This is a genomic window from Motilimonas pumila (assembly GCF_003596335.1).
Lineage (GTDB): Bacteria > Pseudomonadota > Gammaproteobacteria > Enterobacterales > CBDFNC01 > Motilimonas > Motilimonas pumila.
In genome coordinates this window covers 1-54690 of record NZ_QZCH01000029.1, presented here as the reverse complement: position 1 = coordinate 54690, position 54690 = coordinate 1, and the positions used below count along the sequence as shown (strand labels likewise).

The 54690-nt window shown below is 45.3% G+C and carries 47 protein-coding genes and 2 tRNA genes; 20 read left to right on the top strand and 29 right to left on the bottom strand.

Annotated elements, in window-relative coordinates:
* Position 1 precedes the first annotated feature (1 nt).
* From D1Z90_RS17380 to mutY, 4 genes are all read right to left on the bottom strand, one after another.
* Positions 2-77 (bottom strand) — tRNA-Phe (locus tag D1Z90_RS17380).
* Between the two features lie 140 nt (positions 78-217).
* Positions 218-1348: a membrane-bound lytic murein transglycosylase MltC gene (mltC, locus tag D1Z90_RS17375; protein ID WP_119912064.1), complete on the bottom strand. Its 1131-nt coding sequence runs from the start codon at positions 1346-1348 to the stop codon at positions 218-220.
* A 22-nt stretch (positions 1349-1370) separates the two neighbouring features.
* On the bottom strand, positions 1371-1643 hold the full coding sequence (locus D1Z90_RS17370; protein WP_119912063.1) for an oxidative damage protection protein: 273 nt from the start codon (positions 1641-1643) through the stop codon (positions 1371-1373).
* 13 nt (positions 1644-1656) lie between these two features.
* A complete protein-coding gene (gene mutY, locus D1Z90_RS17365) occupies positions 1657-2709 on the bottom strand; it encodes an A/G-specific adenine glycosylase (RefSeq protein WP_119912062.1) in 1053 nt (350 codons plus the stop codon).
* 248 nt (positions 2710-2957) lie between these two features.
* Here mutY and trmB point away from each other — a divergent pair, with 248 nt between their 5' ends.
* Positions 2958-3680 carry a tRNA (guanosine(46)-N7)-methyltransferase TrmB gene (trmB, locus tag D1Z90_RS17360; protein WP_119912061.1) on the top strand — a complete coding sequence of 241 codons (723 nt, stop codon included), beginning with the start codon at positions 2958-2960 and terminating at the stop codon, positions 3678-3680.
* A 15-nt stretch (positions 3681-3695) separates the two neighbouring features.
* Here trmB and D1Z90_RS17355 read toward each other — a convergent pair whose 3' ends face one another.
* From D1Z90_RS17355 to rppH, 5 genes are all read right to left on the bottom strand, one after another.
* Positions 3696-5882: a sensor domain-containing diguanylate cyclase gene (locus D1Z90_RS17355; RefSeq protein WP_119912060.1), complete on the bottom strand. Its 2187-nt coding sequence runs from the start codon at positions 5880-5882 to the stop codon at positions 3696-3698.
* A gap of 159 nt (positions 5883-6041) precedes the next feature.
* Positions 6042-6893, bottom strand: a complete 852-nt coding sequence (locus D1Z90_RS17350) for a thymidylate synthase (RefSeq protein WP_119912059.1) — start codon at positions 6891-6893, stop codon at positions 6042-6044.
* Positions 6890-7708 (bottom strand): prolipoprotein diacylglyceryl transferase, encoded by an 819-nt coding sequence (gene lgt, locus D1Z90_RS17345; protein WP_119912058.1) that lies wholly within the window; start codon positions 7706-7708, stop codon positions 6890-6892. Before lgt ends, D1Z90_RS17350 begins: the two co-directional genes overlap by 4 nt.
* 86 nt (positions 7709-7794) lie before the next feature.
* Positions 7795-10077 (bottom strand): phosphoenolpyruvate--protein phosphotransferase, encoded by a 2283-nt coding sequence (gene ptsP, locus D1Z90_RS17340; RefSeq protein WP_119912057.1) that lies wholly within the window; start codon positions 10075-10077, stop codon positions 7795-7797.
* Positions 10078-10115: 38 nt separating this feature from the next.
* Positions 10116-10673 (bottom strand): RNA pyrophosphohydrolase, encoded by a 558-nt coding sequence (gene rppH / locus D1Z90_RS17335; protein ID WP_119912056.1) that lies wholly within the window; start codon positions 10671-10673, stop codon positions 10116-10118.
* A 785-nt stretch (positions 10674-11458) separates the two neighbouring features.
* On the opposite strand from rppH, the gene mutH reads away from it, so the two are divergent.
* Both mutH and D1Z90_RS17325 read left to right on the top strand, forming a co-directional pair.
* The gene (gene mutH, locus D1Z90_RS17330) at positions 11459-12130 is read left to right on the top strand and encodes a DNA mismatch repair endonuclease MutH (RefSeq protein ID WP_198419257.1); all 672 of its coding nucleotides are present in this window, start codon (positions 11459-11461) and stop codon (positions 12128-12130) included.
* 85 nt (positions 12131-12215) lie between these two features.
* On the top strand, positions 12216-12539 hold the full coding sequence (locus tag D1Z90_RS17325; protein ID WP_119912055.1) for an isoamylase early set domain-containing protein: 324 nt from the start codon (positions 12216-12218) through the stop codon (positions 12537-12539).
* A gap of 203 nt (positions 12540-12742) precedes the next feature.
* Here the strand turns inward: D1Z90_RS17325 and glyA are convergent, their stop codons facing one another.
* The 10 genes from glyA to nudF form a co-directional block, all read right to left on the bottom strand.
* Entirely contained in the window at positions 12743-13996 is a 1254-nt protein-coding gene (gene glyA, locus D1Z90_RS17320; RefSeq protein ID WP_119912054.1) for a serine hydroxymethyltransferase, read from the bottom strand.
* A gap of 203 nt (positions 13997-14199) precedes the next feature.
* On the bottom strand, positions 14200-14562 hold the full coding sequence (gene rraB / locus D1Z90_RS17315; protein ID WP_119912053.1) for a ribonuclease E inhibitor RraB: 363 nt from the start codon (positions 14560-14562) through the stop codon (positions 14200-14202).
* Positions 14559-15308: a 1-acylglycerol-3-phosphate O-acyltransferase gene (locus D1Z90_RS17310; RefSeq protein WP_119912052.1), complete on the bottom strand. Its 750-nt coding sequence runs from the start codon at positions 15306-15308 to the stop codon at positions 14559-14561. Before D1Z90_RS17310 ends, rraB begins: the two co-directional genes overlap by 4 nt.
* Before the next feature lie 9 nt (positions 15309-15317).
* Entirely contained in the window at positions 15318-17624 is a 2307-nt protein-coding gene (gene parC, locus D1Z90_RS17305; protein ID WP_119912051.1) for a DNA topoisomerase IV subunit A, read from the bottom strand.
* 152 nt (positions 17625-17776) lie between these two features.
* Positions 17777-20170, bottom strand: coding sequence for a putative bifunctional diguanylate cyclase/phosphodiesterase (locus D1Z90_RS17300; protein ID WP_119912050.1), 2394 nt, complete (start codon positions 20168-20170; stop codon positions 17777-17779).
* 223 nt (positions 20171-20393) lie between these two features.
* Complete coding sequence (gene parE / locus D1Z90_RS17295; RefSeq protein ID WP_119912049.1) at positions 20394-22292, bottom strand: DNA topoisomerase IV subunit B; 1899 nt, start codon at positions 22290-22292, stop codon at positions 20394-20396.
* Between the two features lie 10 nt (positions 22293-22302).
* Positions 22303-22878: an esterase YqiA gene (gene yqiA, locus D1Z90_RS17290; RefSeq protein WP_119912048.1), complete on the bottom strand. Its 576-nt coding sequence runs from the start codon at positions 22876-22878 to the stop codon at positions 22303-22305.
* Positions 22878-23705, bottom strand: a complete 828-nt coding sequence (cpdA, locus tag D1Z90_RS17285; RefSeq protein ID WP_119912047.1) for a 3',5'-cyclic-AMP phosphodiesterase — start codon at positions 23703-23705, stop codon at positions 22878-22880. The genes yqiA and cpdA overlap by 1 nt, the downstream gene beginning before the upstream one ends.
* Positions 23698-24150, bottom strand: a complete 453-nt coding sequence (locus tag D1Z90_RS17280) for a DUF1249 domain-containing protein (RefSeq protein ID WP_198419256.1) — start codon at positions 24148-24150, stop codon at positions 23698-23700. The genes cpdA and D1Z90_RS17280 overlap by 8 nt, the downstream gene beginning before the upstream one ends.
* 9 nt (positions 24151-24159) lie before the next feature.
* Positions 24160-24804: an ADP-ribose diphosphatase gene (gene nudF / locus D1Z90_RS17275; protein ID WP_119912046.1), complete on the bottom strand. Its 645-nt coding sequence runs from the start codon at positions 24802-24804 to the stop codon at positions 24160-24162.
* Between the two features lie 236 nt (positions 24805-25040).
* Between nudF and tolC the strand changes: the two genes are divergently transcribed.
* On the top strand, positions 25041-26360 hold the full coding sequence (gene tolC, locus D1Z90_RS17270; RefSeq protein ID WP_119912045.1) for an outer membrane channel protein TolC: 1320 nt from the start codon (positions 25041-25043) through the stop codon (positions 26358-26360).
* 82 nt (positions 26361-26442) lie between these two features.
* Here the strand turns inward: tolC and hldE are convergent, their stop codons facing one another.
* Entirely contained in the window at positions 26443-27870 is a 1428-nt protein-coding gene (hldE, locus tag D1Z90_RS17265; protein ID WP_119912044.1) for a bifunctional D-glycero-beta-D-manno-heptose-7-phosphate kinase/D-glycero-beta-D-manno-heptose 1-phosphate adenylyltransferase HldE, read from the bottom strand.
* Between the two features lie 156 nt (positions 27871-28026).
* Between hldE and lpxL the strand changes: the two genes are divergently transcribed.
* Entirely contained in the window at positions 28027-28950 is a 924-nt protein-coding gene (lpxL, locus tag D1Z90_RS17260; protein WP_119912043.1) for an LpxL/LpxP family Kdo(2)-lipid IV(A) lauroyl/palmitoleoyl acyltransferase, read from the top strand.
* Positions 28951-29028: 78 nt separating this feature from the next.
* On the opposite strand, the gene glnE is transcribed toward lpxL, so the two are convergent.
* Positions 29029-31893, bottom strand: a complete 2865-nt coding sequence (gene glnE / locus D1Z90_RS17255) for a bifunctional [glutamate--ammonia ligase]-adenylyl-L-tyrosine phosphorylase/[glutamate--ammonia-ligase] adenylyltransferase (RefSeq protein WP_119912042.1) — start codon at positions 31891-31893, stop codon at positions 29029-29031.
* Positions 31894-32131: 238 nt separating this feature from the next.
* Between glnE and D1Z90_RS17250 the strand changes: the two genes are divergently transcribed.
* The 4 genes from D1Z90_RS17250 (at position 32132) to D1Z90_RS17235 (ending at position 34311) form a co-directional block, all read left to right on the top strand.
* Entirely contained in the window at positions 32132-32545 is a 414-nt protein-coding gene (locus tag D1Z90_RS17250; RefSeq protein WP_119912041.1) for a YjfI family protein, read from the top strand.
* A gap of 18 nt (positions 32546-32563) precedes the next feature.
* Positions 32564-33250, top strand: a complete 687-nt coding sequence (locus D1Z90_RS17245) for a PspA/IM30 family protein (protein ID WP_119912040.1) — start codon at positions 32564-32566, stop codon at positions 33248-33250.
* Positions 33251-33325: 75 nt separating this feature from the next.
* The gene (locus D1Z90_RS17240; protein WP_119912039.1) at positions 33326-33970 is read left to right on the top strand and encodes a hypothetical protein; all 645 of its coding nucleotides are present in this window, start codon (positions 33326-33328) and stop codon (positions 33968-33970) included.
* 11 nt (positions 33971-33981) lie between these two features.
* Positions 33982-34311, top strand: a complete 330-nt coding sequence (locus D1Z90_RS17235) for a hypothetical protein (protein ID WP_119912038.1) — start codon at positions 33982-33984, stop codon at positions 34309-34311.
* Positions 34312-34379: 68 nt separating this feature from the next.
* Here the strand turns inward: D1Z90_RS17235 and D1Z90_RS17230 are convergent, their stop codons facing one another.
* Positions 34380-36002: a methyl-accepting chemotaxis protein gene (locus tag D1Z90_RS17230; RefSeq protein WP_119912037.1), complete on the bottom strand. Its 1623-nt coding sequence runs from the start codon at positions 36000-36002 to the stop codon at positions 34380-34382.
* Positions 36003-36113: 111 nt separating this feature from the next.
* Between D1Z90_RS17230 and D1Z90_RS17225 the strand changes: the two genes are divergently transcribed.
* Positions 36114-36902 (top strand): ion channel, encoded by a 789-nt coding sequence (locus D1Z90_RS17225; RefSeq protein ID WP_119912036.1) that lies wholly within the window; start codon positions 36114-36116, stop codon positions 36900-36902.
* A 13-nt stretch (positions 36903-36915) separates the two neighbouring features.
* On the opposite strand, the gene D1Z90_RS17220 is transcribed toward D1Z90_RS17225, so the two are convergent.
* Positions 36916-38424 (bottom strand): CYTH and CHAD domain-containing protein, encoded by a 1509-nt coding sequence (locus tag D1Z90_RS17220; RefSeq protein WP_119912035.1) that lies wholly within the window; start codon positions 38422-38424, stop codon positions 36916-36918.
* A 165-nt stretch (positions 38425-38589) separates the two neighbouring features.
* Here D1Z90_RS17220 and D1Z90_RS17215 point away from each other — a divergent pair, with 165 nt between their 5' ends.
* The 3 genes from D1Z90_RS17215 to D1Z90_RS17205 all read left to right on the top strand — a co-directional run bounded on the left by D1Z90_RS17215 (position 38590) and on the right by D1Z90_RS17205 (position 41357).
* Positions 38590-39270 (top strand): TIGR00153 family protein, encoded by a 681-nt coding sequence (locus D1Z90_RS17215; RefSeq protein WP_198419254.1) that lies wholly within the window; start codon positions 38590-38592, stop codon positions 39268-39270.
* A gap of 22 nt (positions 39271-39292) precedes the next feature.
* Positions 39293-40561, top strand: a complete 1269-nt coding sequence (locus tag D1Z90_RS17210) for an inorganic phosphate transporter (RefSeq protein WP_119912033.1) — start codon at positions 39293-39295, stop codon at positions 40559-40561.
* Positions 40562-40742: 181 nt separating this feature from the next.
* Positions 40743-41357 carry a TIGR04211 family SH3 domain-containing protein gene (locus D1Z90_RS17205; RefSeq protein ID WP_119912032.1) on the top strand — a complete coding sequence of 205 codons (615 nt, stop codon included), beginning with the start codon at positions 40743-40745 and terminating at the stop codon, positions 41355-41357.
* A gap of 89 nt (positions 41358-41446) precedes the next feature.
* Here the strand turns inward: D1Z90_RS17205 and D1Z90_RS17200 are convergent, their stop codons facing one another.
* Together D1Z90_RS17200 and D1Z90_RS21995 are read right to left on the bottom strand one after the other, a co-directional pair.
* Complete coding sequence (locus D1Z90_RS17200) at positions 41447-42451, bottom strand: general secretion pathway protein GspB (RefSeq protein ID WP_119912031.1); 1005 nt, start codon at positions 42449-42451, stop codon at positions 41447-41449.
* A gap of 2 nt (positions 42452-42453) precedes the next feature.
* Positions 42454-44298, bottom strand: a complete 1845-nt coding sequence (locus tag D1Z90_RS21995; RefSeq protein ID WP_119912030.1) for an ExeA family protein — start codon at positions 44296-44298, stop codon at positions 42454-42456.
* 157 nt (positions 44299-44455) lie between these two features.
* Between D1Z90_RS21995 and D1Z90_RS17190 the strand changes: the two genes are divergently transcribed.
* Positions 44456-45694 (top strand): multifunctional CCA addition/repair protein, encoded by a 1239-nt coding sequence (locus D1Z90_RS17190; RefSeq protein WP_119912029.1) that lies wholly within the window; start codon positions 44456-44458, stop codon positions 45692-45694.
* Positions 45695-45724: 30 nt separating this feature from the next.
* On the opposite strand, the gene D1Z90_RS17185 is transcribed toward D1Z90_RS17190, so the two are convergent.
* Genes D1Z90_RS17185 through folB form a run of 3 tightly spaced genes read right to left on the bottom strand, consistent with a single transcriptional unit; the run spans position 45725 to position 47387 of the window.
* On the bottom strand, positions 45725-46525 hold the full coding sequence (locus tag D1Z90_RS17185) for an undecaprenyl-diphosphate phosphatase (protein WP_119912028.1): 801 nt from the start codon (positions 46523-46525) through the stop codon (positions 45725-45727).
* 15 nt (positions 46526-46540) lie between these two features.
* Positions 46541-47032 carry a 2-amino-4-hydroxy-6-hydroxymethyldihydropteridine diphosphokinase gene (gene folK, locus D1Z90_RS17180; RefSeq protein ID WP_119912027.1) on the bottom strand — a complete coding sequence of 164 codons (492 nt, stop codon included), beginning with the start codon at positions 47030-47032 and terminating at the stop codon, positions 46541-46543.
* 1 nt (position 47033) lies between these two features.
* Positions 47034-47387 (bottom strand): dihydroneopterin aldolase, encoded by a 354-nt coding sequence (gene folB / locus D1Z90_RS17175; protein WP_119912026.1) that lies wholly within the window; start codon positions 47385-47387, stop codon positions 47034-47036.
* Positions 47388-47511: 124 nt separating this feature from the next.
* On the opposite strand from folB, the gene plsY reads away from it, so the two are divergent.
* Positions 47512-48195, top strand: a complete 684-nt coding sequence (gene plsY, locus D1Z90_RS17170; protein ID WP_119912025.1) for a glycerol-3-phosphate 1-O-acyltransferase PlsY — start codon at positions 47512-47514, stop codon at positions 48193-48195.
* A 138-nt stretch (positions 48196-48333) separates the two neighbouring features.
* On the opposite strand, the gene tsaD is transcribed toward plsY, so the two are convergent.
* The gene (gene tsaD, locus D1Z90_RS17165) at positions 48334-49347 is read right to left on the bottom strand and encodes a tRNA (adenosine(37)-N6)-threonylcarbamoyltransferase complex transferase subunit TsaD (RefSeq protein WP_119912024.1); all 1014 of its coding nucleotides are present in this window, start codon (positions 49345-49347) and stop codon (positions 48334-48336) included.
* A 172-nt stretch (positions 49348-49519) separates the two neighbouring features.
* On the opposite strand from tsaD, the gene rpsU reads away from it, so the two are divergent.
* From rpsU to D1Z90_RS17140, 5 genes are all read left to right on the top strand, one after another.
* The gene (rpsU, locus tag D1Z90_RS17160; RefSeq protein WP_119912023.1) at positions 49520-49735 is read left to right on the top strand and encodes a 30S ribosomal protein S21; all 216 of its coding nucleotides are present in this window, start codon (positions 49520-49522) and stop codon (positions 49733-49735) included.
* Between the two features lie 21 nt (positions 49736-49756).
* Positions 49757-50200, top strand: coding sequence for a GatB/YqeY domain-containing protein (locus D1Z90_RS17155; RefSeq protein WP_119912022.1), 444 nt, complete (start codon positions 49757-49759; stop codon positions 50198-50200).
* 74 nt (positions 50201-50274) lie between these two features.
* Positions 50275-52029, top strand: coding sequence for a DNA primase (dnaG, locus tag D1Z90_RS17150; RefSeq protein WP_119912021.1), 1755 nt, complete (start codon positions 50275-50277; stop codon positions 52027-52029).
* A 79-nt stretch (positions 52030-52108) separates the two neighbouring features.
* Complete coding sequence (rpoD, locus tag D1Z90_RS17145) at positions 52109-53947, top strand: RNA polymerase sigma factor RpoD (protein ID WP_119912020.1); 1839 nt, start codon at positions 52109-52111, stop codon at positions 53945-53947.
* 298 nt (positions 53948-54245) lie between these two features.
* Positions 54246-54322: transfer RNA gene (locus D1Z90_RS17140), tRNA-Ile, on the top strand.
* The last annotated feature ends 368 nt before the right edge of the window (positions 54323-54690 follow it).

Here is a 54690-nt window from a genome sequence, read left to right as displayed (position 1 = left end):
ATGGTGCCCAGACGCGGAATTGAACCACGGACACGGGGATTTTCAATCCCCTGCTCTACCAACTGAGCTATCTGGGCGACGGAGCGCTATTAAATAGATTTTGATTGCTGGCGTCAACTATTTTTTTAAATTTTCACGCTTATCTGTGCTGTTTGCACAAGCTTTCATCAGTTCGCTAAAAAAAACAGCATTTATGCCATTTTGTGGCGGGTTTTAATTAAATGCTGCCTGTGTAAAACGCTTTTTGTGCTTTGTTCACCTTATACAAATAACGCCTTGATTCTTGCGATGGGTGCTGTTTTGTCAAAGATTGGTAAACTTGCCCACTCGATTGCTGGTTAATCACGTTAGGGGCCTGTTTACGGTCACGATGAAATGTCTTAAACACATTGCCAGCTCCGCCGTTATAGGCCGAAATAATGGCATAACGCAATGAGTCCGGGTCTTTAATGTCTTTCAAGTAACGGGTTTTTAAAATATGCAGATAAGCCGTACCTGTATCTATGTTATTTTCCGGGTTAAACAAATATTCACGGCTCGGCTGTCCACTGCGCTTTTTCACCTTTTCAAACACATCCCTGCCTGCAGTAGCCGGCACCACTTGCATCAAACCATACGCATTCGCCCGTGACACGGCATAAGGGTTAAAGCTGCTTTCTGTTTTCATCACCGCATAAATTAAGCTTTCATCGATGTTATATTTTCGGCTGTACTTTTTAACCAGTTGGGCATATTTATACTCACGTTGAGCTTGGTGGTCTTGTTCCAGCGGAAATTGCACTGACCACACCTTTTTACCGTTGTAATGGGTAGTTGTTAGCTTTTGGTTTAATAAATAATCGGCGTAACGGTTAGCCCGCCATTGCCATTGGATGGGTTTACCGTCTTGGTCTCGTACTTGGCCGTATAAAAAAGGATCTCCGCCACCGAGAATAAACGCACGATCGGAAAATAAGTCCACCGAACTAGGGTCTTCAGGCGTGAGCAAGGTGGTCACTATGGCTTCTTGTAAGTGTTTTTTCGGCGCCAAGGCTGAAATGGTCTCTACCGTCACCATACCACGCTCAAAATCGATTTCAGCTCGACTCAAGTAATTGTCTGTGTATTTGACGTAGTGCTTACTACTGGCAAACTTACCGTCTTTTTGTCCCCAGATTTGATATACCTGACGCGAAAAGTGACCAATGAGGCTCTCAAAAGCTTCGGTATCTTTGGTGATATCAGCGGGGTGTTGAATGTGATATTGCGCCCGAGTGGCCAGGTACTTGTCTAAGTCGGCACGGGTTTGGATCTGACTCGATTGAATCTCTGATTGGGAAGAACAAGCTGCTAATAACACGCAGCTCATTCCCAGTGTCACGTGAACACAGTTATTCAGATGGCGGCGTATAACCTTCGATATCAACGTCCTGTCCTTCAAATAAATACTTAACCATTTCTACTTCAAGCAAGCTACGGTCGTCCGCATTCATCAAATTAAGTTTTTTTTCATTGATTAGCATGGTCTGTTTTTTTTGCCATTCAGTCCAAGCTTGCTTTGAAATATTGTCGAATACTCGCTTGCCTAGCTCGCCGGGGATTAATTGAAAATCTAACCCAGGTAACTCTTGCTGCAAACGCGCGCACAAAACTGTTCTTGCCATCTCTAATTCACCTTCAAGCCATTTCAAATTCAGGAGCGCTTAACAACTTAGAAGTTGCCGCTGCTAAGCCAATTTCCTGTGGATGGGCTAAGTTATACCAGAGTGTTTCCTTAGCTTCCATTACTTGCCGTGTATTCCAGAGTGATACATCGACTAATACCGGCTGAATATCAAAATGGTAGTGGCTAAAAGTATGCCTAAACTCAGGTAAACATTGCTCAGTATACTGCTCGGCGCCAATGGCTTTTAAAATTTCCTGCTGTTCTGTGAGATCCGCCGCTTCCGGAAAACACCAAAGCGAACCCCAGATGCCTGCTGGCGGACGCTTTTCCAGCCATACCTTGTTACCATCACGTACAATAATAAGCCGGGCGCGCTTTACGGATTGCTGTTTCTTCGGCTTCGAATGAGGGTAAGCTTTTGGCTCTCCTTGGGCCCAAGCAACGCAAGTATCCGCAATTGGGCAAGCATCGCATTGCGGTTTACTGCGGTTACAGATCATGGCGCCCATGTCCATCATGGCCTGATTAAAATCGGTTACACGCATTTCCGGCGTATGCTCAATCGCACGCTGCCAAAGGGCGTTTTCTACGGGCTTTTTCCCCGGCCACCCTGCAATGGCATGATGGCGCGCCAACACGCGTTTAACATTGCCGTCTAAAATCGCGTGGTGCTGTCCTAATACTGAAGAGAGAATAGCTCCTGCGGTAGAGCGGCCAATGCCTGGTAAGGCAAGTACTTGTTCAAAGTCGGTTGGAAACTGGCCTTGATATTGGTCTCGAATAACCTGAGCGGCTTTATAAAGGTTTCGCGCCCGGGCGTAATAACCAAGTCCACTCCAATAATGCAGCATTTCATCTTGAGGGGTATTCGCTAAACTGACAACGTCAGGAAATTGCGTCATAAAAGTTTCAAAATAGGGAATCACTGTGGTGACTTGAGTCTGCTGCAACATGATTTCCGATACCCATACAGAGTATAAGGTTTTGTTTTTTTGCCAAGGCAGCGTTTTACGACCATGTTGGTCGTACCAAGCTAAAATTTTGTCCGAAAATAGGGAATGCATAACACGTATTGCTCATTTTTTTGGCCAGCATAAACAAGCAATGGCCTCGCGCCAAGACTATTTTCATTTCTCGTTACGCGCGATAGGCCCTTTCACTCCACTCACCAGGAGGGAGAAACCACGCTCTGACTTGCTAAACAGACATAAGTTTGCATAATGCCCGCTTAATTTACTTAATTACTGGCTGACATTCGGCGATATTTATACAATACGCCCCAACAGCAAAGCCAACACCAAGGTACCCCAAAATGACTGAACAAGAAAAGCCGGAAACAGCTGCTCAGCCAGAAGAGAAAAGAATGCGCCGGATCAAAAGCTACGTCAAACGTGAAGGCCGAATGACGGCAAGGCAAAGCAATGCCATTGAACGCGTGTGGCCCACTATGGGCTTAGAGTATCAAAAACAACTACTGGATCTCAGCGCAGTTTTTGGTCGTCAAGCCCCCATTACACTAGAAGTGGGCTTTGGTATGGGTAAATCTTTGGTTGCCATGGCGCAGGCTAACCCAGAGCGTGATTATATCGGCATTGAAGTTCATGGCCCAGGCGTTGGTGCTTGCTTGGCGGATGCTGAAGAAGCCGGTATCACGAATTTACGGGTTTTTGAACACGACGCGGTGGAAGTGTTGGCAGACATGATCCCAGATGGCAGCTTAGATACCTTTCAGCTTTATTTCCCTGACCCTTGGCACAAAAAACGCCACCATAAGCGCCGTATTGTACAGCCTGAGTTTCTTGCTTGCTTACAACAAAAGTTGGCCGTTGGCGGAATCATTCATATGGCCACCGATTGGGAAAACTATGCTGAGCACATGCTGATTGAACTCAACGAAGCGCCAGGTTTTAGTAACACATCAACAAGCGCGGATTATGTGCCTCGACCAGAATGGCGCCCGTTGACTAAGTTTGAAAGCCGAGGTCACCGATTAGGTCACGGCGTGTGGGATTTAATCTTCAAAAAAGACGCTTAATACCTCAAGGCTAAATCAATCCGGCAGTAATGCCGGATTTTTATTGGCTACCCCGTCGTCATAATTGACGATAATATTTCGCCCTCTCCGTTTGGCTTGATATAAAGCTTGATCGGCCATGTCAATCAAATCATCGGCCATGGTTTTTAAATGGGGCTGACGCAGAACAAAACCCGCACTGATGGTGAGTTGACTGTTCGCTTGCTCATATTCGTGACAAATACCGAGCTTAGCTATCTCGCGCTTAATTTTATGGGTTAACTCCAAAATATTCTGCAAGCGGCAATCCGACAATAAAATAATAAACTCTTCACCGCCATAGCGCGCCACTAAATCACTGCCACGCTGGGCACAGTCGTTTAAGCATTGCGCCACCTGGTAAAGGCATTCATCGCCTCGAATGTGACCATAAATATCGTTAAACTGCTTAAAGTAATCTATGTCTATCATAATAATAGCCACGCTGCGATGCTGACGAATGGCACGACTCAATTCTTTACGATAAACTTTATCAAAGTGATAACGGTTGGCGATTTGGGTCAAGGCGTCTGTTGCTGAAACCTTAGCTAACTCTTTGTTTAACAATGCTAAATCTTGCTGTTTTTGCTCCAGTGCTTGCGTCCGGCGCTGCACCCTTAATTCAAGCTCTTCGTTTAGTTGTTTGAGCGCAAACTCAGCCCGACGTGTCGCCATAATTTGGGCAATGTTTTGACAAAATACTTTAATCACATCTACTTGATGAGCGGTAAATGGCGCTTGACTAAACAGGTTATCCACCACTAAGAAACCCAATATTTTTTGCTCGTCCCATAAACTGAAAACCCCGTGGCTACCGTTACCCACAGGATCTTGGTTGTAATGTAACGTGCAACCGTGATTCACCTCAAAATAATCATGCTCTACCATTCCTCTGTGATAGCTGGGCACGCTCTCAATCGCCTCCTTAAAACCATGCTCAGCCACCACCTGGCCTTGTTGGTTCGTGCCCCAGGTGCCCACAACATAACATTGTGTAGGATCCACCAATAACAGCGCAGCTCTATCTAGGTGCAAAAACGCTCTGCCTAGCTCAATGCTTTTTTTGCATACATTATCCAAGCTGCTCTGTTTGGCAAGCGCTTGGTTAATCTCGTACAGTACATTAAAGTCTTGCTCTTGCTGCATGGCATTAAGCAGCTGTGCAACGCTAGAGCTAAACACGCCTAACACCCGTTTTTGATGTTTTAATAACGGGTTATGGCGAATCGAATTGTCGATTTGCAACCAACCGATACAAGTATCTTTGTCCATTAAAAGCAGGGTCAAACGCCACCCCATCACTTGTTTTCCATCAGGGCTCTGTAGGGGCACTGTTTCTGTTAAATCAAACACTTGCCCTTGTTGTAATAATTTCTCAACCCAAGGGTAGTCGGCCAACGATAGCCCGTCGTCAGGCAATGGTTCAACTTGCCCTTGCACGTTGCCGCCATAACTGGGCATTACTTTTTTACTGCTGTCTTGGTATAAATAAAGCGCGACCCTATCCAGTTCAAATTGCGACTGAGAAGTTTCCACGACTCCTCGATATAAGCTGTCTAAATGTTTGATTTGTGACAAATCCATGATGCTTTTATGCAGCTTTTGAGTGAATGAGAGCAAATAGTGGTTCTGATATATGTGCTCGATAACTTCACTTTCAAGATTATGCTTTAGGCTTAATTGCTGATGGCTGTGGTGGCTAAATTCTAACTTTTGTTGTTGCCGGCTAATTTGTAACAAACAAACATGCGCTGTGCTTTGCATCGCGTCATTAAGCAACACAGGCTCACTCAACTTAAGCACTAGCATCAAGTGGGCTTCCACCGCTTGTGGCAGCGCTAATACCAAGTAGTCTTGCTGATTATGGCAAGCTGTTACCATACTTCGTTCATACGAAAATTGACTCGCCAAAGGCTGTAACCAAGCACGTAATTCATTAAAAGCAGCTTCACCAGAGCTTGTACGATGACATAACAGTGTTGCTTCAGGTTCACTTACTTTACTCAACTTACACGAGTCGGAAGTCAGTTCAGCGCAAGCTTTCACTTGCCAGTCACCTACAGGACTAAACCAATAAGCATGAACGGCGGGAAAATAACGGCGCAACAAAGAAAAGGTGGCTTGATATAAGTGTTTGATAGAATCTTGCTGAACGATTTCATCGCAACATAACTTCAGATCCATCGAGTACCATCCTTGAACAAACGCAAAATAGAGTACAAAACACCTTTAAGATTAGTAGATGAAGACAAAAACGCGAAAAAAAACCACCTTGCGGTGGCTTTTTTGAGTCAATCTTGTCATTGCCTTGATACGTTTAAATATCAATCCGCAAGGCTACGTTTAAACAGAGAATGGGTATTTTATGCCTTCGTGATGCTGATAACCTATCACCTCAAAATCGTCCATCGTGACCCATGTTTCAAGATCTTTCAAAGACTTGATATCAGGATTAATCACTAGCTTAGGTGATTCAAAAGGTTCACGCTTTAACTGCACATCTCGCATCAATGGAAGCTGATCTTCGTAGATATGCGCATTGACAATTTTGTGATAGGCCTGGCCTGGTTTGAGGCCGGTGATCTGTGCCATCAGTGCCAAAAGGGTGTAAACCTGAATTTGGTTAAAGTTAAGCCCTAAAGGAACATCACAAGAGCGCTGATAGCTGGTGAGATACAAGGTACCATCCAACACGGAGAAAGTGTGAGTATGCATACAAGGGCGCAAACACCCCATATGGAATTCACCTGGATTGTAGAAAGATAAAATCTCACCACGGTCGTCGATACCACGACATAAATCATCAATAATCTTACCGAGCTGATCGACCACGCCACCATCAGGCTTGGCCCAAGAGCGTCCTTGTACCCCGTAAACACGCCCCATATCATCTTGGCCTTTACGATAAGAGTTATTGAGCCAGGCTTGGTTCTCATTGGCGTTGGCGTCCCACGTTTTGGCACCTAACGCTCTAAAATCAGACGCATTATCATAACCTCGGATATAACCTAATAGCTCAGCAATCGCAGCTTTCCAATAGCTTTTGCGGGTCGTGATCAAAGGAAAAGCTTGATTGGCTACGTCATATTGCAACTCAGCGTTTATCACAGTTAAACAGCGCTTACCTGTGCGCTCATTGTTTACCCAAACACCTTCATCAATAATACGCTGACATAATGCTAAATATGCTTTCATTGCGTGGCCCCTTTAGCTGCTTGCAATGGGTGCTTCTTGTAGGCCCAAACCATAAATGCTCCCCCTAAAATAATCATTGGCAACGACAATAGCTGCCCCATACTCAGTCCTGCCGTTAATAAGCCTAAATGTGCATCTGGCTCACGGGCAAACTCAATAATAAACCTAAAAGTACCGTAACCGGCTAAAAATAAACCTGCGATCGCGCCTAATGGCTTAGGCTTTTTAGAGTAAAAATAAAGCATAATAAACAATACGATGCCTTCTAACGCAAACTCGTATAGCTGAGATGGATGACGAGGGTAAGGGCCTGCATTGGGAAATACCATGCCCCAAGGGCTATCTGTGACCCGGCCCCATAGTTCGCCGTTAATGAAGTTGGCAAAACGCCCAGCACCTAGGCCAACCGGCACTAACGGAGCCACAAAATCAGCAACCGCAAAGAAAGGCCGCTTGGTTTTACGGCCAAACCAAAACATGGCTGCAATCACCCCTAACAAACCACCATGGAAAGACATTCCGCCTTCCCAAATACGAAATAGATACAATGGGTTATCAATAAAGCTGGCGGTTTGGTAAAACAATACATAGCCAATTCGGCCACCTAAAATGACGCCCATAAAGCCATAAAATAACACGTCACTGACTTCATCCTTGGTCCATCCTGAGCCAGGTGTTGCTGCGCGGCGGTTAGCCATCCACAAAGCAAACAAAAAGCCTAGCAAATACATCATTCCATACCAGCGAATAGCCAAAGGGCCAACGCTAAAAATCACCGGGTCAATATTGGGAAAAGACCAGTAGGTTTCAGACATGTTTTTTAAATCCTGACAATAAAGGCTTTATTCTAGCCTGCTTGGCCAGTAAAAAGCACTCAAGTTGAATGTAAAGAAAGGTTATCTTAGCGGCCTGCGCGAACTAATCCGCCCAACCCCTGCTGTTCAAGGTATCGGGAAAACAGCGCCCGCACTTCTGCACCACTATTCAATTGATACGCTTGATGCAGTAATTCTTTTAACTCTGCCACATTCACGTGACGGATCACAAACTTAATACGGGCAATATTATAAGTGTTCATGCTGAGTTTGGTATAGCCCATTGCCAATAATACCGCCGCTCCCAGAGGATCGCCTGCTAATTCACCGCATAAGCTCACTGGTACTTGGTGCGTTTTAGCTTGTTCAATAATAAACTTAAGGGCTTGTAAAACGGCCGGATGAAAACTGTCAAACAGGCCTGCCACTCTTGGATTATTCCGGTCAACGGCAAGCAAATACTGCGTTAAATCATTACTGCCAATGGACCAAAAGTCGACCCGTTGAGCAAGTTGAGGCAGTAGCAATAACGCCGCAGGTACTTCGAGCATAACGCCAAGTTTAGGCTCTCGCAGTATTTGACCTGTATCTCGAATTTGTTCATGTACTTCACAATACGCTTGCTCAATCAAACGAATCGCGTCGTCAACCTCTTGTAAACCGCTGACCATAGGCAGCATGATTTGCAAGTTGTCTTCACCAATGCTCGCTCTGAGCATGGCTTTAATTTGCACTAAGAAAATTTCAGGATGATCTAACGTAATGCGAATGCCGCGCCAACCAAGGAATGGGTTTTCTTCAACAATCGGGAAATAAGGTAATTGCTTGTCCCCCCCTACATCCAAGGTACGCATGGTCACAGGCTTACCTTGATAAGTGTGCAAAATGCCTTTGTAACGCTCTGTTTGTTCAGATTCGGTTGGGAAACTCTCGGTTAACATAAAGGGCACTTCAGTGCGATAAAGTCCTACGCCGTCAGCAAATTCATTAATCGCAATTTCGGTGTCAGCGCTTAAACCGGCATTAAGTAGCATTTCAACCGCTACATTGTCCTTGGTTACCGCAGGGGCCGCCAAGCAATCTTGCATAATATTATCAAGCTCGCGCTCTTCTTCCAGCAAGCCCACGTACTCTTGCAATACCGCTTGCTCAGGCTCAACGTATAATTCCCCGCTGTAACCATCAATAATCAAGGTGCTCCCGGCCATTTTTTCGATTGGCAAAGCCATGCCCATCAAGGCGGGCAAACCTAAAGCGCGGGCCAATATTGCGGCATGAGAGTTAGCCGAACCAGAAACCGAAACAATACCTTTTAAGTGGCCTCTTGGCACATTTGCCAGCATAGTCGCGGTGACTTCCTCCGCCACTAAAATAATATCGCTGGCCACTTTAGCGGTAAAAGCGGTGCCCGATAAATGGCTTAATAAACGTTGAGCCACATCTCTTAAGTCTGACGCACGCTCTCGCAGGTAAGGATCTGACATTCCTTGAAAACGTTCAATATACCCCTCAGCGATAAGTTTTACCGCAGAGGTTGCACTGTAGCCTTGTTGTATCTTACGTTTTACCTCACCACTTAAATCAGCCTCGCTGAGCATTTGCTGGTAAACGTCAAATATTGCCATGGTTTCCTGAGGCAATTGCCCCTTTAAACGCAATGCGATACTAGCAATCTCTTCTTTGCTGTTTCTTACCGCTTGTTGAAATGCGTCTACCTCGTCGGAGATCGTCGTCTCATCGGCAGTTGGTAACGGCTCGTTACTCACTTGTTGCAAACAAATATTGGGGATCACGACATGGGCATTAGCAATGGCAATACCTGGGCTACCAGCAATACCGCGCAATGATTTAATGGTTTTTTTATGCTGCTGCTGAGCAGACACAAGGCCCTTGGCTTGTGCATGAGCGATAACATTCGCCAGCTGCGTCGCTAAGGTGACTAAGAAGGACTCTTCCGTTTTATCAAACTCACGGGCTTGGGTTTGCTGTACAACCAACACGCCTAATACTTGACGTTGATGAATAATGGGCGCAGCCAAGAATGCTCGGAAGTTGTCTTCTTTAATTTCAGGTAAGTATTTAAACCTAGGGTGAGCCTGAGCGTCAGCTAGGTTAATCGGCTCTTCTTTTTGCCCTACTAAGCCAACAATGCCTTCATTAAAAGCAATGCTAATATTGCCTGCGGCGGAGCGCTCTAAACCGTCAGTGGCAGACAAATTAAAGCGTTTTTCACTGGCTTGAGTAAGGTAAACGGAGCAGCAGTCCACAGCCATAACGCTGCGAATTTGTTGAACCAGGATTTGCGCAGCGCTGTCTAGAGAATCCGTGGCGTTGACTTGTTCAACAATGTCCCTTAGTTGGGTTAACACTATCTGCTCCTTGATACCTATATGGCTCGCAACCTTTATTACTGATAGTTACGGCGCCGACGTTTGCCTTTATGCTTATTACGCTTGTCTTTGCGTTTATTGTCATTGTCTTCTTTACGTTTGTGAGGCAAAGCAAAAGGGGCAAACTCTTTCATGACTCGGCGATAAACGTCGCGTTTAAACGACACAACTTGCCTAACGGGATACCAATAACTCACCCAGCGCCAATCATCAAACTCAGGGTGACCACACGCGCCAAGGTTGATTTTAGACTCTTTTGTTTGCAGCGACAGTAAAAACCACTTTTGCTTTTGACCAATACAAACAGGCTTTGAATCCCAACGTACCAAACGTTTGGGTAACTTATAACGTAACCAATTGCGGCTCACAGCAACAATTTTCACGTCATTTTTTTGCAAACCGACTTCTTCAAATAACTCTCGGTACATGGCTTGTTCTGCAGACTCACCATTATTGACCCCGCCTTGGGGGAATTGCCAAGAGTGCTGGCCATATCGCTTGGCCCAGATTACCTGCCCTTTTTGGTTACAGATAATAATGCCCACATTAGGACGATAACCGTCGGCATCAATCACTTATGCACCTATAGGCTTAAAATATAATAAAGCTGATTCTTTCATATAACAGGGATCGCAGCAATCACAAGACTCTTCGAAGCCAAACAAACGCTTGATCGCTCACATATTAATGAACAACTCTTTAAACAAGCAGTAGTTATGCACATTTGAAATGCATTTTTTCATTCTCCAACTAAACGTTATGCACTTTAGCTGTGGTTAACTTTGTGAATAGTGAGTGCCAAACTGATCCATCAAGTTAATATCATACGTAAAGTACGCCTACTACCTAATAACCAAAAACAAAAAAAACAATATATAACAACAGTATAATATTCAACCCGTAATAAAAAAACAAAAAAACTGTACATAAAAACAGTAATAAAGTCTTTATTCACACTGTGAATAACCTATGCTGAGCATTTTTTATGCAATCCGTTTTTTTCCACAAAATTGCAGTCTAAAACCGAAACAATGACGATTCAATTGCTTAAAACATCGCCAAAATTGACGTTAAAGGTAAAATTAGGCGCAGTTATTAACGCAAAAGATCACTTATCCAAGATTTCTGTGGATAAACTTGTGCATGTGAATAGAATTAGTCGTTAATTTCATCATTCTCGGAAAGCGAAGCCAATGTCAAGATAGAAAATAAATATTAAACAAATATAAATCAATAACTTAAATCAAGTACTGAAAATAAATTACCAACCCCAAAAGATGCTCAAAAAAACACCAATTAGTACTGCCTCGCTTTAGTCAGTATAATAGATAGCCTGTCATTGTTATGGATCTCAACTGCTGTGAATATCTCACCACCGAACAATCTTGACCAATTGATGCAACGAGCGCTGCAAATCGCAGGCTTGAGCCTTGGTGAATTAGCGCAGCAACTCGCGATAACGGTGCCTAAAGATCTCACTCGAGATAAAGGCTGGGTGGGTCAACTGATAGAACTTCACCTTGGTGCCAGTGCAGGCAGTAAGCCAGAGCAAGATTTCCCACATTTAGGCATAGAGTTAAAAACGATCCCCATCAACGATGCTGGGCAGCCACTGGAAACCACCTTTGTGTGTGTTGCTCCCCTTGTTAATACTGCCGGTATCTGTTGGCAAAACTCGAACGTTCGTAACAAGCTCACAACCGTGTTATGGCTTCCCGTGCAAGGCAGTAGGTCAATTCCTTTAGCCGACCGCATCGTTGGCTCCCCCCTACTGTGGCAACCAGACAGACATGAACAAGGGCAACTACAGCAAGATTGGGAGGAGATAATGGAACTTATCGCCTTGGGTAAGATTGAGTCGATCACAGCTCGCCACGGTGAGGTATTACAACTAAGGCCAAAAGCGGCTAATGGCAAAGCGCTCACAGACGCAGTTGGATTGAATGGACAAAAAATTCAAACTCGACCACGAGGTTTTTATTTAAAAAAGGACTTTACGGCAAAAATTTTGCAAAAACACTTTTTAGTTTAATATTATAGTCACTGCAGTGTTAAAAAATACTAATATCAGAATCTGCTTTATAAAATTTTGTTTGCCTGACTTAACCGGAGTACACATGCCTGTAACAAAACGTTTCTTAAAATCTAAGCCTATTGTCAAAGTAACTTTTGAAGTTGAAAAAGAAGCTGCGAAAGATGCCGATAAGATATTTCTTGTAGGGGAATTCAATGAGTGGCTACCTATTGAACTACAAAAGTTCAAAAATGGTAAATTCAAAACCGCGCTTGATGTGGCAACAGATGGCCAAACTGAATTTCAGTACCGTTTCAAATTGGTACAACCTGATGGTTCAGAAGTGTTTGATAATGATTGGCAGGCAGATGCTTATGTAAAAAATGAGTTTGGTACTGACAATTCTGTACTCAGAGTTTACCCCTAACACTCTCAGGTAGCGCATCGCCGATGTTGGTTATTGATTGTTCACACAGCTATTGTCTTACTCCATTCAAGACTTTCAGTCGCTGATGCCAAAGCGGTTATAATTATTAAGGTATTGAGTAGGCTTGATAGCTTGTTACACGACCTAATTCAAAAAGGCTGCCTATTGGCAGCCTTTTTAGTATTGCGTGTCGCACAACTTAATTAAGCGTAAACAGGGTTCGCTTTACACAGCTCAACCACTTTGCCTTTAACCTCTTCGATAACAGCGTCATCGTTGATGTTATCAAGTACGTCACACATCCAACCTGCTAGTGCAGCCGCTTGCTCGGCATTTACGCCACGACGTGTTAGTGCAGGCGTACCTACGCGTAAACCTGAAGTAACAAAAGGAGAACGAGGATCGTTTGGTACAGAGTTCTTGTTTACAGTGATATTCGCACGGCCTAGGGCTGCGTCAGCGTCTTTACCTGTGTACTCTTTACCAATTAGGTCAACCAAGAATAAGTGGTTGTCGGTGCCGTCAGAAACAATTTTAAAGCCACGCGCTTTAAATACTTCTACCATGGCTTTTGCGTTATCTAATACGCCTTGCTGGTAAACTTTAAACTCTGGCTCCATCGCTTCTTTGAATGCTACCGCTTTTGCAGCAATAACGTGCATTAGAGGGCCGCCTTGACCACCAGGGAATACCGCTGAGTTTAGCTTTTTCTCAATTTCTTCGTTGGCTTTCGCTAAGATCAAACCACCACGTGGGCCCGCAAGTGTTTTGTGAGTCGTTGTCGTCGTAATGTCAGCAATTTGCACTGGGTTCGGGTATAGACCCGCCGCAACTAGACCTGCAATGTGTGCCATGTCTACGAAAAGGTATGCGCCAACTTTATCCGCGATATCACGAAAACGCTGCCAATCAACAATGCCTGAGTAAGCAGAGAAGCCTGCCACAACCATTTTTGGTTTATGCTCTACAGCCAAGCGCTCAATTTCATCGTAATCTAGCTTGCCAGTTTCTGGGTTAATACCGTACTGAACAGCGTTGTAGATTTTACCTGAAGAGCTTACAGATGCGCCGTGAGTCAGGTGACCACCGTGAGCTAGGCTCATGCCTAAAATAGTATCGCCTGGGTTCAATAGTGCTTGGTAAACCGCCGAGTTCGCTTGTGAGCCAGCGTGAGGTTGTACGTTTGCGTAATCCGCACCAAATAATTCTTTCGCACGGTCAATAGCCAATTGCTCAGCAATGTCTACGTACTCACAACCGCCGTAATAACGCTTGTAAGGGTAACCTTCAGCATATTTGTTAGTCAGTTGGCTGCCTTGCGCTTCCATTACACGTGGGCTTGTGTAGTTTTCAGAGGCGATGAGCTCGATGTGCTCTTCTTGGCGAACCACTTCATTGGTCATGGATTCCCATAACTCTGGATCATAATCAGCTATATTCATATCACGCTTTAGCATCCGTATCTCCTGACTAAATGCAAATTACTTCTGGGGGTATCAATTAAGGCAAGTATTTTACATGCACTGGGTCACATTTCCCAGCGCTAAATGTTGAATAAAATTAATGCCCTCCGTGAAAGGCTTTCATTATTGGTTTTATCTACTTGAAAATTAAGCATAAAAAAAGCCAGCTTTTGCTGGCTTTTTAAGCAGCTTAGGTTTTAAGCTTCTTCTTCAAAATACGTGCCCCAGCCGTCATAAGAGATGTCAAATGACTCACATAACTGCAACAGTACGCTTGTATCTTCAAGAATGGCTTCTGGCGAAAGTTCCATTTCTACCACTACGTCAAAGCTGTACACGGTTGAACCGTCTTCCAACTCAAGTTCTTCTGGATCTGTCACCTCATAGCCTTTTTTAAAGCAGGCTATTGCGGCTTTTTCTAAGGTATCAAAATCCGTTGAAGCAATGTGGTGCTCTATCATGTATTCGCCATCAGGATCACTGCCGTCTTCCAGCAAGCTTTCAATGGTTTCTATGCCTTCTTGTTCAAACTCTTTCAATAACGCGTCAAAATCACTCATGCCTCTTTCCCCTTGGCTGCACCATTGCCATGGCGCTTAGCCTCTTCACTTAGCTCAATATACTTCTGTTCCATGCGCTCTTGGCATAGAGCCATCAGTTCGCGTACGTCTGCTTTTGTGTAACCTTTTGTTTCTATTGGCTCAAGCATTTCCACAATCACTTCGCCATTGTCACGTCGATTCCAATTCACTTGATCATGGGTATCAGAAACCACGGTAGGCACAATAGGCACTCCGGCTTGAATCGCCGTGTGAAAAGCGCCTGTTTTAAACTTCATAAAACCGCGACCTCGGCTGCGAGTGCCTTCAGGAAACATCATTACTGACAAGTGCCCCTGCTTAATTTTATCGGCCACTGTACCTATGGTGTTAATGGCGCGGCCACGGTTATCACGGTCAATCAAAATATTACCGGTAAGCCAATATAGCTGGCCGAAGAAGGGGATCCAAGCTAGGCTCTTTTTACCGATCGAAACCACGCCAGGTAATACGGCGGCGGTTAAGGTCACCATGTCATAGTTATTTTGGTGATTAGCGATATGCACCGCAGGTCCAAGATCGCTGGCATTATGGGGTAAACGCACCACCAACTTAATGCCTAAAAAGGGTGCCGCTTTGGCAAATAACTGAGCAAAGCGAGAAGTGTTTTTTGGATTACGGGGGTTAAACAAACTAAACACCGTGCCAATGACACAAATTGAAATAAAATAAATCGTGAGCAAAATGCCACGTAACACAAACAGCATAAAGGCCTCTTATTCTGGGTTTGGTGATGATGTATTTGCATCATCAGGCAAAGACTCGGTGATTATAGGTTCCACTTCTAAATTATCAACACGTTGCAAGCCTCGAGGCAGTTTATTACCTCTGCGACCACGCTCTCCGGCGTAGTGTTCTAAGTCGTTCGGTTTTAACGTTAACTTGCGCTTACCGGCAAATAAGGTAACGTTTGCCCCTTGCGGTACTAAGGCTATCTTGGTAACAAACTCTTCGCGTTCAGCCACACGCGCAGCTGCAATGCCTATTAGCTTATTGCCTTTACCTTTGCTTAATTTCGGTAAACTGCTGACAGGAAATAGCAACATACGTCCTTCATTGGTAATAATTAAACAATTATCATTGTCGAAGTTAGCAACGGTTTGTGGCGCCATCACTTGGCCACCTTTTGGTAGACTCAATAATGCCTTACCGTTTTTATTACGGCTCACCATATCGGCAAACTGTCCGATAAAACCGTATCCGGCATCAGAACAAATCAGGAAGTTGCTGTCATCGCTCGCCATTATCGTAGCCACAAACTCCATTCCAGGCGTTAGGTTGAAGCGCCCTGTTAGCGGCTCTCCTTGTGAACGCGCTGACGGTAAAGTGTGAGGTTCAAGGGCAAAGGAGCGCCCGCCACTATCTAGAAAGACACAAGGCTGATTGCTGCGGCCTTTAGCACTGGCCAGAAACCCGTCGCCGGCTTTATAACTTAAACCTTGGGCATCAACATCATGACCCTTGGCGCAACGTACCCAGCCTTTTTCTGACAATACTACGGTCACGGCTTCACTTGGCATCAGCTCTTTTTCAGATAAGGCTTTGGCTTCTTTGCGTTCGATGATGGGTGAGCGGCGTTCATCACCGTACTTCTCTGCGTCAGCTTGAATTTCTTTTTTCAACAACGTCGACATTCGGCGTTCAGAGCCAAGTGTCAGCTCTAGTTTTTCACGCTCTTTGTTTAACTCATCTTGTTCGCCGCGGATTTTAATTTCTTCCAGCTTAGCCAGTTGACGCAACTTAATTTCAAGAATCGCTTCCGCTTGGATTTGACTGAGGTTAAAACGACTAATTAACTCTGCTTTAGGGTCATCATAATTACGGATGATCTCAATGACTTCATCTATATTGAGATAAGCTACCAACAAGCCATCAAGAATATGCAAGCGAGCCAGTATTTTGTCTAATCGGTACTGCAAGCGGCGACGCACAACTTCCCTGCGGTAGGTCAGCCACTCACTGAGAATTTGCTTTAACCCTTTCACTTGTGGGCGGTTGTCCAACCCCAGCATATTCAGGTTAACGCGATAGTTTTTTTCTAAATCAGTAGAAGCAAATAAATGTTGCATTAATTGCTCAACGTCCACTCGGTTTGAACGAGGAATAATCACTAATCGGGTTGGGTTTTCATGGTCTGACTCATCGCGTAAATCTGCCACCATAGGCAGCTTTTTAGCCTGCATTTGCGACGCGATTTGCTCTAGCACTTTTGCTCCCGAACATTGATGCGGCAGCGCAGAGATGACCACTTCGCCATTTTCATAGCTGTAAACTGCACGCATTTTAATGCTGCCACGCCCCGTTTGATAAATCTTTTCGATGTCTTTTTCAGGGGTGATTATTTCAGCTTCAGTTGGGTAATCAGGCCCTTTTACAAACTGCATCAAGTCATGGAGTTCGCTTTTTGGCTTTTCCAATAAATGACAACAAGCTGCTGCCAGCTCTTTTACGTTGTGAGGCGGAATATCCGTGGCCATTCCCACCGCAATGCCGGTGACGCCATTGAGTAAAATATGCGGCAAACGCGCAGGCAGTACCTTAGGTTCTCTTAAGGTGCCATCAAAGTTTGGCGCCCAATCTGACGTGCCAGAGCCAAGCTCTGCTAATAGCACTTCAGCAAACTTAGACAGTTTGGCTTCGGTATAACGCATTGCAGCAAAGGATTTCGGATCGTCTGCCGCGCCCCAGTTTCCTTGGCCGTCGACTAACGGGTAACGATAGGAAAATGGCTGCGCCATTAATACCATGGCTTCGTAACAAGCACTGTCACCGTGAGGATGATATTTACCGAGTACATCACCGACGGTTCGAGCCGATTTTTTGTATTTGGCTGCAGCGGATAAGCCTAATTCACTCATGGCGTAAACTATACGGCGCTGCACCGGCTTTAAGCCGTCGCCGATGTGCGGCAATGCGCGGTCCATGATTACGTACATTGAATAATTGAGATAAGCTTGTTCTGTGAATTGGCGCAGCGGTAACTGCTCGACGCCATCTAAGCTCATATCAGCGGCATCCGTCATAACTATTTCCTTTCAATAATCGCCAGGGAATCCTGAAAATTGAGACAAACGCCTACACTATACATGAATCCTTTGCAGGCTCAGTGGACAATTGATGAATTATCGCAGCCAGTGAGGCATTTTTGTGATTTATCAAAGATAAATGACGCCACCTAGTGGCATTTTTGTGTCTGGTCTTGGGTCGATGGCCACGCTTGCTCTGCAGGCATAGGTTTACCGATATAATAGCCTTGAGAGTAGTCAACGCCAAACGACGCCATCATTAATTGTATTTCTTGGTTTTCAACAAATTCGGCCACGGTTTTGTGCCCGAAGTTGTGAGCGATATCGATCAACGCTTTGATAAAAACTTGGTCATCTGGGCGCTGCGGGCAGTCTTTCACAAATGAGCCATCAATCTTAATATAATCTAATGGCAGTGATTTCAGTGAATGGAACGATGAGTAGCCAACCCCGAAATCATCCAGGGCAATTTCACAGCCTAAACTCTTGAGCACATTGATATGCTCAACCGCTTGCACCATATTCGACAAGGCGGCGGTTTCCGTAATTTCAATGATCAACTGCGAGCCATCCACGCCGCGGCTGACAATTGCATGTTTAATTTGCATGATGGCTTGGTCATCACTAAACGACTTGGCCGAAAGGTTAATCGCTAGACGCTGCTTAATGCCCCGCTGATGATTAGCCAATAATTGATCGAGGGCAGCATTGATGACCCACAGATCAAGCTGGGTAATATAGCCATTTTTTTCTGCCGCGAGTATAAGCTGGTAAGGGGAGCATAGCTCACCTTTCTCATCTTGTACCCGCAGTAACACTTCCCAGTGGCCAACCGAGTTAGTTTGATTATTATAAATGGGCTGAAAATGCAGGCTTAATAAGTTCTCTTCAATCGCACGTTGCGCTTTGGCTAGCCAATACCAATCGTTATTCACTTTAGAGCCAACATTTTCTGAGTGATACACTGCTAAGCGATTTTTACCCAAATCTTTTGCCTGATACATGGCTATATCGGCTTTTGAAAGCAGCTCCGACAAGCTAAACCCGTGCTCAGGATAAGCCACTACGCCAATACTGACCGACGCCATGTGAATTTCTTCCCGCCCCGCCACACACACTTCGCTAATTAACTGCAAAATACGCTGTGCTACAACTTGCGCAGCACCGAGATCGACATCCTGTAAGAATATGGCAAACTCATCACCACTGATCCGTGCTAACAAGGCGTTGCTTGGCAACAGTTTTTCTAACGTATTAGCGACTTGAGTAAGCATCATGTCACCGGCCGTATGACCGCTAATATCATTGACGTATTTAAAGTTATCGAGATCCATAAACAATAGACAGCCTTGTTCGGTCTGCTCTAAACGCTTAATGATTTCAATATTAAACATGCGCCGGTTAGGCAACTCGGTGAGCGGGTCATGATTAACCAGCCACTCTAGCTCGTCGGCACGTTGAACCAGTTCACCCTCCAGCTCTTGCAGCTGACGCGACAACGATATACTGGCTTGGCCTAACTCATCCGATTCATCGGCAAACTGTTCCTGCATGCCTTGATCTTCAACGATACGGCGAAACTCTTCGTGCTGAGAGCGGGCCAACAAAGGCAAAGATTGAATGATATGACGGATCCGGCGTAAGGGTTTACGCAACAAAAACAACATCAGTAAGATAGCTAAAATCAGAGCACCCACACCATAGATCACGTTGTTGTAGGTTGCACCTTTTAGTAGCGCATGTAAGTCACTAATATCATTAACAATTAAGAAGTAAGCTTGACCAGGTAAGTTGGTGTTGTAGATTTTGTAGCCACGAAATTCATAATTACGCGGACCAATGTTAACATTGCCTTCCCCGCGATTTACCGACGCGACTGTGAGGTGCTGTTTGAGTAAATTGAAATCGAAATTACGCACCCTACGAGTAAATACGTATTGCATATCGCCGTTGGATTTTTGTTCCAGAAGAATTTGAAAGCTGCTGGCATCAGAAGTGGAAAGCGGCTGCATTTTGTCAAACGGTAAGACAAAAACCAACTGATTACCCGCGCCAAATTTAGCTTCGCTTTTAAACAGTACTTGGCACGAGTTACGGCAAAACACAAACCAGTGCTCACTGTTATGCTGCTCGGCGTTGGCAATCCATAAACGAGTTTGGCGATCTAAGCTCATCTCATTAGACCGAGCAAGCACTTCACCGTTAGGGTCCACCAGCAATAAGGCATTAACCGGTAACGACTTACGGCCACGGATCTCTTTCACAATGCGTCTTAGGTTTTTATCATTGGAGAGGTTGACTGAGCTAATGCGGTTACTGGCCTGCAGTTGGCTGGCTAATGCGTCCACGCGGCTGTAAATTTCTTCGTAATATTGCTGGGTTTGATGCTTTTGGTAGCTAAATACAACGCGCCGCTCTAACTCGAAAAAGTTACTCAGATTGTTGAGGTTTAAATAGGTATAACCGGTAAAAATAACCAGCAGTAACAAAAATGTTACTCCCATTACTTTTTTACCTAAGCCTAAATTAATACCTGATTTCACCGCGACGCCCTAAGCCTTGTGACAGACATATTCAGATAGAATATCCTCCCACTCTAATATATGAGGGCAAAATTCTAGCTGAGAACTTGCCCTCTTCCTAGTATGAAAGTCTTAGAATGTGCGTTTAAAAAGTAGTTATGATGTCATTTATACTTTTTTTGTTAAGTTTTTTAGATAAACAGTCATCTTAGTGTCATATTCAAATCGCACTCATGTCTCAAGCTTAGTCTTCGAATAAAGCTGACGCCATATCACCTTTCTTTTCTAGCCATTCACGACGATCAGATGAGCGCTTTTTCGCCAGCAACATATCCATGATTTGCATCATTTCTTCGCTGTCGTCTATGGTCAGTTGCACTAACCGCCGAGTATTAGGATCCATGGTGGTTTCACGCAGCTGTAGCGGGTTCATTTCACCCAAACCTTTAAAGCGTTGTACGTTAACTTTGCCGCGTTTCTTTTCGGCGGTGATGCGATCTAATATGCCGTTTTTCTCATCTTCATCCAGGGCGTAAAACACTTCTTTGCCAACATCGATGCGATATAAAGGTGGCATCGCGACAAACACGTGACCAGCGGCGACCAAGGCATTGAAATGACGCACAAACAGCGCGCACAACAAGGTGGCAATGTGCAGTCCATCAGAATCGGCATCGGCTAAAATACACACTTTTCCATAACGCAGGCCAGATAAGTCTTCCGAGTCTGGGTCAAGGCCAATGGCCACAGAAATATCATGCACTTCTTGAGACGCCAACACTTGACCCGCTTCGACTTCCCACGTATTGAGGATTTTACCGCGTAACGGCATGATGGCCTGAAACTCTCGATCTCGGGCTTGTTTCGCGCTGCCGCCAGCAGAGTCACCCTCCACTAAAAACAATTCGCTGCGCAACGGCTCTTGGCTGGAACAATCGGTGAGCTTACCAGGCAGAGCAGGCCCTTGCGTGACCTTTTTACGAGCCACTTTTTTACTCTGTCTAAGGCGGCGCTGGGCATTGCTGATGCATAATTCAGCCAACTGCTCAGCCACATCAGTGTGGCCATTTAACCACAGGCTAAATGCGTCTTTAACCACGCCAGAAACAAACGCTGCGCATTGGCGTGACGACAAGCGCTCTTTTGTTTGACCGGCAAATTGAGGGTCTTGGATTTTGACTGACAGGATATAAGCACACTTATCCCAAATATCATCCGCAGTCAGCTTAATGCCACGCGGGATCAAGTTTCTAAACTCACAAAACTCACGCATGGCTTCGAGTAAGCCTTGGCGCAGGCCATTCACATGAGTACCGCCTTGAGCGGTGGGAATGAGGTTAACGTAACTCTCAGCAATACTGTCTCCACCTTCTGGCAACCAGCATAGCGCCCAGTCTGCCGCTTCAGTATTGGCAGAAAAAGCGCCAATGAACGGGCTTTCGGGTAGACATGTCCACTCTTTCACCGCTTCAGACAGGTAGTCTTTTAGGCCATCTTGGTAACACCATTGGTGATCTTTCTTATTCACCTTGTCTTTGAATTTAATGGTTAAACCAGGACAAAGCACCGCCTTGGCTTTTAAGTTATGCAATAAACGCGAAACCGAGAAATTGGCAGAATCAAAATATTGTGCATCAGGCCAAAAATGCACGCTAGTACCCGAGTTACGTTTGCCACAAGTGCCGGTGATCGAGAGGTCTTCGACCTTATCACCGTGCTCGAAGGCAATACTGTATACTTGTCCTTCACGGCGAATATTGACTTCAACTCGACTTGATAAAGCGTTCACCACGGAAATACCTACGCCGTGCAAACCACCAGAAAATTGATAGTTTTTGCCCGAGAACTTGCCCCCCGCATGCAATTTGCAAAGGATTAATTCAACCCCTGACACTCCTTCTTCGGGGTGAATATCAACAGGCATACCGCGGCCATCATCAATGACCTCTAACGAGTGGTCTTCATGTAACACCACAGTGACATTACTGGCAAAACCAGCCAAAGCTTCGTCGACGCTGTTATCGATTACCTCTTGGCCAAGGTGGTTAGGACGCTGGGTATCGGTATACATGCCTGGGCGACGGCGCACAGGTTCAAGACCGTTTAATACCTCGATGGCATCAGAGTTATACTGGTTGCTCATGGTGTTTCCGTTACAATGCTAGAAATTGGACTATATCACTGATATGACGTTCAAAGCCCACAAAAGAATGATCGCCACCAGGCTCTATGGTAAGCCTGCATGCTTGGTATTTTAGCTCAGCTTGACGGTAATCAAGCACTTCATCAGCGGTTTGCAGCAATGCCCAAATATCACTCGGGCGTGAAATATGGGCTACATCCAGCTGTCTCAGCTCAGTGATGTGTTGCTCTGTAAGCACATAGGATTGTTGGGTGTATGGGTTGGTATTGACGCCTAAATATTCTACAAGTAGCTCATAAGGCTTTACCGCAGGGTTAATCAAAACAGCACGGCAATGAAAGTGTTCACAGGCTTTTGTACTCAAAAAACCGCCCAAAGAGCTGCCTATAAAGCCGATATTGGCACCCTGATGGCGGGCCACAATCGACTCAATAAACTGCCAAGCCTGCTGAGGGTAAGCTGGCATTTGGTGGCACTCAAAGATGATATCTGGGCGATGAGTATCAAGGTAACTCTTAACCTGCACCGCTTTAAATGATTGCGGAGAGCTATTAAAACCGTGGATGTAAATAATGACAGGTTGCATTAATAACCTGTGGCGTTAGCATCAGGCACAAAACCCGCATCGATGAGACGGTGTACTTGAGTGTCAACTTCACCATTGGCTTTCAACGTAAGGTAACGCCAACCAGGCTCTTGCTGGTCAAGGGCAAAATCATCACTATTAGGCTTAAACTGAATACAGGTAGAAGGCGTTGCAAGCAGTCTAACCCCTTGATATTGCTTATCCATGGTTTGGTGAATATGACCACACAATAGTGTATTCGCATTGTCATGCTGTGCTAGCACGGCAAACAAATCATCCGCATTTTTTAGACTGTGTTGATCTAACCAGGCGCAACCAGCGGGCACACTGTGATGATGTAATAACACCAACGCATGTTTGTCTGGATACTGACCCAGCGCGCGTTTCAGAAACCCTAACTGTTGTTCAGAAACTTGACCATGAGGTACGCCCACCACTTGAGTGTCCAATAACACCAACTGCCAGTATTCAGAAATAATGTGTTTGCAAGCTGAAATACCCGCCGCGGCAAACTCGGTTTGTAAGGCAGGCTGGAAGTCATGATTACCTGGTAACCAAAAGCAAGGCGCACTTAATTTTTTCGCCTGCTCGGTAAAGACACGGTAAGATGCTTCCGTGTGGTCTTGAGAGATATCACCCGTAGCCAATACCGCTTGATATTGCTGAGACTGCGCCAACACAGCCTCCATTACAGCTAAGAAACTGTCGCGAGTATTGACCCCTAGCAGCTCGCCATCTGGCTCACTGTACAAATGGGTGTCGGTCATTTGCAGTAAGGTTAAATCACCTTGTTTGTCTGTCGCTAGCTGTAAAATCTGTTCAGTCATTCGCTTTAAAAATTTGCTGGCGGCAATAGCCATGTTCGATACAAAACTTTAGCCATTCGGCTAAGAACAAGTTCACTTGAAGTTTTTCGTCTTTGTGGTGCATTTTATCATTTGGGTAATCATATTTCGGCTCCAAATAATAAATATGTTGACTAGCACACACTTCCGCTAGCCTTGCGTCGTGATAAAGTCGTACCCGTATCACTGGCATCATATAGTGAGGTTGATTTTCCGCTAATTGTTGCACTTTTAGTAAACTGGTATAAGGGCTCTGCTCTAGCACATGAATTTGATAATGAATGCCCTCACCCGCAGAAAAATCAAACCCTTGACGCTGGGTAAAGTTAGCCGGCAACAAATTGATCAACTGTATGTAGTTGGTCTCACACAAGCGCATAAATTTGCCAAGGTTCGGCGTGTATGCTTGTTTACCCTTTATGGTCACAGCGTCCCCTTAAGCCGGAGCCTGGCTTTGCCAAGTCCGTATTACCTTGTCTAAGTTTAGTTGCAGCCATTGTAACGCAATCACAGTGGCAGCGTTATTGATAACGCCTTGTTCTAGTAATTCATTGGCTTGGGTGCGACTGACAACTTGCACGCGAATATCTTCACCCTCTTCCTCTAAACCATGTATTCCTTGCGCTTGACTGCTGTCCACCTGAGCCACAAACAAGTCTATTTTTTCTGTACAGCCACCAGGACTCACTAAATAGCTGAGCATTGGCATGATATTGCTAATGACGACGCCGGCTTCTTCCTGCGCTTCACGCTCTACCACTTCTGCAGCCACTTCTCCTGGTTCAATAATGCCTGCCACCATTTCCAAGAGCCAAGGTGTATCACTTGTTTCGAGCGCACCAAAACGAAATTGCTCAACCAACACAAAGGCATCTGCTTCTATGTCAAACAACAATACCGCCGCGGCATGGCCACGTTCAAAGATTTCACGCTCAATTTCAGGGCTCCACCCGCCGGCAAATAGCCTGTGCTTAAAGCGATAACTGTTTGCCTCGAAGAAGCCTTGGTACAATTTTTTCTTTGAGATAATTTCAACATCGTCTTTGTTAAAACAGTTATTTTTTGTTAACTCTGGCTTCATGGTTTACATAGTCCTGAAAAGGTTGATATTGTTGCAGCAGTTATGACGTAAACTTTTAAAGTTTGCGCTATTATATGGAAACAGCAGTCCATACTATAAAAAACATGGCGAGGATCATAGTTGCCATGACTGCAAGACCATAAACTCGTTTTCATCTCGCTGCTATTGGTGAGACAATTTTTATACTTAAAACATAACCATTACAGACGCGCGAGCCTGTGAAAGGAAAGGTTGAAATGAAAAAAACTCTGCTTAATGTCGCCACTTTGGTGGCTTTATCAAGCCTAAGCAATGTCTCATTTGCAGATGATATCGAACAAATCTACGAGCAAGCGAAAGTAAAAGATCCACAAATTTTACAAGCATTAGCAGATCGTGATTCAGCTTTCGAAAAAGTCAATGAGAGCCGCGCCAGTTTATTGCCTCAAATAGGCTTAGGCTTGACCGCAGGTTATAACAAAACCAATAAAAGTGACCAAGGCACCAACGCTAACTACGGCGCCAACGTTTCATTAAGTCAAGCGCTGTACCGTCAAGATTACTGGACCACGCTAACCATTACCGAAAAAGCGGCGACCCAAGCAGACACGGTATACGGCAATCAAACTCAGCAATTAATCCTGCGTACGTCTCAAGCATACTTCGAAGTATTACGAGCAACTGACGCCTTATCTGCGGTAAAAGCAAACAAGCGCGCGGTGTCTCGTCAACTTGAGCAAACCAAACAACGATTTGAAGTGGGTCTCACGGCGATCACCGACGTTCATGAAGCCCAAGCTGAACATGACCGTACCTTGGCAAATGAAATTCAAGCGCAAAACACCTTGACCAATAGCTATGAAGCGCTGCGTGAGCTTACCGGCGTTGAGGTTAGCAACATCAATGTGCTTAATATCGACCGTTTTGACCCTATGATGCCAGATGGCAGCTCTGCCAATTGGTTATCAAAAGCTGAAAACGAAAACTTAGCCTTGCACACTCAACGTATTGCCAAAGACATCGCCAAAACACAAATTGAACTCGCAGAAACAGGCCATCTACCAACTGTCGACTTAGTTGCAGGTGTTGGTGTTAACGGCACTGATTACAAAAATGACTTTACGCCTGATGGTGACCTCACCAATGGCAACATAGGCGTGAACTTCAATATGCCCTTGTACACAGGTGGTGCCATCACATCTCGTGTTAAACAGGCACAATTCAATTATGTTTCCGCCAGCGAAGAGCTAGAGAAAACTTACCGCAGTGTTCAAACGCAAATTCGCAGTAACTACAACAACGTGGCAGCATCTATCAGTACTATCAAAGCCTATGAGCAAACCGTAGTGTCTTCTGAAAGTGCGCTAAAAGCCGTTGAAGCCGGTTTTGAAGTAGGGACGCGTACCATAGTTGACGTTTTAGACGCCACCCGTAAACTTTATGAGTCTAAAGATCTACTGTCTAACGCGCGTTATGACTACATCATCAGTATGCTCAACCTAAAATACGCCGCAGGCGTGTTGTCTGAGCAAGATATCCAGCTGATCAATGCCGGTTTAATGGTTGCCAAAAAGTAGCCTGTGACGCCAAAGCAATAAAAAAGCCGCCTGTTGGCGGCTTTTTTATTGTTGTTAAATCACCTGAAGCTGAGCCACAACGTTAATCTTGGTGACGAATCGCCTTGATGATCTCTGTGGTAGAACAACCGTTTTCAAATTGCAACACCTGCACTTCGCCACCATTGGCTATCACCTCTTGCCCACCAGCAATGTCTTCGGGCCGGTAATCGCCGCCTTTGACCAATAGGTCAGGCAGCACACCCGCAATCAGACTTTGCGGTGTAGGTTCATTAAACGGCACCACCCAGTCTACGGCGCCGAGACCGGCTAACACCGCCATTCTCCGCTCTAGTGGATTGACGGGTCTACCATCACCTTTCAAGCCACGCACAGACTCGTCTGAGTTCACCGCGACAATCAATCTGTCACCCAGCTCTCTGGCGCTATTCAGGTACGATACGTGACCCGCATGAATGATATCGAAGCAGCCATTGGTCATCACTACCTTCTCACCACGTCGATGAGCAGCATTTACCGCCGCCATAAGCTGACTTTGCGATACTACGCCAAAGCCTGTTTCTTGTTGCCCATAAACAGCATTGGCCAATTCAATTGGGCTTACCGTTGATGTACCAATTTTGCCAACTACAACACCAGCGGCAACATTGGCTAAGGCGCATGCAGTTTCCAGTTCCGCGCCAGCAGACAAGGCAGCAGCTAACGACGCAATCACGGTATCGCCAGCGCCTGTCACATCAAATACTTCCTGAGCCTGCGCCGAAAGGTGTAACGCGTCCTGCCCTTGACGAATCAAAGTCATACCGTGTTCACTGCGTGTGACTAATAGCGCTTTAATGTCAAATTGCTGTAATAATTGCTGGCCTTTGCTCACGATTTCCGCTTCGTCATTACAATGGCCGACAACGGCTTCAAACTCTGAATAATTAGGCGTTAATAAATCAGCTCCGCGATATTTCGCAAAGTCGCACCCTTTAGGATCGATCAAGACCTGGGCACCGGCTTGCTTGGCCAAGGTAATCATGTCACTGACTTGGTTTAACGCGCCTTTCGCATAATCAGAAAATACCACGACTTTAACTTGCGGCAGCTGTTGGCGAATACGCTCAAGTAATGGCTCACAATCAAGCCCCGCAAACGATTCTTCAAAGTCGAGCCGAATCAGTTGCTGATGACGGCTTAACACCCGTAATTTGGTAATGGTAGGATGACTACTAACACGCTCAAAGTCTGCGCTTATTCCCATGCTTTCAAGGCTGCGGGCCAGGTTTTCAGCGGCTTCATCTTGCCCCGTTAGGCCGACAATAGTAGCTTTGCCACCCAAAGCCGCCACGTTTAAGGCCACGTTAGCTGCGCCGCCAGGGCGCTCTTCTATTTGCTCAACCTTGACAACAGGTACTGGAGCTTCAGGGGAAATTCGGCCCGTAGGGCCATGCCAGTAGCGGTCTAACATTACGTCGCCAACCACTAAAATGTTGGCGTTATCAAATTCAGGCAGGGTAATTTTCATTCATCACTCTCATTCTCTAAGCTACTCTCAGTGTATCACAGTGTAGAAAAAACTTAGCCACTGCAAAACAATCGCTGTTAGAATATCACGTTATATTTTTGATGCTTGTTCAATAGTTTGCTGCGCACTTGCGCCTAAATAATGGTCTAAATATCGATGAGTCAACCACAACTCGAGTTGCGTTTTATACACCCTAAATATTGGGGCGTTTGGTTAGGAATATTATTCATGGCGCTGGTGTCCTTGCTGCCATATCGAGTCATGCTGTTTTTGGGTAAACACTTAGGTCGCTTTGCAATGAAACGCATTCATTCGCGGCGTAAAGTGGCTGAACGCAATTTAGCTTTATGCTTTCCTGATATGCCTGAGAGTGAAAGACAACAATTGCTGCAACGTAATTTTGAAAATACTGGCATTGCACTGTTTGAGATTTGTATGGCTTGGTTTTGGCCTGATTGGCGAGTTCGCAAACACCTACAAGTAGAAGGGCTTGAGCATATCGAGCAAGCTCAAGCAAAAGGCCATGGTGTGATTTTACTTGGCGCTCACTTTCTCACTCTGGAAATTAATGCCCGCAGCGCTGGCCTTAACTTTGAACCGACAGGTGTCTATCGCAAGCACAATAATCCACTGCAAAACTTTTGGTTTTATTGGGGAAGAAGCCGCTCTTTAAGTCGCGGTATGATTGACCGAAGTGATTTCAGAACCATGTTTAAAACACTCAAAAATAAACAGATCTTATGGTATCCACCCGATCATGACTACGGCCGCCGACGCTGCGCCTTTGTGCCTTTTTTTGCTGTTGATAAAGTGGCTACCGTGACCGGAACTTCTGCATTAGCCAAAATTGGAGACACGGTCGTGATTCCCTTTTTCATGCAACGCCTGCCAGGAAATGCAGGCTATAAAATGATTGCTAAAGCGCCGCTGCAAGGTTTTCCAACCGCAGACCTAACAGCCGATGCTGCTCGTATTAACCATGAAATAGAACAAATGATCTTAACTCAGCCAGACCAATACATGTGGCTGCACCGCCGCTTTAAAACACGGCCAGAAGGTGAAACGTCATTGTATAAATAAATATCATTGTCAGGCCTGAAAAAACGGCGCATCCGCGCCGTTTTTTATTCTCATGATTCCATACTTACAAAACGCGGTTTACTTCGCGTCAATGGCAGGGTAATAGTCTGCCACGAGCTTATTCCATAACGAGACGACTTGGTCGCGGTCTTGAGCAAATAAGTCACTTGAGACGATACGCGTTTGCTTATTGAGCGTTAACCTATGCGCCGCGTCGCGGATATGGCAATAACACTCAGACAATAATGCGCCTTGCTCTGGCGTCAGTAAGCCTTGCTCAACGCAAGTTTCAAAAATACGAATATTATCAGACCAGTTGGCCATAGCCGGCGCTTGGTGCGTGTTTGCTAGCACCAAAAACTGCGCGATAAATTCGATATCAACCATGCCGCCGGGTGATTGCTTTAAATCAAATTGGTCTTGTTCACCACGCAGTAAGTGATCGCGCATCTTTTTACGCATGTCTACCACATCTTTTGCCAGCTCAGCTTTGCCTCTTTCTTTAGCCAACTGACGTAAACGAACCGCATCAAAAGCTTGATGGATTTCATTGTCACCGTACACGCAGCGCGCTCGAACCAGAGCTTGATGCTCCCAAGTCCAAGCGTCTTTACTCAAATATGCGTCATAAGCCGCAAGCGAGCTCACCAACAAGCCAGAATCCCCTTGTGGTCTGAGGCGCATATCGACTTCATACAAGATGCCCGAGGACGTGCGACTGCTAAATAAATGTAAAATACGTTGGCCTAAACGCAGGTAAAACTGTTTATTGTCGATTTCTTTTTTACCATTGGTATACCCAGATACCTCGGTATCATGAATAAATACCACGTCCAGATCTGAACCATAACCCAGCTCTAAACCACCCAGTTTACCGTATCCTAAAACCGCAAAGCCGCGCCGTTCAGAGCCGATCAAGTTGGACGGCTCCCCATATTTTTCAACCAATTGGAACCAAGCAATATTGACCACGTATTCCATAATGGCTTCGGCTAAATAAGTTAAGTGATCACTCACCTTCATTAACGGCAATGCACCGGCGATATCAGCAGCGGAAATACGTAAACGCTGAATTTGCTTATACTGTCGTAACCCTTCCATTTGCTGTTCCATGTCTTCTTCGGGGATCCGCAACATGTATTGGCGAAGGTCACTTTTATATTCTTCGATAGGCGTAGGGTTGTACAAATGCTGAGGATCAAGCAGCTCATCAAGCAATATGGGATGCCGTGCCAACTGTGCAGCAATACGTGGGCTGGCATCACACAAACGAACTAACTGCTTTAGGGCGCCATGATTTTCGTTAAGCAACTCAATATAAGCGGTCCGCGTCATCACTTGAGTTATCAAGGTGACCAAGCGGTCCATTAGCGCAATGGGATCTTTCTTTGATAGCACTTTGCAGGTTAACGCTGGCATTAATCGTTTAAGGTTTTCTCGCCCTCTTGGGCCCACGGCTCGGCGCTGCGCTTCTTGCTTAAAGTTCACGATCAAACGGTGGCATTGCTCTGCGTCCTGTTGCGACAAATCATAGTCCGCCAACAAGGCTACTACCTCGTCTTGCTCTAATTCATGCAACCATAGCTCAGTAATGCGACCGTCTTGTTCCGATTCGTCTTGCTCTTCATCACCTACCACCCAGTCAAACTCTTGGTTAACTTGCGCCATCACGCCCGTTAGCTCTTGGTAAAACGAGTCCCAATTAGGAAAACCCAACGCACTAATCAAACGGTCTTTGTCCAGATCATTTGTTGGCAAGGTTTGCGTTTGCTTATCGCCAATTTGTTGTAATACGTTTTCTACTCGGCGCAGCATCTGATAACTGGCAAGCAAATTATCGACTCGCTCAGTAGGCATGATATCAAGATCTTTAAGGGCGTTAAGGGTTTGCCTCAAACCTTTTTGCTGCAATAAGGGCTCTCGTCCACCGCGGATCAGCTGAAAAGCTTGTGCAACGAACTCCACTTCACGAATACCACCCGCGCCCAGTTTAATATTGTCTTTTAAACCTTTTCGTCTCACTTCAGCTGAGATCATCGCTTTCATTTGACGCAGAGATTGGATTGCGCTGAAGTCAATGTAACGGCGAAACACAAAAGGTCGTAATAAGGTTTCTAATTCGTGCTTATAAGGAGACTCAGGCCCAATCACACGCGCCTTTACCATGGCATAACGCTCCCAATCACGACCTTGGGTTTGATAATAATCCTCAAAAGCAGCAAAGCTCATCACTAAAGGTCCTGACTCGCCGAATGGCCTTAAACGCATATCCACCCGAAATACAAAGCCGTCTGGCGTAACCTGATGCAAGGCTGCGATGACCTTCTGACCCAGACGAATAAAAAATTGCTGATTCGCCCATTCTTTTCGCCCCCCTTTGGTGACACCGTTTTCAGGGAAAGTGAAGATAAGATCGATATCAGAAGAGAAATTCAGCTCTTTTCCGCCCAGCTTTCCCATCGCTAAGATATAAAATGGCTGTTGTTCACCTTGATCATTTTCCGGTTGGCCTTGGCTCTTAACCAGATCTTGGTAAGCCCACTGACTGGCTTGCTCAATTAGCGCGTCAGCTAAACACGACGTGTGACGCAAACTTTCGTCTAAATCAGCCAGGCCTAGCAACTCACGCCAAGCAATAACCACCATGTGTTTGCGGCGAAATAAACGCAAGCAACGATGAAACGCCGCTTCTTGGTCACATTCACTTAACGCCTGCGCTAAGCTCTGCTCGATAATTTGGCAACGCTGAGATTGCTCAAACAAACCTTGCTCAAAACACTCCAGCAACAGTTCTGGCTGCTGCTGGGCACTATTGGCAATAAAATCACTCAAACCAAAAGCTTGTTTGATTTGCGCCTGCTGAGCAGGGCTAAAGACGGAGACATCGGTTAATTCGGCAAAACGTTGAAATTGTTGTTGGGCTATATCGGTCAGTTGCGTCATATCGTTTCTACTCAAAGTGCAGGCTAGATAAAGATGCCTTCACTCTACCAGCTAGCAAAGGTTTGTGCAGCATTTTGGAAATTAATCAAAAGATTAAGCTTGAAAAAACCCACCATAAACAAGATATTCATTAGGTAGCAAATTGCGCTGATAAAAAATTCACATTCGCCACTTGACATATTATGTCTAACAACCTAAAGTTTAGCTCACAGACATAATATGTCTACAAGGAGACTTAATGAACATCCACAAAATTGCAACCTACTTAAATGGTCTAGCGGATCATTCTGATACCGGTTTAACGTTTGACTGTGTACCTATTGCCGGCGACGTAGACGTATTACGAGTAGACATTCAAGGACGTGAAGAAATTCCAGTATTTATTTCTGTCACAGGCGATCAAATCTTATGTATTTCCTACCTTTGGGGTGAAGATGAGGTGATCGAAGGTAAGAAACCAGAAATGATGGAAGCGATGCTAGAAATGAACATTCCAATGCCATTGTCTTCATTTGCTCGTATCGAGCAAAAATATGTCATCTTTGGCGCATTAGCAGAAAGTTCTTCGTTGCAAGATATTGAACATGAAGTCAGTGTTTTAAGTGATAACAGCCTTGAAGTTATCAGCGAAATGTCAGACTACCTCAAGTAACGCTTTAAGGAGTAATTAATGAGTATTTTAAAGAAAATTATCACCGCTGTTCGTGGTGGCGCACGTGAGGTAGGCGAAGAAATTGTCGACGCTAACTCAACTCGAATCTTCGAACAGGAAATTCGTGATGCAGAAAACCACCTGACCAAAGCCAAACGCGACTTAACGGAAGTGATGGCCAAGCAGATGCAAGCCAACCGTGAGCTTGAACGTCTCAAGACAGACATCACAGAGCACGAAGGCTATGTTTCGCAAGCGCTAAGCCAAGGTAATGAATCATTGGCGCTAGAAGTCGCAGAGAAAATCGCGCAACTTGAACTTGAGCTACAAGAGCAAACTACCGCTCACGCTAGCTACGATTCAGCGGCGACACGCTTGAAAGATTTAATCAAGAAAAGTGAGCGTCAAGTGGCAGACTATCAACGCCAGCTTAGCATGGTAAAAACGACCGCCAGCGTACAAAAAGCTACGGCCGCTATCACAGACAACTTTACTTCAAGCAACTCTAGCTTGTGCAGCGCAAAAGAGTCTCTTGAGCGCATTAAGCAAAAGCAAGCGATGTTTGATGATAAGCTCGCAGCTGCAGAACAACTGCAAGCAGAGTCGGGTGACCAGTCACTCAAAGACAAGCTAAAAGATGCCGGCATCGGCCAGCAGCAAAGCAGTGCTAACGCTGTTCTTGAGCGGCTAAAAAATAAAGGCTAATTCGCGATATTAGCGAACTAGGTGGCCTCGGCCACCTATTTTTGTTTCTAGCCCCTTAACGTCTAAGGAGCCTTAATGAGCTTTCTCAAAAAATTATTTGGTAAACCGGCTGAAAAAATTGGCCGCGAGTTAAGCCACCCGCAAGCCTTGCAAGTGGGTGATTTACTGCAAATGAGCGACAGCTTCGCTTTGCCTGAAGCATTTAGAAAACAACAGTTTGAGTTGTTAGAAGTACAAACACAAGAGTTTGAATTTCGCCAACAAAGCCGACTAATTTGTCGTGGTGCATCGCAGCAAGATGTCTTTTTGTTGCTTGACGAAAAAGATCGCGATCATGTTGGCTTAAGCGTGTTACTGCGCCGTGCAGACGTTGAAGCCTTGTTCGATATGGACGCCTTTGCTGAGATTTTTGATGAGCCTGGGTCAGCAAACCTAACTCCTCTAACCCAAGACTCGCCGTTTGGGCCTATGATCGCCAACAACTACGTTCAGCAAGACTTTGCAACCCAAGGTTATTTCCACGACCAAGATTATCGCGGTCAAAAACCACCCGCATTCACAGACCAGGCCCATGGACGACAATTTGAGTACTTTGCATTATTTGGTGAGCAAGAAATGCGTTGGCTGGAAATTTATGTATTCGAAAATGGTGATACCGATGTATACCTAACCTTGAAACGTCCAGTCACAGACATTGCTGAGCTTTGGCCAAAAAGTTAAAGGAGGCAGTCATGAGCGAAAGAAAACTGCCCGCAAAATGGCAACAATCAGCCAAAGCCGCCAAAGCGGTACAAGTGGCTTTTGACATGGATGAAAAGGTGCAATATTGCATCCGTAAACAAGCGTTAGATGAAGGCATTAGTCCGTCAGATCAAATTCGCCATATTCTGGAGTTACCTGTTAACCGTAAACCCAAACGGCCACGTCTCACCGTGTCCCTCAATGGCGAAGATTACGCGCGTTTAGCCGAGCGTTACAGCCTGGAGCCGGAGCAGCAGCTGGAAATCAAGCGAAAAGTGATGGAAGAGTTGGCTGACTACACCGGTCAACAAGCTGAATAGCAGCGTGTATACCAGAAAGAAAAAAGCGCCCAATGGGCGCTTTTTTATTGCTATTGAGTAGCAATGAATTATGACACTTTAAAACTTTTTATCTCATTGGCCAGAGCGTGCGAATGGGTTGCGATGATACCAGCCATTTCATTGAGCTCTTTTAATACCGTCACAGAGCCCTCAACTAACTCTTTCACTTCATTAATGTTGCCATTCATTTCTTCAGCCACACAGGACTGCTCTTCCGAAGCAGAAGCAATTTGATTGTTCAAGTCGGCAATGCTTTGTACTTGTCCGGCGATAAAGTCTATTTTATTGCCCGCTTGTCCAACTTGTTCCACGCTGTGGTTAGCTTCTTCCACACTGGTGGTCATCAGAGAAACCGCTTGGCTAGCACTTCGCTGCAACTGCTCTATCATCTGTTGAATTTCTACCGTTGCTTCTTGGGTTCGCTGTGCCAAATTGCGCACTTCATCTGCCACCACCGCAAAACCTCGACCTTGCTCACCAGCCCGCGCCGCTTCGATGGCTGCGTTAAGTGCCAATAAGTTAGTTTGCTCAGATATGCCGCGAATAGTGTCAACCACGCTGCCAATGCTAGAGACTTTTTCTTCGACTTGATTAACCGCTTTAGAAGATTCATCAATATTGCTTGAGAGCGAGTTAATTGTGCCTATGGTCGACTCCACATAGCTGTTACCTTCTAGCGCAACTTGATTCGCTTCAATGGTCGAAGCTGAAGCTGTCGCAGCACTATTGGCCACCTCTTTCACCGAATTAGTCATTTGGTTCATGGCGGTGGCAAGCTCTTCCACTTGAGAAAACTCTTCTTCAATCGACTCTTGCACCGCTTCCATACAAACGGTGAGCTGGTCAGAAATATCCAGCAATTCTTCAGAGGAAATATTTTGCTGCTGCAACAAGGCTTTCCAATTAGACACCGTAGTGCGAATACCGCTAGCAATGGAGCCAAATTCATCGTTACAAGTTAAATTCACGTGTTCGGTTAAGTCTTTATTTGCCAATGCATCTAGGCCTAGCGTCACCGCATTGACTTGCTTTAACATCAATTGAGCCACCCAAATAAGCAGTACAACAAACACGACAATAAGTATCACGGTTTCCATAATACCGCGTTGGATTACGCCCCAATAAACCTCATCGACTTCTTGACTATTCACCGCAGCGGCTAAACTCCATGACCACAAATCAAAACCTTGTGTGGCGATAGTGACAGATTCTTTACCAAGCTTGCTACTCAATAAGCCTTGACCATTACCGGCTGATATCTCTAGTTGCTGCTGCACACCATCAAAAGCAGAAAATGCTTTTTGTCCTTCTAGGCTGCTTTGGCCAGGAAACAACAATGCCACGCCATCTTGCTGCAATACCCAAAAATGGCCATTGTTGGCCCATTTCATATTCGCTAATGTTTCCAACGCAAAAGCTTTAGCTTGCGGCTCCCCCCCGAGGACAGCTTGTTGTTCATAGGCTGCTCGTATTACCCCTTCAGCCAAATTAATTTTTTGAATCAATTCATGCTCTTGCTGTATGGTTATCTGAGCTTTGATTTGTTGTGCATCAAACACCACTTTGGCCATAATCAACACAGTACTAAACAGCATTAACAAGATCATCTTCGGCACAAGTTTGATGTCAGCAATTTTTTGTTCTAATACATTGAGTGCAGTTACAGCCATATTCACCTCAAAAGTTAAGGGGTTGCTATCAATAATTACAATAAGTTATGTTGATAGCCTTATTTTTGGTAGTCACTATAATCATACTTTATACTGAGAGATAAAATATCTATGCAAGCTCACAAACAGGGCAAAAAAATATCGCCATTAGATATTACGATGATGCTGCTATCGACCATTACGCTTGGCTTAATCATCACCCGTCTGTGGTTTGACGTCGGTACCGAAACCGCTAACCTACTGTTTAAACTCGATACCCTTGTATGCTGTATCTTGTTATCTCACCTCGCTTATGGCTGTGCCCTTAGCGAAGATAAGGCTCAGTATTTGAAACAGCACTGGATAGATATTTTAGCATCTCTGCCGCTGAGCGAGCATTTACGTTACTTTCGACTGTTACAAATCATCCGCATTACGCAAGCGCTATACCAAGGTAAAAACGTATTACAACTGTTGAAGTCTCACTATCAAGAAACGACCATTGCCTCGGTGATTCTGTTGTTGATTAGCGTACTCACTGTGGGTTCAATCAGTATTTTAATGGTAGAGTCTAACGCACCTGGCGCGTCCATCTTGACAGCGGCTGACGCATTTTGGTGGACCATAGTCACGGTTTCTACGGTAGGTTATGGCGATTTATATCCGGTGTCGGACGCAGGTAGAATCGTCGCCAGTTTTATTATCTTATCTGGAATAGGCACCTTTGCTGCGGTGTCTGGGCTGATGGCATCTATTTTAGTACCACAAGTAAAACCGGATCCCCAACAGCAAGCCTTGCTGTATGAAGTTCAGCGATTACAGGCACAAATAGCGCAGTTACAAAAACAACAAACAACAAACGCAGGCAGGCGACCGTTTAAAGCGCAAAAAAAGAGGGCTAAGCGCCCTCTTAGAGATTGATTCAGAGATTGGGTTAGGCTTCGTTATGCCAATAAGGGCTAAACTGTAGCGCTTGGCTGCGAGATAGGTCCATCGCGTGCAAAATGGATTGCCGCTTGCGCTTAACCCACTTCAACACTTTCTTTTTCTCTTCACCTTCTTCAAGCTGTTGCCCATAATCAAATACAGGCAGCAGTAACTCCAGATCTTCAATGCCCCGTAAAATATCGAGCCAAGGAAAACGAAATTCATCGCGAGCATCGTCGTTAAAACAGGCACCCACACACGTGCCAACCATGAGGTTGCGGCTTAACTGACCCTTCATTGCCATATAGTGCGCGAGTTCAACGCCGTCATTAGCTAAATTTGAGCCTAATAACTCTTGCCAACTTTTCGCTAACACTTTTTCGGCAAAAGGTTCAAAGGTTTGTGTTAACACCGCATTTTGCGGCATTTTGCTGCATTCCAGCATCCACTGAGTCAAATTCAGCACCAACTGACAATAACGGGTTGAAGTGATCAACTCTTTGACCGCGGTTTCATCTGGCAAACGCCCTAATTGATCTTTTAAGCTGTGCTTTAACCCTTTGTAGTCACTTAATTTTTTAATGAAGTGCCCTTTATTTTCGGTCAAAGTGCATAAAGCGTAATACTCATCCAACCAAGATAATTTACTCGACAGCCAATTTAACTCTCCCAGCCAATCTTGATATTGAGTTTGCTGCATGGCTTGTAAGTAAGTCACGCTAGCTTGATGGATAAAATTGATGCCATCACGCATTTTCATCAATGCGCTAAGTTGATTATGGGCTAAATACAGATATTCGTGATGTTGCCAATAAGACAAACCGTATTGAAATGCAGCCAGCATGTTTTGCAATACCGAGCCTTGCGCGGTAACGCTGACATAATCTAAGGCTTGTTCTTGCAGAGGCTGCTCTTGCGCTAATGCATAACCCCGCTGCGCTTTACTTTGGTTTACCAAGCGGGCCTCTGGCAATGTCGCGATGTCTTGTGCTAACAAAAACAATACTTCTTCAGAGCCTTTTAGTAACTCCAGTTCGATTTCACAAATGGATTCATGACCATTAGCGGTAGAAATTTCACCTAAATCAAACGCCACTTCGACCAAACCTTTGCCATTGCAATCAATTAGCCAAGTTTGCCTTTCAAAGTCATTACTAAATACAGGGTTAATTCGAGCTTGCAGGTCAGCGGCTTCAAAACCTTCCGGCCAAATATCGGCTTTAAAACGGGATAACTCTGGACGATTAGAAGCGATAGATTCGTTATATTCAGGGCGCTGATGTAAGCCGCCAACTACAGAGCCAGATAGCTTAATCGTTTGCTCTATTTTATCGTCAAAGCAACGAACTCGAAGACCCAGGCCCGCTTTTTGCAGCTCGCGTTCACTGGTATCAAAGTACACATTGCTCAATTGCTGTTTATTGATTGAACAAACTTGATATTTGTCAAATAACTCAGGCATTAAATCAACCGCCTGCGGGGAGACAAAAAACTTTATCTCTATCTCTGTATCCATATGATCTTTAATATCTTTATGAAGATTAATTAATAAACATGAAGGCTCAAACCAAATTTAAATTTTCATTTAGCCAGTTTAGCTGTTTTCATGCCCGCCAACATAAGTTAACATTTGCGCCAATCTATCAATCGTGTGTTTTTTCACCGAAACAGGTAATTGGCAATGCCAGTAAATACTATTTTAGGACTTTTCGCAAAGTCGCCGATCAAGCCTCTACAAGAGCATATCAATAAAGTTCACGAATGTTGTAAACATCTCATCCCATTTTTTGAAGCCGCTAACGCAAACAACTGGGAAGAAGCAAGAAAACAACAAGCAAAAATCTCCGAAATTGAAAAAGTGGCTGACGCCCTTAAACGTGAAATTAGGTTAAAGCTACCTCGTGGTATCTTCATCCCAGTTGAACGTACTGATATGTTGGAGCTACTCACCCAACAAGACAAAATTGCCAACCGCGCGAAAGACATTTCAGGTCGTGTGCTTGGTCGTCAACTACACTTACCAAGCGCTACCCAAGCAGACTTTATGGCTTACTTGAGCCGTTGTATTGATGCAACGAAACAAGCAAAAAAAGCCATCAACGAGCTAGACGAACTTCTTGAAACTGGCTTTAAAGGCCGTGAAGTAGAACTCGTAGAAGAAATGATCCAACGCTTAGACGAGATCGAAGACGATACTGACAGCTTACAAATTAAGCTACGTCGTGAGTTACAAAAAATCGAAACTCAATACAGCCCCATCGACATGATGTTTTTGTACCAAATCCTCGAGTGGGTTGGTGACCTTGCAGACCAGGCAGAGCGTGTAGGTGCTCGTCTGGAACTTATGCTAGCGCGTTCTTAACGTTTTCACAGGTAGTTAGATTATGGAAATTTTAGCCACACACGGTACGACCCTGGTTATTATCGCAGCCTTGTTCGGCTTTTTTATGGCCTGGGGTATTGGTGCTAACGACGTTGCCAACGCAATGGGAACGTCGGTAGGTTCAAAAGCCTTAACCATTAAACAAGCTATCATCATTGCGATGATTTTTGAGTTCGCCGGTGCATACCTCGCGGGTGGTGAAGTTACTTCTACCATACGTAAAGGTATTATCGACTCCGCCGCCTTTGTTGATCAACCCGAGTTGCTCGTCTTTGGTATGATTTCAGCTCTGCTAGCCGCAGGTTTGTGGCTGTTGATCGCGTCATACTTTGGCTGGCCAGTATCAACCACTCACTCAATTATTGGTGCCATCGTTGGGTTCGCGGCCGTTGGTGTGAACCCTGACATTGTTGAATGGGGCAAGGTAACGGGCATTGTTGGTAGCTGGGTAGTGACACCATTAATAGCGGGTTTAATCTCCTATGCCATATTTATGAGTGCGCAAAACCTCATATTTAATACTGCAGACCCTCTGCGCAACGCCAAGCGCTATGTTCCTGGCTATATGTTTTTAGCGGGTTTTATGATGTCCCTTGTGACCATCAAGAAAGGCTTAAAACATGTAGGCATACACTTTGATACATTGGAAGCATATGGCTTGGCCGTGTTGGTCGGTATTGTGGTAGCTATGATAGGCAAATACTTCATTAGCCGTATTAAAATTGATCCAAAAGCCGACAAAAAAATGCACTACACCAACGTTGAGAAAGTGTTTGCTATTTTGATGGTTATCACGGCTTGTGCAATGGCATTTGCTCACGGCTCTAATGACGTTGCAAACGCCATTGGCCCATTAGCCGCAGTGGTAAGCATAGTGCACAATGACGGTGAAATTGCCGGTAAAGCCGCACTGGCCTGGTGGATTTTACCATTGGGTGGCTTAGGTATCGTATTAGGCTTGGCCATCTTTGGTAAGCGCGTTATCGCTACCATAGGTAACGGCATCACCCACCTTACACCAAGCCGAGGCTTTGCAGCTGAGCTTGCAGCAGCCACTACAGTGGTAATTGCATCGGGTACAGGCTTACCTATCTCGACCACACAAACTTTAGTTGGTGCGGTATTAGGTGTAGGCATGGCCCGTGGCATTGCAGCATTAAACCTTGGTGTTGTTCGCAGTATCGTCGTATCTTGGGTAGTCACGCTACCAATAGGTGCCGTACTGTCTATCATGTTCTTCTGGATGCTCAGAGGCATGTTTATCGCTTAACAAAAAAGCGCCGAGAGGCGCTTTTTTTTTCGATAAACTTTTGCTCATTATTGCTCACTCTCGGTCGTCATTTTTTAAAAAAATTGGCAGGGAACGTGACCTTTTACACTTTTCATACTTGTTCATTGCTGACGAAGTTTTTAAACTTGCAGCAGACTTCTAAGGCTTCGAGAATCGATACGTGAAAATACTTACCTCTTTGTTCACATTTACAACACTGCTGCTCAGCAGTTACTCAGTCACAGCAGCCGATCGCTTTATCAGTGACGAACTGTTTGTCTATTTCCACTCAGGTCCGAGTGCTCAATACCGCATTCTTGGCAGCGTAAATGCCGGTACCAAGGTGCAAGTCAAACAGTACGACACTAATACAGGTTTTGCTCAAATTGAAGATGAAAGAGGCCGTGTGGGTTGGGTAGAAACCAAATACGTTCAAGAACAAGAACCAGCACTAAAACAGCTGCCTAAGGTCATTGCCGAGCTAGAGCAAACACAAGCTACTTTAGCTAATATCGAGCAAAGCAATAACCAAGTGCTGATAGGCAAAGACCAAGCGTTGAGTGAACAAAATAATACCATCACCGCATTAATGTCAGAAAAGCAAACTCTGACCGACGAGATAATTCAACTAAAAGCCGACAACGCTCAATTACAAACTCAGCTCGATAACCAAAGCGAAGACGTGCAAATGCGTTGGTTAAGCTATGGTGGAGCGGTATTAGGTGCAGGTGTTTTTATCGGCTTTATCATTCCTTTCTTGCCCCGCAGAAAACGTAAAGATCCAAACTGGGTGTAAAAAGAAAACTCTCCAACAAAAAGGCAGCTATATAGCTGCCTTTTTTATTGTTCAATTGGCCACTAAGTGGCCTTATTAGAGGTTGAGCGTTAATATCCTCGCCAATCTGTCATCGCCGATACCTTAAAGCTTTGGCGATTAATTCGCAGCACTACATCATTTGGCCTTATCTCTATCACTTCTAAGCCATTACTGACTTCGTCTCCTTCACGATATTTTTTATTATTAAAGCTCACCGACTTCTTGCTTGAGTTGCTTGAATAAACGTGAGAGTTATACGAAAACGGCCTAATAAGTTGTTGCAAGTCATCGGGTAATTGAGTGATATCCATGGCTCCGCCACCAGCAGTGGCAGCTACGGGCTCAGGCTCTTGATCCAGAGGAATATTACTGTCGAGGGCTTTTTGAAATTTACGGGCGAGCTCGGCCGATACATCGGAGTAATCGACATTATTGCTAGGGACTGTCTCGGTCACATTCGTTGCTGGTGATTCAACCGCTAAAGCCGCACGGATTTTCGCCGCCAGAGCGGGATCTGTGCCTGATAAGTCAATATCACCCAAAATATCATCTTTTTGGCCAGAAACCGTGACCGGCTCCTTTGGAATATCTTGTACTAGGTCGCTGACGTTCGCCCCCACCCTAAACGCCGGTTTGGGCGGAGCACTGTATTCAGGTAGCGGAACCGTTTTGTATTCTTTAGCCGGTAAAAATGCAATTTCATCTCCGCCAGCTGCCACCTCTTGCTCGAGAAAGCGAACCGATTTTTTTTGTTGGCTGGCCTGTGAGTTACCACTGCCAGCTTGATTAACTACTGATGTGTTATCTTCAGTTTGCAGCTCGGCCACAGTGGGCTCGGCTGCCGGTAGCGAAGCAAATACGCTGCCACTATCACTACTGATGTACCAAATAATGCCACCGGCAATAATCGCCGTTGTCAGTACGCCAGATAACACGTAAGGCCAAATAGCGGGCCCCGTATCTTCAGAGACGGGAAACTGATATTGCGCTTGACCACGGGCAAGTGACTGCATCGGCGTGGTCTCGTTGCGTAGCTCTTCTGACTTTTTTAAGGCATTTAGTATTGTTGACATCCTTACCCCTCAGTCAATAGCTTTGGCATATAAGGCAATACAGCCGTATTGATACGCAGTAACGTTTGCACCCCGGCAATGCCATCAACACCGAGGTTGTGCTCATTTTGAAAACGCATTACACGCTCTTGTAAGGTCCCATCAAACCTTTGTGTCGAACGATAGTCTTGGTTATAAATTTGGGCCAAACTGTCATCAAGCCACTGCACAGCGGCGCCTTCCGCGCCAAGTCCAAGTGCTCGCTCGTAACCCGCTGGCGCTTTCCAAAATAAGGTGTATTCGCCGCTCCAATGTTCATTGAACCAGTTTTCACTGACCTTCACGCGTTTATCATTAATCAACAATACAAAGCCGTGTTTCGTTCCCCCGCCCGAAGCAAAGATCACCGGCTTGGCGTGAGTTAACGTGGCAAAGTAAGTTTGGTTGCGTTTATCCAGCATTTTTACCACTGCTGGGTGATTCATCTCTTTAAGGCTGCGAACACTGCCCCGCCCTTCTAAGCAATGTAAGCCAGCGGCTATGGCATTTTCACAGCGGGCATCCTGTAGCGGTACGTCATAACCCCATACACGATATAAGTTTTGCATTGCCGGCTCCATCGAGCGGCTATCAGCTACCACTTTCTCCAGCCTGCGTTGATACTGCATATCAACCGGAGTTTGAACATCTATCGAAGCTAAATCTTCGACCCCTTCAGGTACTGCGCCAACCACTATCGGCTCTGCGGCGCTAAAACTGGCCACGGTTTCTTGGCTTTCTCCGGTGCCAGAACTATCAGGTTCTCGCTGTGGGCTGCCTTCAGCTTGCTGAACAGGTGCCACGTAGGGGTTTTGCAATGCTTGCTCTTCTGGTACTGGTGGCAATGAAATAGCCTGTGCCGCCTCCACATTTTGCTGCATCACTTGCATCTCAGCATCGGCTTTATGGCTATTGATAAAGCCCATCACATAAGGCACGGACAAAGCTGCGATTAAGGCAACAGAAAGTGCAGCTCCCGCATAAATAAGAGGCCGAGGGTTAAGGGTTTTCACGGCGTCTTCACCTCGGACCTCTGTCGCCACAGAGGTTATCAGTGAAGGCGTAATGTTATGATCACTGTTGGCATAGGCTGCCAATAAAGCCCGATCACAAATCAGGTTAATCAGGCGAGGTACGCCACCGCTTTGACGATGAATCTCCACCAAACTGCGGTTATTAAATACCGGCAATTGGCAGCCAGCCACTTTTAACCTATGCCTAACGTAATGACAGACTTCCGTTTTATCCAGAGGTAATAGATGGTAACGGGCGGTAATACGTTGTGCTAATTGGCGTAACTGCTCTTGTTTAAGCAAAGCTTGCAATTCTGGCTGACCAATCAAAATGATTTGCAGCAATTTTTTACGGTCAGTTTCTAGGTTGGTCAGTAAGCGTAGTTGCTCTAGCACTTTAGGGCTTAGATGCTGCGCTTCATCAATCAATAGTACCGAGTGAATGCCTTCTTGATGGTTTTTCAGCAGAAATCGCGCAATCACGTCAAACAAGTTTTTTAAACTGGTTCGCTCTCGGTTATATTTAATACCGAATTCATCACAAATAGTCGCAAGCAGTTCGATTTTGGTCAACGACGGGTTAAGAATAAACGCCAGTTCGGTTTTTACGGGTAACTCTTGCAGTAAAGAGCGACACACGGTTGTTTTACCGGTACCCACTTCACCGGTTAATAAAATAAATCCGCCGACAGCAGCATCAAGGCCATACATTAAGTGCGCCAATGCTTCCTTATGGCGGTCACTCATATATAAATAATCAGGATCGGGCGCGATTGAAAACGGGCTTTCCTTTAAACCAAAAAACTCTTTGTACATAGATTCACTGCAATCCTTCTTTGAGAGACACACTATATCAGACAGCTTGATTGAACTAAAACAAGCAAGTCACACATTTCTACTCTTTTAAAGGGAATGAAGATCAGTTTCAGATAGGTTTATAATGGGTTCTACAGCAAGGTAAGGGAGCGTTTTTTTGCAGATATATCTCGTCGGTGGCGCCGTGCGTGACCAATTACTCAACATCCAGCTTAAAGACCGCGATTTTGTGGTGGTTGGCGCGACGCCTAAGCAAATGTTACAACAAGGTTTTCAGCGAGTTGGCCAAGACTTTCCGGTATTTTTACACCCGACAACCCAAGAAGAGCACGCGCTGGCACGTACCGAGCGAAAAAAAGGTCAAGGTTATACAGGCTTTGAGTGTTTTTTTGACCCAGACGTGACCTTAACGCAAGATTTACAGCGCAGAGATCTCACCATTAATGCTATGGCTCAAGGCCATAATGGCGAAATTATTGACCCCTATGGTGGCCAACAAGATATTCAAAAACGTCTTTTGCGCCACGTATCCCCCGCTTTTGCAGAAGATCCACTGCGAGTTCTCAGGGTGGCAAGATTTGCCGCGCGCTTTGCTCACTTGGGTTTTGAAGTCGCTCCTGAAACACTGACCTTGATGCAAAACATTAGTCACTCAGGTGAGCTGCGCTTCCTTACCCCTGAGAGGGTTTGGCAAGAACTCTCTGGCGCGCTGATGTCACCTTCACCAAGTCGCTTTTTTGAAGTATTAAAGCAGTGCGGCGCCCTGGCAGAAGTATTGCCGGAATTAAATAACTTATTTGGGGTTCCAGGGCCTAAACGTTGGCACCCTGAAATAGATACCGGCATTCATACCTTGATGGTAGTCGAACAAGCAGCGCTGCTTTCAGACGAGTTGGCAGTACGCTTTAGCGCCCTGTGCCATGACTTTGGTAAAGCGCTTACCCCCGCCGAGTTATGGCCAAGCCATAAACATCATGGCAGCAAAGGCCTGCCCTTAATAAAAGCAGTATGCGATCGCTTCAAAGTTCCCAACCATTGCCGTGACCTTGCACTGATGATGAGTCAGCAACATTGCCAGATCCACCATATTTATGAGCTCGACAGCGCAGGCCTTCTGGCTATTTTTGAACAAACCGACGCATGGCGAAAACCAGCACGCTTTGAGCAGTTATTATTGGCTTGTAAAGCTGATTTAACCGGCCGGTTAGGATTTGAAGATAAACCGTATGAAGAGGCCGATTATTGCCGTCAGGCTTATCAGGTAGCCGCCGGTATTGCGGTGCAGCCCATAGTACAAGGCGGCTTTAAAGGCGCAGAGATCAAGCAAGAGCTAAATCGCCAGCGGCAACAAGCATTGCAGGCGTTTATTGAGCAGAAACAAAAACAGCCACAATAAGTGGCTGTTTGAGTAGCAAATGTACAGTGGCTATATGGTCAGAACTACAAGCAAAGCAACGCCTAAGAGCAAACGATAAATCACAAACGGCAACATGCCCATGCGTTCGATCACCTTGAGGAATAAGTGTATACACACTAACGCGCTAATATAAGAAAGCACTGCACCAAGGATCATATCGGACCAAATCACGTCCGCGCCAGAGGTAAACAGCTTTAAGGTTAAATAACTACCGGCAAGGAAAATCAGTGGAATCGACAGTAAAAACGAAAAGCGAGCCGCGGCTTTGCGCGTCATGCCAAGCATCAAACCTGCTGTCATGGTCACACCCGAGCGTGAAGTGCCTGGAACCAGCGCCATGGCTTGCGCGACACCAATGATTAAGACTTTTTTCCAACCACTTTGATATTCGTTGATGGTTTGCTTAGCCGTTTTATCGGCGTACCACAGTAATAAACCAAATACGATAGTTGTCGCGGCAATGACATAGCCACTGCGCAAATAAGCTTCGATAAAGTCTTTACCAAATAACCCCGCTAACCCAGCCGGTATAGTGGCCAGAATGATCCACCATGCCAATTTACTGTCTTGGTTATGCTGCTGCTTTAAAACCGAGTTACACCAAGCGCCTGCCATGGTCGTCACTTCTGTTCTGAAGTACTGCACAACCGCAATTAAAGTTCCCACGTGCACAGCAACGTCAAAAGCTAAACCTTGATCTTGCCAGCCCAATACTTGTGAGGGTAAAACAAGATGAGCCGAGCTTGAGATAGGTAAAAACTCGGTTAAGCCTTGCACTATCGCAAGTACTATTATTTCAAGCATTGTCATGCTTATACTTCCTTCCTAAGAGTTCCAAATAAAAGGGATTTTCCACAACTTTTGTGAAGATTTGTCATACGCTTGCCAAAGTTTTTCATAGCTTTGCTCAAGTTCTGGGTGAATGCGATCGGGAGCAAGCTCGGCCAACGGCCAAAGCACAAAGGCATTATGTGGAATTTCACCGCGAGGAAGCTGTACCCCAACTTCAGTAATGAGGTCGTCATACAGCAAGAGATCTAAATCTAAGGTGCGAGGCGCAAACTTTTTGTCTCCGGCTAAACGGCCATTGTCTCGCTCAATTTGCTTGAGTATGGCAACCACTGCCAACACCTCGAGCTCGGTAGAAGCCGCAACCACAAAGTTATAAAACGCATGACCATTAAACCCTACCGGCTCACTTTCAAATACGGAAGAGATCTCCAGTTCATCAAAAGCTTGATACAAGGCTTTAACGCCCGCTCGAATGTGTTGTTCGCGGTCGACATTCGAGCCTACGCTAATAAAAATTCGGGCCATGTTAAAATTGGCCACGAACAATTTTCACGCCAACATTTGCAGCCATCGGCACAGCGCCAGGTTTGCTTAATGTTAACTCTACGCCTGCGACATTAAATTCTGTCAAAATCATCGCCGCAGCACGCTCTGCCATGGTTTCTATCAGCTCAAACGTATTATTGTTTGCAAACTCACATACTCGTTGTGACAGTACTGCATAATCAAGGGCAAGATGGATATCGTCACTGCTTGCAGCAGGACGATTATCAAATGCTAATTCCAGGTCAAACACTAACTTCTGTTTGATGGTTTTTTCCCACTCATATACACCTATGGTACATAAGACTTCTAATGAGTGAATAAAAACGCGATCCATGAAACTATCCTCGCTATAAAATATCATTGGCAAGACTATCGAAGATGAAAAATTAAGCGTATCATCAATAGCCTGTAGGGATGGCGATAATAGCGCAAAAGTTGACAGGGAAAAACTGCAATCTATGACTGCTAGCGTGATTATTTTTATTTTAATTTCATATTTTGCTGGCTCAATCTCCAGCGCGGTGCTGTTGTGCCGTTTAAAAGGCCTTCCTGATCCTCGCAAACATGGCTCTCACAACCCTGGTACCACTAACGTTCTTCGCCTTGGCGGCCCCCAAGCCGCGACGTGGGTCTTATTGTTTGATTTACTCAAAGGCACCCTGCCCGTATATCTGGCTTATTGGGCGGAATTAGACCCTTTTTACATTGGTCTTGTCGGGATCGCAGCATGTTTGGGGCATATTTACCCAGTATTTTTCCATTTTAAAGGTGGCAAAGCCGTCGCGACTGCGTTTGGTACCATGCTGCCATTAGGCATGGACGTAGCAGGTTTACTACTAGCCACTTGGTTAGTCGTGGTCGCACTCTTTGGTTATTCTTCCTTGGCTGCGCTGATCACCGCCTTGGTCGCCCCTTTATACACCTACTTCATAAAACCGGAATACACCCTGCCCGTTGCGATGCTGGGCTGCTTGGTGATATTACGACACCATCAAAACATTGCTAGGTTATGGCAAGGCAAAGAGTTGAAGATTTGGAAGCGCTTGCCCGTAAAAGGCAATGCCGCTGCGCAAGAGATACCTAACGCAGAGCCTACGCCTAGCAAACAAGAGTCAGCTGTGGATGATAAATTTGAACGTTAAATGCGCTATGAAATAGTCACCACATGAGCTAAGTTCACACTCAAACATCACCGTATTTGCCCCAATAACGCGTATTCGAACAAATACGAAAGCGGTAAGCTAAATCCACAGTTTGCCGTTCATGTTAAGTAAAGTTGCCTACAGCGGCGCTAAGGTGTCGATAGGCCAGCGTGGTTTGGCTTGCACGGATAAAGGTTCAAACTGCTTGGCTTTTAAGCGCTGCATGCCTGCGTAAGCAATCATGGCACCGTTGTCGGTACAAAATTCAGTGCGTGGATAATACACTCGCCCTTGCAGCTTCGTCATCATGGCTTCTAGCTGTAATCTTAGCTGCTTATTAGCGCTCACCCCGCCAGCAATGACGACCGACTTCAACCCAGTTTGCTTCAGTGCGCGCTTACACTTTATGGCTAAGGTATCTATCACAGCATCTTGAAATGCAAAAGCAATATCCGCTCGGGTTTGCTCGTCATCTCCTTCGCTACGAATGGTATTCGCTGCGAACGTTTTTAAACCGCTGAAGCTAAAATCAAGGCCCGGCCTGTCGGTCATCGGCCTTGGAAAACGAAACCTGCCTGGCGTGCCTTGTTCAGCAAGTTTTGCCAACAAGGGGCCTCCAGGGTAATCCAAGCCCATCAGCTTCGCCGTTTTATCAAACGCTTCACCTGCAGCATCATCAATGCTTTCACCTAATACTTCATATTGGCCAATGCCCTGTACATTAACCATCATGCTGTGACCGCCAGAGACTAATAGAGCTAAAAATGGGAACTCTGGCACGTCGTCTTCCAACATGGGGGCCAATAAGTGCCCCTCCATATGATGCACCGCCACCGCCGGTTTGCCCCAGGCATACGCAATGCTGCGACCTATGGTTGCCCCTACTAATAAGGCCCCCACTAAGCCAGGACCCGCAGTATAAGCGATGCCATCAATGTCTTCTTTGCTGCAATTAGCTTGAGCCAATGCTTGCTGAATTAAAGGTATGGTTTTACGAACATGGTCGCGCGACGCAAGTTCAGGCACGACACCACCATAATCAGCATGTAATTTTACTTGACTGTAAAGCTGATGTGCCAATAATCCTTGTTGGTCGTCGTAAATCGCCACGCCCGTTTCGTCACAAGATGTTTCAATACCTAAAATTCGCATATACACTCCTTCAAAAAGCTCGCATAGTGTAACTTTCGTAAGCTTTTTTCACCAGAGCGAATTAAATGGGTTTACAAATGCCCCTAGATCAGATTAAAATTCCGCACCATTTTTAAACAGACTGGTCAATCTACGACCGGCTTCACAGATAACACCCTGAGGTGATGGGCATATGCCAGTAATAAAAGTACGTGAAAACGAACCGTTTGATGTAGCACTACGTCGCTTTAAGCGTTCTTGCGAAAAAGCAGGTATCCTTTCTGAGGTTCGCCGTCGCGAATACTTCGAAAAGCCAACTACAGTTCGCAAACGCGCTAAAGCGTCAGCAGTTAAGCGTCACTTGAAGAAGCTTGCTCGCGAAAACGCACGTCGCGTTCGTCTATACTAATCTAAGTTATAGGCGTTCGAGATGTCCTTGAAAGAGCAGTTGAAAGAAGAACAAAAAGTAGCAATGCGCGCGAAGGACAAAGTCCGCTTGGGTGCCATTCGTATGTTGATGGCTGAAATCAAGCAGCGCGAAGTTGATGATCGCACAGAGTTGAATGACGATGATGTGATTACGATTTTGACCAAAATGGTCAAACAGCGTAAAGACTCTATTGCTCAGTTCGAAGCAGCTGATCGCCAAGACTTAGCAGCCAAAGAGCGTGAAGAACTTGAAGTTCTTCAAGCTTTTTTACCAACTCCTCTTACTGAAGAAGAATTGGCAACTATCTTAGATGCTGCACTGGAATCAACCGGTGCACAAGGCATGCAAGATATGGGTAAAGTCATGGCGGCCTTAAAAAGCCAAGTTCAAGGTAGAGCAGACATGGGACAAATCAGCGGCAAAATACGCGCTCGTCTGTCTTAGTTCCAAGTCAATGCTGAATTCTAATAAGCCGCAACTTTTTCGGAAGTTTGCGGCTTGTTTATTTATGAGGTTTTATGGCGGGTCGCATACCACGTGATTTTATTGACAGTTTGTTAGCAAGAGCTGACATTGTTGACGTTGTCGATAGCCGAGTAAAACTGAAAAAAGCAGGCCAAAACCACCAGGCTTGTTGCCCTTTTCATAACGAAAAATCTCCTTCTTTTACTGTTAGCCAATCAAAACAATTTTACCACTGCTTTGGCTGCGGTGCTCATGGTAATGCCATCAGTTTCGTGATGGAGTATGACGGCTTAGAATTTCCAGACGCCGTTGAAGAGTTAGCCAGTAGCCTTGGTCTAGAAGTGCCGAGAGAACAAAGTGGTCCGCAGTTAACCCCAGCTCAAGTGCAAGGCAAAAAAGACTTATATCAGCTGATGGAGCAAATCAGTCAGTTTTATCAATCGCAGTTAAGTCAGCCTTCACATCAGCATGCTGTCGATTACTTAAAAGGCCGCGGCCTCAGCGGCGAAATATGCCAACATTTTGGCATCGGCTATATTCCCGAAGCTTGGGATGAAGTGCGTAAGCGTTTTGGCCGTCAAAGCGCTGCAGAAAAACAGCTTATTGAAGGCGGAATGCTCATTGCCAAAGAGCAAGGTGGCAGTTATGACCGTTTTCGAAACCGGATTATGTTCCCGATCAGGGATCGCCGTGGCCGCGTTATTGGCTTTGGTGGCCGAGTATTAGGTGACGGCACGCCAAAATACCTTAACTCACCTGAAACGCCTATTTTCCATAAAGGTCGCGAACTTTACGCCTTGTATGAAGTTAAAAAAGCGTATAAAGACGTTAAACGTATCATGGTGGTTGAAGGCTATATGGACGTGGTTGCGTTAGCACAATTTGGCATTGACTACGCGGTGGCATCTTTGGGTACCAGCACTACGCCTGAGCATATTCAAACCCTGTTTCGCACTACTGACGAAGTGATTTGCTGTTATGACGGTGACCGTGCAGGTCGTGACGCCGCTTGGCGTGCATTAGAAAATGCTCTGCCCTATATACACGATGGTAAAGCCCTTAAGTTTATGTTTTTACCTGACGGGGAAGATCCCGACTCAATGGTGAGACAGGAAGGCAAAGAAGCGTTCGAAGCCCGCCTAGGCAAAGCTGCACCTTTGTCTGACTTTTTATACGAACACTTGTTGCAACAAGTGGATATGTCGAGCTCTGACAGCAAAACAAAATTAGCGCAACTGGCATTTCCGCTGATCGCTAAACTGCCCACAGGCGTATTTAGTCAGATGATGCGGGAGAAGTTGGCCAGGTTGCTCGCCGTAGACCAAGCCGGCCTCGACAAGTTACTGCCTAAAACAGAAACAGAAGCTGTAAAAAAACCGCAACAAAAACAAAAGGTCACGCCAATGAGGCTGGCAGTTGCATTAGTCGTTCAATATCCTAATCTGGCACAGGATTTACCGCCCCTACCAGAAATAAATGAACTAAACTTAGCCGGTAGCATTCTTTTTGCACAAATACTTGAAATGTGCCAGCAGCAACCCCATATAACAACAGGCCAGTTAATAGAGCACTGGCGTGGCACTCAAGAAGGTGCACAGCTTGCAAAATTGGCGATGTGGGATCACCACATCGATGAACCACAGGTAGAAGCTGTATTTTTAGATACATTAGATAAATTACTGTCGATTTACATCGAGCAAAAAGAAGAAAAGTTATTAGCCAAGGCGCGCACGGGACAACTGAGTTTGGAAGAAAAAAAACAACTCACAGAGTTGATCCAAAGCAGAAAGATCGCATCGCCAAGCTAGCATCTTAAGTGCAAAGGATTTATAATCGCGCACTTGCATTTTTGCACCTAACCTTAAACCCCTCAATCGGATGGAGTCTATGGAGCCAACCCCTCAGTCTCAGTTAAAGCTTCTGGTTACCAAAGGTAAAGAACAGGGCTTCCTTACGTACGCCGAAGTCAATGATCACTTACCACCAGACATTGTCGACCCAGATCAAATTGAAGACATCATTCAAATGATCAACGACATGGGCATCCAGGTACTTGAATCAGCGCCTGAAGATGACGACATATTGATGACGGAAGATACTACGGATGAAGACGCAGCAGAAGCCGCGGCTCAGGCGCTTGCGTCTGTAGAATCTGAAATTGGTCGTACTACCGATCCTGTGCGCATGTACATGCGTGAGATGGGTACCGTTGAACTGTTGACCCGCGAAGGCGAGATAAGCATCGCTAAACGCATCGAAGAAGGCATCAACCAAGTTCAAACCTCTGTTTCTGAATACCCAGAAGCGATTCACTACTTATTAGATCAGTGGGACCGCTACGAAGCAGAAGAAATCAAGCTAAGTGATATTATCTCAGGCTTCATCGACCCGAATGAAGAAGAAACGCTGGCGCCAACCGCGACCCACATCGGCTCAGAATTATCGGAAGATGATCTCGAGGACGAAGATGATGACGTTTCTGACGACGATGAAGAAGAAGATGAGGCCGACAAAGGCCCAGATCCGGAACTGGCAAAAGAGAAGTTCACTGACCTGCGCAATGCTCATGATAAGCTATTACGCATCATTGAACAGCACGGTCGCCAAGATAAAAAGTCAAAACAAGCCATTATTGAGCTCGCTGACGTATTCCGCGAATTCCGCCTGATCCCAAAACAATTTGACCGTATGGTAAACAACATGCGCTCAATGATGGATCGTGTTCGCGTACAAGAGCGTTTGATCCTAAAAATGGTTGTTGACCAGTGTAAGATGCCGAAAAAAGCATTCGTCTCTGTGTTCCCTGGTAATGAAACTGACCGCTCTTGGTTAGAAGATGCCATCGCCAGCGATAAGCCTTACAGCGCTTCGTTAAGCATCATCAAAGACGAGGTTTTACGTTGTATTGTTAAAATGACTGCAGTCGAAGAAGAGACGGGTCTTAACATTACGACTATCAAAGACATCAACCGTCGTATGAGCATAGGTGAAGCCAAAGCTCGCCGTGCCAAGAAAGAAATGGTAGAAGCTAACTTACGTCTGGTTATCTCCATTGCTAAAAAATACACCAACCGTGGTTTACAGTTCTTAGACCTTATCCAAGAAGGTAACATCGGCTTGATGAAAGCCGTCGATAAATTCGAATACCGTCGTGGTTATAAGTTCTCAACCTACGCAACTTGGTGGATCCGTCAAGCAATCACACGTTCGATTGCGGATCAGGCACGTACTATTCGTATTCCGGTTCACATGATTGAAACCATCAACAAATTGAACCGTATATCTCGCCAAATGCTTCAAGAAATGGGCCGTGAGCCAACTCCTGAAGAATTGGCAGAGCGCATGGTCATGCCAGAAGATAAAATTCGTAAAGTGCTTAAAATTGCCAAAGAGCCAATCTCTATGGAGACGCCAATCGGTGATGATGAAGATTCGCACTTAGGCGATTTTATCGAAGATACCACCATTCACCTACCAGTGGACTCTGCCACAAGCGAAAGCTTGAAAAATGCGACCAATGATGTACTAGCAGGCCTCACCGCCCGCGAAGCTAAAGTATTGCGTATGCGTTTTGGTATCGATATGAACACCGACCACACGTTAGAAGAAGTAGGTAAACAGTTTGACGTAACCCGTGAGCGTATTCGTCAAATTGAAGCGAAAGCCTTGCGCAAACTACGCCATCCGAGCCGCAGTGAGCAGCTTCGCAGCTTCCTCGATGAGTAAAACCAACGGTTAACACTGACGCTAAAAAGGAAGGCTTTGCCTTCCTTTTTTATTGCCCATGATTTATCACTACAAAGCGCACAAATATCAGCAAAAGCCGCCATTTTTTGGCGAATAAAACAGCAAACGATCAGCCACCGCTAGACAGCCATGCCCATGCTATATATAATCCAACCCGCTTAATAAGAAGAATAAATCGACCTTTTATCAATTTGTGTTTACAACCCACTTTGGTTGAACCAAGATAAGGATGTCGAGCCAGAAACTTGTTTTCTGCCCTTAAAAGCAACAATAATTAGGCCCCTTAGCTCAGTTGGTTAGAGCACCCGACTCATAATCGGTAGGTCCCGTGTTCAAGTCACGGAGGGGCCACCATTTTATAAAGCCTGAAAGGTTCGCCTTTCAGGCTTTTTTGTTTTTTGACTCAGAAACCCCTTCTTGCATAGCAACTTCCAAAGAATAGAGCCTGTAAATATCAATAACCATCAAGGTATAACCATTTAGCGTGAGTTATAAGTAAAAAAGTCCATTCATCAGGCTTATCGAAAACGTGGTAATTTTCTGCCTATGTAAACTGAATTTTTTAAACGTCTCAAAAAACATGCTGCTAAAGCTTATCAATACCATCCTGAAACAAATAGAATTTCTACATTCCTGGCTCATTGGGGCGTTGTTGATCAAATAGTTTTCAGTGCGACAAAGGCTCATGCTGTTCACATTTCAGACCGCTGATTTTCTTTCAG

Bases quoted from the DNA above. Each gene is read 5' to 3' on its own strand.
- D1Z90_RS17250 (WP_119912041.1), top strand. From the start codon at position 32,132: ATGAACATCCACAAAATTGCAACCTACTTAAATGGTCTAGCGGATCAT.
- nudF (WP_119912046.1), bottom strand. From the start codon at position 24,804: ATGAAGCCAGAGTTAACAAAAAATAACTGTTTTAACAAAGACGATGTT.
- D1Z90_RS17240 (WP_119912039.1), top strand. From the start codon at position 33,326: ATGAGCTTTCTCAAAAAATTATTTGGTAAACCGGCTGAAAAAATTGGC.
- rraB (WP_119912053.1), bottom strand. From the start codon at position 14,562: ATGAGTGATTTTGACGCGTTATTGAAAGAGTTTGAACAAGAAGGCATA.
- D1Z90_RS17230 (WP_119912037.1), bottom strand. From the start codon at position 36,002: ATGGCTGTAACTGCACTCAATGTATTAGAACAAAAAATTGCTGACATC.
- folK (WP_119912027.1), bottom strand. From the start codon at position 47,032: ATGGCCCGAATTTTTATTAGCGTAGGCTCGAATGTCGACCGCGAACAA.
- D1Z90_RS17370 (WP_119912063.1), bottom strand. From the start codon at position 1,643: ATGGCAAGAACAGTTTTGTGCGCGCGTTTGCAGCAAGAGTTACCTGGG.
- D1Z90_RS17220 (WP_119912035.1), bottom strand. From the start codon at position 38,424: ATGGATACAGAGATAGAGATAAAGTTTTTTGTCTCCCCGCAGGCGGTT.
- trmB (WP_119912061.1), top strand. From the start codon at position 2,958: ATGACTGAACAAGAAAAGCCGGAAACAGCTGCTCAGCCAGAAGAGAAA.
- D1Z90_RS17200 (WP_119912031.1), bottom strand. From the start codon at position 42,451: ATGTCAACAATACTAAATGCCTTAAAAAAGTCAGAAGAGCTACGCAAC.
- D1Z90_RS21995 (WP_119912030.1), bottom strand. From the start codon at position 44,298: ATGTACAAAGAGTTTTTTGGTTTAAAGGAAAGCCCGTTTTCAATCGCG.
- D1Z90_RS17210 (WP_119912033.1), top strand. From the start codon at position 39,293: ATGGAAATTTTAGCCACACACGGTACGACCCTGGTTATTATCGCAGCC.
- D1Z90_RS17225 (WP_119912036.1), top strand. From the start codon at position 36,114: ATGCAAGCTCACAAACAGGGCAAAAAAATATCGCCATTAGATATTACG.
- D1Z90_RS17235 (WP_119912038.1), top strand. From the start codon at position 33,982: ATGAGCGAAAGAAAACTGCCCGCAAAATGGCAACAATCAGCCAAAGCC.
- rpoD (WP_119912020.1), top strand. From the start codon at position 52,109: ATGGAGCCAACCCCTCAGTCTCAGTTAAAGCTTCTGGTTACCAAAGGT.
- D1Z90_RS17185 (WP_119912028.1), bottom strand. From the start codon at position 46,525: ATGACAATGCTTGAAATAATAGTACTTGCGATAGTGCAAGGCTTAACC.
- plsY (WP_119912025.1), top strand. From the start codon at position 47,512: ATGACTGCTAGCGTGATTATTTTTATTTTAATTTCATATTTTGCTGGC.
- glnE (WP_119912042.1), bottom strand. From the start codon at position 31,893: ATGACGCAACTGACCGATATAGCCCAACAACAATTTCAACGTTTTGCC.
- lgt (WP_119912058.1), bottom strand. From the start codon at position 7,708: ATGTCTGAAACCTACTGGTCTTTTCCCAATATTGACCCGGTGATTTTT.
- parE (WP_119912049.1), bottom strand. From the start codon at position 22,292: ATGAGCAACCAGTATAACTCTGATGCCATCGAGGTATTAAACGGTCTT.
- mutY (WP_119912062.1), bottom strand. From the start codon at position 2,709: ATGCATTCCCTATTTTCGGACAAAATTTTAGCTTGGTACGACCAACAT.
- tsaD (WP_119912024.1), bottom strand. From the start codon at position 49,347: ATGCGAATTTTAGGTATTGAAACATCTTGTGACGAAACGGGCGTGGCG.
- D1Z90_RS17355 (WP_119912060.1), bottom strand. From the start codon at position 5,882: ATGGATCTGAAGTTATGTTGCGATGAAATCGTTCAGCAAGATTCTATC.
- rpsU (WP_119912023.1), top strand. From the start codon at position 49,520: ATGCCAGTAATAAAAGTACGTGAAAACGAACCGTTTGATGTAGCACTA.
- yqiA (WP_119912048.1), bottom strand. From the start codon at position 22,878: ATGCAACCTGTCATTATTTACATCCACGGTTTTAATAGCTCTCCGCAA.
- dnaG (WP_119912021.1), top strand. From the start codon at position 50,275: ATGGCGGGTCGCATACCACGTGATTTTATTGACAGTTTGTTAGCAAGA.
- D1Z90_RS17215 (WP_198419254.1), top strand. From the start codon at position 38,590: ATGCCAGTAAATACTATTTTAGGACTTTTCGCAAAGTCGCCGATCAAG.
- D1Z90_RS17245 (WP_119912040.1), top strand. From the start codon at position 32,564: ATGAGTATTTTAAAGAAAATTATCACCGCTGTTCGTGGTGGCGCACGT.
- mltC (WP_119912064.1), bottom strand. From the start codon at position 1,348: ATGAGCTGCGTGTTATTAGCAGCTTGTTCTTCCCAATCAGAGATTCAA.
- D1Z90_RS17350 (WP_119912059.1), bottom strand. From the start codon at position 6,893: ATGAAAGCATATTTAGCATTATGTCAGCGTATTATTGATGAAGGTGTT.
- D1Z90_RS17325 (WP_119912055.1), top strand. From the start codon at position 12,216: ATGCCTGTAACAAAACGTTTCTTAAAATCTAAGCCTATTGTCAAAGTA.
- parC (WP_119912051.1), bottom strand. From the start codon at position 17,624: ATGACGGATGCCGCTGATATGAGCTTAGATGGCGTCGAGCAGTTACCG.
- D1Z90_RS17155 (WP_119912022.1), top strand. From the start codon at position 49,757: ATGTCCTTGAAAGAGCAGTTGAAAGAAGAACAAAAAGTAGCAATGCGC.
- lpxL (WP_119912043.1), top strand. From the start codon at position 28,027: ATGAGTCAACCACAACTCGAGTTGCGTTTTATACACCCTAAATATTGG.
- cpdA (WP_119912047.1), bottom strand. From the start codon at position 23,705: ATGACTGAACAGATTTTACAGCTAGCGACAGACAAACAAGGTGATTTA.
- glyA (WP_119912054.1), bottom strand. From the start codon at position 13,996: ATGCTAAAGCGTGATATGAATATAGCTGATTATGATCCAGAGTTATGG.
- tolC (WP_119912045.1), top strand. From the start codon at position 25,041: ATGAAAAAAACTCTGCTTAATGTCGCCACTTTGGTGGCTTTATCAAGC.
- folB (WP_119912026.1), bottom strand. From the start codon at position 47,387: ATGGATCGCGTTTTTATTCACTCATTAGAAGTCTTATGTACCATAGGT.
- hldE (WP_119912044.1), bottom strand. From the start codon at position 27,870: ATGAAAATTACCCTGCCTGAATTTGATAACGCCAACATTTTAGTGGTT.
- D1Z90_RS17310 (WP_119912052.1), bottom strand. From the start codon at position 15,308: ATGCTGTTTGTGTTACGTGGCATTTTGCTCACGATTTATTTTATTTCA.